This window comes from Lachnoclostridium sp. An181, assembly GCF_002160325.1.
Lineage (GTDB): Bacteria > Bacillota > Clostridia > Lachnospirales > Lachnospiraceae > An181.
Map to the genome: position 1 here is coordinate 1 of NZ_NFKJ01000001.1, position 57671 is coordinate 57671.

Genomic DNA, 57671 nt, shown 5'->3' on the forward strand with positions numbered 1-57671 from the left:
GGAAGAAGCCTCTTCTGAAAGGATGTTTAGAATTATCCTTCTGTCTAATCAAAAAAGAATAAGTCTGTAAGCTGTTTTATGCTTACAAACTTATTATACGAGGAGGAATTCAGATGAAACTGCTCTATAAAGAATTGGTGCTTGCCGCCCATCCAACATCTATTGTCTTCGCTTTTCTTGGCTGTCTGGTGATGGTTCCTGCATATCCTTACACCGTCATTTTCATGTTTGGATGTTTGGCTCCTTATATTACGTTTCTCTATGCCAGGGAAACCAATGATGCCTGGTATAGCGCCATTCTTCCGATAACCAAACGGGAAAGTGTTAAGGGAAAATGCCGACTGATCGTTTCTATACAGCTGTTCCAGCTGATGCTGTCTATTCCATGCGTTATTTTGAGGAGAATTCTCGAGATGGAAAACAATCCGGTTGGAATTGATGCAACAGTTGCCTGGTATGGGTTTGGGCTGATCATCTACGCTGTTTTTGATCTGGTATTCTTTCCTGCCTATTATAAGAATGGGTACAAAGCCGGCAAAGCCTTTGTGATTGCCGCCATCCCTATGCTGCTGTTAATGATCGCTGTGGAGGGAGCAGTCCATCTTCCTGCCCTTGCCTGGCTGGACAGTTACGCTCCTCCTGATCTACTGCTACAAGTGCCCATCTTGTTGATCGGAATTTTATGTTATACCGTCCTGCTCTGCCTAGCATATAGGGTTTCCGTAAAACGCTTTGAAAAGGTGGACTTATAGTAAGAAAATAAAAAGGACACAAAGCAAAATACGCCTTGTGTCCTCACTATAATATCAAAAAAATTATTCCGACTTTTGCTAAATTTCAACAGTTTCACCGCAAGACATATAGTGTATATTATTCATATGTTGAGATAAATAGTAAAATGCTTTCTCCCCTGTACAATGGCAAGTATAAAACTCAGTATCTTTATATTTCTGTAATTCCGTTGCAATGCCATTTAACAATTCCTTTGATACTGATTTCCTTGTAAACGGATTGAATAAGTGAAAACCGCAAATACAAAAATATGGTCGATACTTCTCTGCTTCTTCCATTATATTAACAACACCAGCATGTCCACACCCCATTATAAGTACCGCTTGATTTTCTGAAATAATTAAATTTTGCTCGTGTCTGAAAGTATCTTTTCCCTTTTCATCATAAAGAGCATTATTAGCGGGAGAATAAAATTTATTTGTTTTACTCACTGTAAATAGCGATAATTCATCATCAATTTTATAATCACCGTCCAACAGTATAATCTGTCTGTTTGATTTAAGTTTACTGTTAATTCCAACTGGTATTTTAAGAAATAAAGTTTTGCTATAATGTGGTTCAAAGGCTTCTTTTTGTACATAAATCTTCGCCAAAGAATTAACATCTAAAAACTTTTTCAATGCTCCTCCGTGATCGAAATGTCCATGAGAAATAATAACAGTGTCTACCTTTGAAATATCTATATTTCTTTTAACAGCATTTTCAAACAATGTATTGTCTGAACCTAAATCAAATAAATTTTATGTGTCCTTGTTTCTATATAAAGGGAAAGTCCATGTTTTGCCTTAAGCTCTGACTTTGTAGTGATTTCTACCAATGATATAATTCTCATAAATTCTCCTCTATAACTTTCTATTTATCTAAATCCTGTTATTATATATTCTATCAGTGTTTCCACGTCATCAAAATCATCATAGTCTCCATTTATGCCTTCACGATGATAAATTATTCCTTTATTCTCGTTCCTTTCAAGACAATCTAAGAGATAATCTTCACCATACCTTCTAACAAACTCCGTAAAAGCATACGGTTTAACTTTACCTAATAATCCTTTTCTGCATTTTTCATTGCACTCATAACAATGTTCGATCTTTTTGGAAATTGAACATTTCCTATTTTCGCACCAGTCTTTATCTGGGCATTCACCTGAATTACACCCATTGCAAGTCAAATTTTCAGAACATAAGCAACAAGCAAGTCCACATCTAGCAATTCCTAATTCTCGTTTCATAACACCATCTCCCAATATGTATATTTCAATTCATCAACTTAGAAGTTGTAAGTTTGTATTTTACAAAAATAGTATAAATACAACGCCAGATAAATTAGCCAGAAAATGTGTAAATGCACTGATATAAGCATTAATTCTCCAGCTTGGATTCCCCCTGCTGAAAATCCCATAACTGCAATTGCATCCGGATTAATTCTATACACATCTGCATTTTTACGGATAAATCGAACAGCTCTTGCCAAATCCTCACATGCGGTCTGTGCACCCGGACGGTAAATCAGAACAAAGGCATTATATCCTTTTTTTGACAACTCCAAAGCATGGGGAAAACTGTCCTGCATGGCTCCTACATATGCAAAGCCTCCGCCGACATTACATACAGCAAACTTTTTCATATATCCTGACCTTTCTATGAACGATTCTCTATTCTTGATCCGCCGAATACTTCAGACATTTCCATCTGATCCAGTGCCTGATCCAGTTCTTTTATTTCCTGATCTGAAAGTATTACTTCTGATGCTTTTAGATTTTCCAGCATCCTTTTTGGGTTTCTTGTACCTGGAATTGGCACCAGATAAGGTTTTTTCCCAATCATCCACGCCAGAGAAATCTGTGCCGGAGTCACATTCTTTGCCCGTGACATCTCCTGCAGTAATGATAGCAGTGTTTCATTTTTCTTTAGTGACTCTGCTTGAAATTGAGGCATCATACTTCTGTAATCGTAAGTTGGATCAAACGAGCTACTTAGATCGTACCTGGCTGATAAAAGGCCATTTGCCAAAGGTGAAAATGCAACAAAGCCGATCCCCAGTTCTTCCAGCACCGGAAAGAGTTCTTCATGCCATCTTGCCATCATGGAGTATCGGTTCTGAATGGCTGTCACCGGACAGACTTTGTGCGCTCTTCGTATGATATCTTCTGTTGCCTCCGACAAACCCCAATGGGTAATCTTTCCTTGCTGTATCAATTTGGACATCACGCCTGCCACTTCCTCGATGGGTATGTTGGGATCGACACGATGTTGATAATACAAATCGATATGATCTGTGCCGAGTCTTTTCAGAGAACCTTCCACAGATGAAAAAATGACCTCCGGACGCGAATCCGGAATGATCGGATGATTTACTTCTGTGGAAGACGTATCAAAAGAAATTCCAAACTTTGTGGCAATCATAACTTGATTTCTGTACGGTTTTAGTGCCGCTCCAACCAGTTCTTCATTTGCATGAGGATTTTCTGCCGTGCCGTAAGACTCTGCCGTATCAAAGAATGTGTACCCTATATCTGCTGCCTGCTGTATCAGGCGAATGCCCTCTTTCTTCTCTAATGGTTTCCCATAGGCATGGCTGATTCCCATACAGCCGAAACCTACCACTGATACCCTAAGGTCTTTTCCTAAAGTTCTGTATCGCATAGTCTCCTCCTCTTTTCTTTCTGCCACTATTATAAACAAAGCGAGACTTCAACAGAAGTCTCGTTTTGTTATGCAGTATATACCAAAAGGTTTTTGCTAAAATATATTTCTCATACTCTTTATTCTGTCCTGAGGGCTGTTACCGGATCACTTTTCGATGCCTTTCTGGAAGGAATCAGTCCGCCTAGTAATGTCAAAAAGATGCTCAAAAGGATCAGGACAACCGCCGGACCTGCCGGAAGAATAGCATTGATATCTGATGTTCCGGCCAGATAATGGATCAAAGCATTTCCTGGAATCAGGAGAAGGCATGTAATGCCAATACCAAACAGTCCTGCACAAAGTCCGATAATAAAAGTTTCTGCATTGAAGACCTGAGAAACATTTCCTCTGGAGGCACCGATCGCACGTAAAATTCCGATTTCTTTTTGCCGCTCCAGAACGCTGATGTAGGTGATGACTCCGATCATAATGGAAGAAACGATCAATGAAATGGCGACAAAAGCGATCAATACATAGCTGATCACATCAATGATATCTGTCACAGAGGACATCAAGGTTCCCACTACATCAGTAAAAGTAATCACCTGCTCTTGTTTTCCCTGCTTCTCCATTTGGCTGTTATAATCATTTAAAATTTGGATGACCTGTTCTTTGCTTTCAAAATCTTTTGGATAAATGCTGATGCTGGTCGGGACACGAAAATCAACATAGCCAAGGGATTTTAAATTATTTTCATATGTGGCATTCTTAGCGGAATCCATGGAAAGCATCAGTTCCAACAATTCTTCTTCATCCATATTGATCTGCAGTGCATCAGCAAATGCCTGCCCGTTTATCTTTACAGCGTTTTGGAGACTGCTGCCAGCCAAAGCCATCGTCTGACTCATTGACCTCTTGATTCCATCCGTCATCTGCCCCATCATCTGCTGTATCATTTGGGAAATCTGCTCCTGCATGGAGATGGCGGCACCTTGTACGTATTCCTCCATAGGAGCTGCCAGCTGTTCTTCCAGCTTTTTCGTATCCACAATCCCTTCTATTTCCTTGAAAAGGCGTTTTTCTCCTTCCGGTGTTGCCAAATACTCCATAAAGTATTTTCCCATATTTCGCGGGTCCGGCAGTCCGTTTGCCTCTGCATAGGTAAGATATGCTTTTGTCATATCTTCTGCCAGCTCCTGAAGCTGTTTTGGCGTAATGGAAATATTTGAAAGCTCCTCAAACATGTTGTCCACCCATTTTTGCAGGATTTTTTTTGCCTGGGAAGTCTGAAGATATTCCAGGAAATATTCATCGAATTTTTCTGCATCTACATATCCATGTTCCAATGCATATTCCTGATATCCTTTCATGATATCCATGATCAACTCTTTGAGCTGGTCTGTAGAGATCACGACCTCTCCGCCTGATTGGATCATATCCCGGATATGTTCTAAAAGTACCTTTCTTGCTGCCTCTGTGCCAAGAAAATCGGAAAAATCATTGACCAGTCCGGAATAATCTGCCTCTGGATGGGACGTGGCATACTCTTGGTATCCTTCCATCAGACTTTGTATCATTTTGGAAAGTTGATCCGAAGAGACCGTCAGATCCAGATTTTGAAACAGATCCTCCATGCGAATGGACGGCATATCTGGAAGTTTCATATCCATATTTTCAAAATCCATCATATCTGCCAGATTCAGACTGCTTTGGGACGTATCCAAAGCATTTGAAAGTGCCAGGGAAAAAGCGTCGGTATCAAATCCAAACGCCTCCTTCATTTTGGACTCATCTACCTGAAAGAGAGAATTCATATCAAAGGTATCTCCACGTCCTTCCTGGCCAAATGCCTCATTGGTAAATACATTGATGTCCGGGTTTGCCAGCTGTTCTTTGACGATCTGACTGTCCTGTGCTTTTTTCGCCACATGTTTTGTCAGGGATGCCGGATATCCGATACCTGGTGTCAAAGCAGAGGCATTTGCTCCTTTTTCAGGCTGCACGATACCTACAATCTTTAGATCTTCACCTTGCTCTACAAGGTTTTGCATATATCCCTTATCCCCTGTCTTGTCTTTCCAGACTTTATACTGATCATCATATTCATAATAATCAGAACTGTTGACAAGTTTAAAAGTGATGCCCAAGATATCCTCAAAGGAATAGTCCTCTATATTTTGTGGTGTATCAATCTGTTCTTCATTGATAAACTGCCGGATCATCTCATCCAATTCCATTGGATCTCTCAGGCCCAATGTATATAATATAAAGTCACTGATATTGCCATTGGAGGTAAGGACAAGTACACATTCATTGTATTTGTTCGGCCAGCGCCCTGCTTTCACATCATACTGATCCTTGTACAATTTATCTTCTGCTGGCATTTCATAAAATACATCCGTACTCATCATAGAGGACATCAGGCTGTTGGAGCCGGAGGATGATCCAAATCCAAGAGAATCAAAAGATTTGTCCGGATGAACCTGTCGGACATTTTCTTCTTCTACCCGGTATATCTGGGGAACGGCATTGTAGGAATATTCCACGGCATTCGTATACTTTTCAATTCCGCCCTTCCCACTGTCCAGATATTTTTTTAAGGATTCCAGGTCATTGGAATCCATAGTAGAAAACATATCTGCGACCATCTGGACGACATGGACATCTCCCCTCGTATCCTGTTTTCCTGTTCCCTCGTCACTGACCATCATAGATGTCATATCAAATCCCGTGCTCTGGATCTGCAGAGGATATTCGGACAGAGTATCCTCCTCCACGCTTTTGATATATTGATTGACCCCTGTAGATAAAGAAAGAATGAGAGCAATGCCGATGATTCCTATGGAGCCCGCAAATGAAGTCAGCAGTGTTCTGGCTTTTTTTGTCTTCAGATTATTGAAACTCAGCGACAACGCAGTTAGAAACGACATGGATGCCTTGCCCATATTTTGATGTTTTGGTTTTTTTAGCAGTTTTTCATTCACTTCAAAAACATTGGAATCTGACTGGATGACGCCATCGCGCAGATTGACGATACGGGTTGCATACTGCTCTGCCAGCTCCGGATTGTGTGTTACCATAACGACAAGGCGTTCTTTTGCAACCTCTTTTAAAAGTTCCATGACCTGAACACTTGTATTGCTGTCCAATGCTCCTGTAGGTTCATCTGCCAGCAGAATGTCCGGATCATTCACCAAAGCTCTGGCAATTGCCACTCTTTGCATCTGTCCGCCTGACAACTGATTGGGCCTCTTATGTATCTGATTCCCAAGGCCAACTTTTTCCAACATCTCCAGGGCCTTTTGTCTTCTCTGTATTTTTCCGATCCCGGAAATTGTAAGCGCCAGTTCGACATTTGCCAAAATCGTCTGATGAGGAATCAGATTGTAACTTTGAAATACAAAACCGATCGTGTGATTACGATAAGAATCCCAATCCCGCTCTCTGTATTTTTTTGTGGAAATACCATTGATGATCAAATCACCGCTGTCATAGCGGTCCAGACCACCAATGATATTTAAAAGCGTTGTTTTTCCTGAACCACTGGGGCCTAAAATTGCAACAAACTCATTGTCTCTAAGATTCAGACTTACATGATTGAGAGCTTTTTGCACTAAATTCCCGGTCCGATACTCTTTACAGATGTTTTTGATCTGTAACATAAACCTATAACCCCCTTCCATATATGAAGCCAACTATAATTAATTGAGAGTCAATTGTCAAGTGCCGATACAGTATGATAGTAAAATATATTTATTCGTAAACCGATGCAGTCAAGAATATAAGCCTCATTTCCTGTTTTATCTTTTGCATCTGTCCACGAATCCGTTTTTGCTTTTCATGGACTTTTTCCCGATTTACCTCAAGGTTCAGTTCATTGCTGTAATAATTTCCCTGATACTTCTCGTAGAAACCGTCAAATCCGGCCAGATAAACCTCATCGGTACCACACTGTTTTAAAAGGTTCAGGAGCATAAGACCTGCATTGTCAGATACCCATGGGTCCTCATTTGTGTAGGAATCATAGTCCACGATCCACGCATCGGCAAACTTTTCGGATCGGATATTGGACGTGAGAATGACCTGTACTTCCCTGTGTGTACAAAGCTCTCTCTCCAAAAGATCCATTCGTTTTTGATTGCTCACAAAACAGGCATCCGGGAATAAGATGGTTTCTATAAAGTGTATAGAAATGATATATGGATGCTCGGTTTCTATGAAAGTCTTAATCTTTTTCTGCTCTAAAGCAAGTGAATTTCCAGGGGCAAGAAGCAGCACTTTTTTCCCCTTGATCGTACTGGAAATTTTTTTCACTGTGGTGCTGTCGTCAATTTTTTGATTTTGGAAGTCCAGATATAACCGCTCAATGAGAGCCTGGTCGTACAGGACTTTTGCCTCTTTTGGAATGGCCTGGATGATCTTCTCGATTCCTTTCATGGTCAGGGTCTGTTTGTTGATCAAATACGATGCATAATTTGGATGACAGACATTGCTTGCTGCGATATGATACGGTAATGTGTAACCCCACTCGTATTCTTTGCGGATGGCTGCAATGTATTCGTCATAAATATCCATGATCATGGAGACATCATACCTGGATGCAACCTTTCGATTGATGTATTGGGCGATCAACTCTGTTGGAAGATTTCCCGCGCCCCTTCCCATTCCATATACAGAGGAATCCAAAATCAAAGTCCGCTTGCTCTGGATTTTTCCCAATACCTGGGCATTTGAGAACGCAAGCTGAAGATTGTTGTGGCCGTGAAAACCAAGATGAATGTCCGGGTGCATGTTTTCATCAATGAGGTAGAAACGGTGGGAAACTTCATTTCGGTACATGCTTCCAAGAGTGTCAACGATATAGAAAGCATAGGGCCTTAGCTCGTTCATTTTTTCCACCAATGCCAGAAGTTCCATATCTGTGTAAAAGACGGTTCCCACAGGCTGCATAAACACTTCATACCCTTTTTCCATGATGATGCTGGCCCATTGGATCGCTTTTTCTATCTCATTTTTGTGGAAAGTAAGCCGGATGCCAGAAATTCCGTCTTTGCTGCACGCAGAAAGGGTTTCCGGCAAAAGTTCTTTTTCCCCGATGGCGATCATGGCCACGTACATGGAATTTCGTTTTCGTTTTGGCAGCAGGTTTTTGATCTCCTCTGCAGAGGAAAAAAGGGAAGACTCAGGATCGTTTACCATCTGTGTCAAAAAACCGCATTCAATGATCTCGATGCCTGCTCTGTCAAGCTTGTCCAGAATGGACAGAATGGTTTTTCGACCAAATTTCCAGTTATTGATATATCCGCCGTCACGCAAAGTACAGTCCAGTATTTTTGTGCTCAAAATTTCCACTCTCCTTTTTGCAGCCGTTCTTTTATTACAGCTCTTACATAGTCCAGATCTTTCGGCGTATCCACGGACAGGGAAGACGCCCGTACCGGAATCATTTTTAGCTTTTTCCCATGTTCCACAAAGCGCAGTTCATTGATGTCCTCGATCTTTTCAATTTCTCCTTTTGGCGTAGTTGCAAAGAATTCCAATGCCTGTCTGGAATAAGCCAGTACCCCAAGATGCTTGTAATACTCAAAGCGGATGCTGCTCTTTGGGTGCGGAATGGGGCTGCGCGAAAAAAAGAGGGCATATCCGTCAGTATCCGTGACAACCTTGATATTCGTCTCATCCACAACCTCCGAAGGTTTTTGGATGACACTCATAAGATTTGCGGCAAAAAACGTTTCCTCATCTTTTGGAACGATTTGTTCAATGATCTCCGGTTCGATCAATGGTTCGTCTCCATTGACGCACACATAAATATCTGCCAAAATTTTTCTGGAAACTTCATAGAGCCTCTCTGTACTTGTACGATGATTTTTGGAAGTCATCATACAATTGATATCGTATAATCTGCAGGTTTCCATGATTTCTTCATTGTCCGTGGCAACGAGAACTTCATCGATTGCCATGCATTTTTTTACCTGCTGGTACACCCACCAGACCATAGGTCGTCCGCAGATATCAGCCAGTGGTTTGCCTTTGAAACGGGTGGAATGGTATCTTGCAGGAATGATTGCCGCTGTGCGCATGTTTTTCCTCCTTTATGACTTCTTTAAAAATTCTCCCAATATCCGAAGTGGTTTTGTCAGTTTCCAACAGGTGGAATTTTCGTAAGTTTCCACTACTTTTTGAATCTGTTCCTCCACATTTGTCGGGAAAGTTCTCCCTTCCTGTATTGTGGAAATAGCCTGTCCTTTGCCGGCTGCTGCTTTTTCTTTTTTGTAAAGATTCCAGTTGTCCAGAATCCGTTTAGACCACATTTTTAAAACATGTTCACTGACCAGCTCAAATCCTTCGGGGATGTCTTTTTGCCAAATTTTGCAGCAGTTTTCTTCGTCCTTCATATCGTAAGATAGAATACTTGGAAGATAGACGCGCACATGGTTTTTGAGAAGCTGATTTTTCCCGTTTGGATTCAGGTTAAAATACAGGATCAAAAAGTCTCTGATCCGTTCTTTTAAGGGAAGAAACGCCTGATTATAGATGTGTTCTTCCCGATAGGTGTCTAAAAGAGCCTGGATCACATAATCTCCTTTCTGCGCTCCAAAACATCCGGCTGTAAGGTTCTCTTCATCTTCAAATCCGAAAAAAACTTTGTTGAAACGGAGCATTTTCAGCCGCAGGTTTGCTTTCATGTACGGAAAAAGGACGATTCCTCCCTGTTCGTAGAGGGTTAAAAGTGCATAGTATTCCTCCACGTATTCTGTCTTTCCCTCCTCCAGTGCTGTCTGCACGCTTGTAGGAAGACTTGTCTTTTTAAATGCATGTGCATCTGCCAGGACAATATTTGCCGCTGGAAAATGTTCCTTGAGCATTTCTTCATAGGATGCCGGAATATCGCCGTGAAAATTGGCCAGGATAAAGGTTTCCGGAATCACATCTTCATCGATACAATCTAAAATTTTTTGCATTTTTTTGTCTTTTTCCAGATATGGATTCAAGAGAAAATCTTTCTTATACTTCTGGATCAGCGAAACAAAATCTGCGCCAAATAAGGTCCTTGACTGATACATGTTCCAATACAGCTGTTTCGCAGTACAGTACACGACTTCGTCTTTATAGGAGGGGTTGCTGTTATCCAAAAAAGAGCGAAATGCCCGGATAATGTCCACCATCTCTCCTGTCACTGTGGTGGATATGGTGTTCGGCCTTCGATAATACTGGTAGAATGGCTTTTTCACATACCCGATGTGCGGATATTTGGTGACAAGACATGGGATCAGCGCAATATCTTCAAACAACATTTTTTCATATCGATTCTCCTGCCAGATTTTGCGTTTGTACAGTTTGTTCACACTGTAAGTGATATTGTTTCCGTGGGCAATATAATCCGGCACATCGATTCTGCTTTCCGGATAGGTTTCCACAACAGTCTTTCGTTGTTCAGCTACATAAATAATCTCCACATCACAGAAAACCATGTCAAAGTCTTCTTCTTTTGCCTTTTCATACATTGCTTTATACATGTCCGCATGGACTTCATCATCCGAATCCAGAAAAGCAATGTACTCTCCTTTTGCAAGCTCAATACCTGAATTCCTGGCCATTCCAAGTCCATCATTTTTTTTGTGGATGACGCGAATCTTATCCGGAGCATTTTGGGCATAGGTGTCACAGATTTTCCCAGATGCATCGCTGCTTCCGTCGTCAACAAGAATGATCTCCAGATCTTTTAATGTCTGGGCAAGCACACTGTCCACCGCTTTTTCCAGATAATTTTCCACATTATATACCGGGATGATGACAGATACTTTTATATGCTCATTCATTTCTGCCCTCCTAAATATTTTAAAATGTGTTTCAGCTCATAAATGGTCTTTGGAACATAATAATTATTTCCTGCAAACTGAATACGAAACTGTTCCAGATACCGTTTCAGCACATCGTCCTCCTTCCACAGCACTTTCCCGTCATACAGACGGTAGAGCATCACAGTAGGGATGTCCAGGTCAAGGACAAGTTTTGCGCTCAGTGCAGCGTTGGAGCAGATTGTCAGGATGGTTTTGTCTGTGTTCTGTTCATTCAAAAGGTAAAGCTCCCAAGGTGCGCCAATTTCATATTTTGGTGTAAGCCCAAGATTGAACGGGAGATTGATCTCATTTCTTGGATGGGGTTTTACGGCAAACGCATTCGCAGCCACCGCATTTTTACACTGTTCCATGAGAAACAGCTCATTTCCGGAAATTCCTTCCGCCCGAAAGGATTGTTCCAGAAAAACAAATGCAGGGTCATGTTCGGGCTTTTGATATTGGAAGATGTTATTTAACATTTCGATGAAATCTATATCTTTTGGGTTAATTTTGGGAAGGCGCATGTTCGGAATCTTGTCTCCTCTTCTGGCAAGACGCGGTTCATAGAGGAGAGCCTTTTCGACTTTATCTCGAATCTCTCTCCCCTGTGCATGTTTATTAATCTGAGAGCGCTCTTCTTTCAAGTAGTCGATTACATAAGAAGAAAATCCATCCTCATACCAAAGAAATCTGCAAGGATGATCATAATAAACGTGGGCCAGAAGTCTTGCAAAAAAATCAAAATTGGAAAAATAGATTTCCCGGTAATCAGCCAATTCTTCACTCAACTGCCACCGAAGAACTGTGCGGCCGCGCTTAAAAACTTCTGTCATTTCCTTCTCAGATTTTTTTATCGTTTCGTTCAGGTCTTTGACGGATCCGGACAAAACACGTAAAAAAAGCTTGGTGGATATCAACTGCTCCCTCAAAGATACAAGGCCTGGCGTAACGTCTGTGATGAGAAGTTCCACAGGATAAGGGTTTAGGATCGTCCACTTCATGTGAATGGCCGTCAAAAGCTGATATACAGAATTTACAATGATTAAGACAGTTTCATTGGACATAAGACTACCTCGCAATCTTTTTAACGATAAAATCCTCCGTCAGATTTTCACATCCCGCAGAGTCAAAAGAATAGACCACAGCAGGTTTTTTATGAAACACGTAAGGTAATAACTCTGACGGAAATGGTTTCTTTAGTACAATTGCATTTGGAAAAATCATCCGGTAATCAAAGTGATCATCCGGATGCGGTTTGATGAGAAGTTTTGTTTTTGATGGGATATTTTTTTTCATATGCAGGTAAAGCGCTTTCTGGCGATTCCCATCCATGATACCAAGACCCGAAAAATTCTGAGTCAGTACAATGGCATCTGCATGTGCATAGATTTTTCTCCTGAGAAAAAACCGGATGATGCGGTTTCGCTCCTTTTCGTTTAAGTTTTGAAGTTCCATGGATACGTCAAAATTTTCATATTTTTCGTCTGATACAACCATATTCTGGGCCTTTTTCATACACACAATTTTTTTAATGAGAGGATTTGAGCCGTCAAACAAGCCGTATTTTTTAGCGATTTCTGCGTGTACAGGGAAACGATTTTTCAGGTTTTCATAGAGCATTTCTGCTTTTCCAAGCATTCCCGCTGCGTCCTCAAAAAACGTAAATGAAATATTTTCCTTAAGCACATACAATGTAAAATAAAAATGTGCTCCTGCAATATAGATGTCCGTGAACTCATCCAAACAGAAAGGGACCTTTTTTTCAAAGTAAAAAGAAACTCGTTCCAATATCGTTCGTTCATCCAGATGAGGAATATGAAGGTAAGGAAAAAGGATTACTTTTGTAAAAAAATGTCCGGACACTAATTTTTTATACTGTGGATATTTGCCCACAATAAAATCCGGCAGAATGAGAATTGCGGATTCACAAGGATGATATTTTCTTCGGTGCAGCAGGACTTCTAAAAGCTGGTAAGAGCTGATTGCGTGATACAGTACCATTTTTACTCCTTTTATCCCACATGGATATCATCCAAAAGCATGTGAAAGCTTTTGCGATATGCCCTGTTTTTTTTGTTCAAGACTGCCAGCATGGGCGCGTATGCATCTCTTCCACTGACCACGACCGGCATGCCGATCTTTGCCTGCGCCGCCTCAAATAAATTTGCAAAATCGAGAATTCCACGGTGGATTTCACGAATCTTTTCAGCATGTTTTGGTGTTTCCTTCCACTTGCACGAAAAGCCTTCCTCTTTATTTGGATAAAATCCGATAAAGCTCCCTGCCGGTTCCCCCAGGAGCAGTTCCCAGTACAGATTATGCCCTTTTACGGGGCGATGAAATTTCCACAAATCCCGGTTTTCCTGCTGGGAGTAGAGATAACTGACAAGTTTGCCAAAAAAGAGAAAGGATTCTCCACTCTCCCTGTCAAGAGTATTGGTACCTGCAAGGATTCCGGTGATCTTACAATCCATTTTCCAGACGTCGTTCACCATATGATCCAGCATCAGGGCTCCGCTCCCTGCCCAGCCAACATCGATGGCTGCAGCTTGTGTCACGTCTTTTAGAATAGGTGAGAAATAGGCCTTTGCGGCTGCGGCCTGGGGCGTGTAGTGTGCCATGGTCTTGTCCCAGGAATTTAAAAGATAGTCTTTGATTTTTTCCGCATTTTTATACGTCAGTTCCTCGGTCTTTTGCAAAAAAAGAGCATTTAAAATTTCTTCCTGCATATCCTCCAATTCCATGGACATTAAAATATCCTGTATGGAAAATCCCTGGTCGATTTTGTGAAAAAGGAAACGTTCAAAATATTCATGTCGGTAGTAGTCAGCCGAAAGTTTCAGGGCAGCCAGTCTTGACCAGAACACATAGGCAATGGAATCCGTTTCATCCGGATAAAGTGTTTCGTACACTTTTTTTAAAACCTTGCCGTCTCGTGAGAGGAACAAAAGCTTTTCAATTTTGTGTTTTTCTCTGCACGCATGGATAAACTGGCAGTATCCCACCACAAACAGTCCGCCGTAGACAAATCCGTATTCGTATTCTTTGGAATAGGCAAGAGAGCCGTTGTAAAGATGAGTATTGACGATCCCCCGATAAATACTGCCTGTCAGTACGGATAGATCAAATACACGGTATTTTTTTCCCATACGATTGATATTGGGATAAAAAGCAGCATCTATTCCGGCCTTGAGCGCCTGTTCCTCGTCCGAATGGACATGGTCTCCAATATGCACATAGGAAAGGGACGAGCCTAATTGCTCTTTTACAATTTGGTAAAGTTCCCCGTTTACCTTTGCCTTTTCATAGTCACAGGATACAAAATATGCAGAAAAGTCTTTATATCCGCATTCGCTTAAGAGCCGGTGGATACGCTCCTCTCCAAGATACATATCAGACACTGCCACGATGGTCTTTCCCTGTTTTTGCAGCTCTTTAACCACTTCAAAGAGATACGGGTTTGCCAGGCAGCAACAGGACTCATACTCCCATTCCACCTTGACACCGACTTCTTGTGGAATATGTGTTTCCTTTTCAACCTCTGCCCATATTTCTTCCAGGGTCACTTCATATGTTTCCTTTTCCCGCCACTTCTTTTTTCTTGCACTCTCCTCACATTGGACCCGGATTTTTTTCAGTCCGGGATAGGAAAAATGGAATTCTAACAGATAAAACAGGTCAGATGGCTCAAAAAAAGGGCGAAAGATCAGAGTATCAAATACATCAAATGATATCACATCGTAGCAAGCCAGTTTTTTTGCAAACAAAAGGGATGACTCTTGGACTGCCCTGGAAGATTCACTTCCTTTTGCCAAGAGTCTGGGCGTGCGCCATTCGTTTTTGTATCGATGTAACTTTCGCTTGATCCGTCCTGCCACCCGCCTGGTCATCTTCTCTTTCATTGCACTCCTCCTTTTGCTACTTTCCCATTTTTTCATAGGTATCGCAGACAACATCAGGGTTGCCGCATGCCTTTAGTTTCCCTTTCTCAATCCAGATTGCTTTTGTACAGTTGTTGCGGATGACGGAGGTAGAATGAGATACAATAAGGACTGTGGATCCTCCGTGGATCATCTTTTTGATACGCTCTTCGCTTTTCTTTCTAAAAAACATGTCCCCCACACTCAGCACTTCATCTAAAATGAGTATTTCCGGACTGTCCCCTGCAGTGGCGATTGCAAATCCGAGTCTGGAAACCATGCCGGATGAAAAGTTTTTCACTTTTGTATCCATAAATCCGTCAAGCTCGGCAAACTTTACAATTTCTTTATATTTTTGATCAAGAAATGATTTTGTATACCCGATCATTGCACCGTTTAAGTACACATTTTCCTTTCCTGTAAGCTCCGGATCAAAACCAGTTCCAAGTGTCAGAAGATGTACTTTTTTTCTGTCCACATATACCCGCCCACTGCTTGGGATGAGTGCTCCGGAGATGATCTTTAGAAGCGTACTTTTTCCGGAACCATTTGTACCGATGATCCCTGCCACTTCTCCTTTTTTGACTGTAAAACTGATGTTGTCCAAAGCTTTAAATGTTTCAGGGCGGTAAGTGCCTTTTAATTTTTTGATCAGCAGTTCCTTCATGCTGTCCGGAACATCTTTTGCCCGTTCAAATTCCATACTCACGTTTTGTACGATGACTTCTGTCTCCATCTGTGCCTCCTACAGTTTCTGCATGATAGTATTTCTGTTTTTCTTGAAAATATACCTTCCAAGCAGATAGCTGCCCACGCACCAAAAAACAATCCCTGCCCACTCAAAAAAAGTTGGCAGCAGTCCTGACAGAACGGCTTTTCTTAAGCAGTGGATCAAAATGTAGATCGGATTGTTGTCAATGACAATTCTGATAGGTCCAGTAAGCTGTTCGGCCGGATAAAAGATAGCCGAGCAGTACATCCAAAGGGTCAAAAAAACCGAATACAGGTGTTTGATGTCTCCGAAAAAGACATAGGCACTTGCCAAAAGATAGGAAATACCAAGGGTAAATAAAAACAAAAAGAAAACAAAAACAGGAAAGAAAATAAAGGTTGGCCTAAGAGTAATACGAAACACCGCCAGCATGATTGCATATGCAAGAAACGAATAACCAAGATTTAACAAGGCTGTGTACACTCTTGCAAGGATAAAGAGCTCCATCGGAAATTTGACTTTCAAAAGCAGAGCTTTATTGTCCGCAAGTGTTGTCATAGCTGTCGTGGTGGCTCCGGTAAATGCCTGCCACAAAAGATATCCCGTCAAATAATAGATCGGATAATTTTCAATGGAACGCCGAAACAGCTGCGAAAAGATAAGGGACAGTACCACCATAGAGAGCAAGGGATTGAGTACACTCCACACAATTCCAAGATACGACCTTGCATATTTGCGTTTGATTTCTCTGGATGTCAGCTGCTGGATCACGAATGCATACTGTTTTGTTTTTGGTGACAACTGCATGAACTCTCCTTCCTTCTTTTTCTTTTTTCCTTCTGGATCTTAAAAAAATACCGGGCAGTCTGAAACAGGGTATATCCGTAAAGATGCCATGCGGGATGTTTCCCGTATAAAACTGCGCTGCCCGGATACCAGGCGCTTTCAGGTATCCAGGACTTTTCTTTCTTTACTTTCCGATACAACATAGGAAAAAAATGATAATGGTTTAACTGTGAATCTGTCATTGGCCGGGCCAGTACCTGCTCCCCTTCCCCGTTAACATCGTCAGAAAAAGAAATGTTTCCGTAGTATTTTGCCTGCTGCCTGGAAGGTGCGCTCATGATTTTTCCAAGAATCCGTTCTGTCCGCCGTTTTTCTTTTTGAAAGTTTGTCAAATGCAGGGATGCGCAGGAAGACGCATAGCGGACACATGCATGGCTGATGTCTTTACACACATTTTGTTTTTTGCGTCTGTCTTTTGCAAATAATGGCTGATAGATCCCTCCTATGTTTTGGTATCCAATGGTTGTTCCGTGTGGAGCTGTATAGACCGCCTCAAAAAAGCAGTTGGAAAAAAACACTTTCCGGAACAGGTGTGTTTCCGGGGAGAAATAATAACTGTGGTAAGCCGCTCGTTTTGTATTTGAGGGCAGTTCATAGAGTCCAAAATAGTATCCTTTCAAAAGTTCCTTTCGCCCCATATATTCCAACAGCCTATTCAAGGTATCTTGTGTAGTGCCGCTCCATCCACTGTCAACAATAGCAAATGAAACTGTTTCCAAAAGCCCTTCCTGCATAAGATATCCGGAAATGGATTGTAGGGCCTTTTTGGAATGGCGTCGGACAAACTCCAGAAACAACGAGCACGTTTCCAACTGGGACCGGACTTTTATCAGCTTTTCTTTGGAGAGTTTCTCATCGCACCAATTCGATGCGTCCAGTTTATCGAGCACTTCTTTTTTTTCCTGCTCTTTAAGTCCGCTCCGGTCCAGAATTTTAGACAGTGTTACATCCGTTCCACCCCTGCAAAGGTAATCCATACCAGAGATTTCATTTAAGCAAAAAGCAGGAAGATTTAAGGAATATCTGGAACAGCACAAATATCTGCACTCTATTGCGATTTTAAATCTTCTGCATAAAATTTGTCCCATTTTCCATAATAGATAGCCGTCTCTGGAGAGAAAATAAAGTCGTTCTATACCATGTTTCTGCGCTTTAAAAAGAACCCACTTCACATAATTTCCAAGCACGAACGCTAATTTTTGGTGTTCTCTTTCCCGGTTCATGGCATCTTTTTCCTTTTCTTTCGGATATAATGGTGCAAGGGTGCTGGTATGGCTCCCACCAGGAGTGGTTTTACCACATAAGGCAATGTTTTTACATGGAAAATCCCAAGCAGGCGGAATCCATGTATGCGCAGAAACATCTCCCGGATTCTGCGCATATACGTTCTTTTTTGATGAGAATGATAGTCTTCCCAGTACTTCAAAAGACTTTCCTGAATGTTGTATCCATGATTTCCGTTTTTGTGAAGTCTCATAAACAGCTCATAGTCCTCCAGCCCCTTCCATTTCGAGGCAGAGCAATATCCGTGGTTTTCCTTGAGCACTGTCCTTCGAAACATGACTGTTGGGTGAAGGTAGGGAGAATTAAAAAGGAAATCTGTCCGTTTGGGTATTCTCGGCATTTTTTGATAGCCCCACACCCCATCCTTGTCCATCAATTCCGCATTGGATCCCACCCACTGATATTTCGGGTGCGTTTCCAAAAACTGGTATTGAGTTTCAAAACGTTTTGGCTCACAGATATCGTCCGCATCCATCCTTGCGACATATTTTCCTTTTGCCTGACGAATGCACACATTCAGCGCGTATGCAAGTCCGTGGTTCTTTTTCTGCCTGATATAGATAAACCGTTCATCTTTTTCACACAATTTCCGGATAAAAGCAGCATCTTTATTTTTAGAACCATCGTCGTAGAGAATCAGCTCCCAGTCTTTGAAAGTTTGTTTGACAATGGAATATAGGGCTTTTTTCAATTTTTCTTTTTCCGGATCATACACACCCATGACAACGCTTACCATGACTTTATTTTTTCCCATTTCTTCTCTCCATTCTTCTCTCCATCTCTGTATAGATTCTCTGCATCACTGCACCTGCATATACATTTTCAAATGGTTTTACGGACAGTACACATTCCTGCCTCATTTCTCTTTTTGTTTTCTCATCCAGATTTCGGATATTTTCAATAGTTTTTGCCACTTCTTTTACATTATTGTATTGGAAAAGAAATCCATTTTTTCCGTGTTCCATATATTCTCTTGTTCCACGGTTGTCTGAGGCAAGAAGGGGAACTCCCATGGCCAAAGCCTCAAGTCCTGCCATTCCAAGCCCCTCTCTTTTTGAAGGGAAGATCACAGCATCCGCGCATCCGATATAATCCCACGGATTGCTGCAATAGCCATAAAATATGACCTCTTTTTCCATACCTTTTTTCTCTACAAAATCCTGAAGTTTTTCTCTGAAAAACCCATCTCCAACTATTCCATAACGAATGGACTGTGCTCCTTTTCTTTTCTTTAGAATAGAAAGCGCCTCCACTACGATTTTTTGATTTTTATTTGCATTGATTTCTCCTACGGATAGGAGGAAAAAATCCTCATCCAAAATTCCAAGATTCTTTCTTTTTTCCCTCTTCTCTTCATCTGACACAGGGTGAAACACGTCAAGATCCAGACCTTCCCCTGGAATTTTATAAAGCGAGCCTCCTTTTTTTAGGCGAAACCTTTTGGCATTTCGATAATCTTCTTCATTTATGACAATCAAAATGTCTGTGTTGTGGGCCAAAAATCTCTCAACCGGATAGTAAAACAGATGATTGAACAGGGGGGCTCCCTTATAAAAATGAAATCCATGAGCTGTATAGAGAATAATGGGGCGCTCTTTTTTGGGCAGCCAACCTGCCAATCTGCCCAAAAGCCCGCCAACAGGTGTATGACAGTGAATAGCGTCAATCCGGTATTTTCGGATCAGATGGAGCAGCTGCCTAAAAGCTTTTGTATTGTACTGAAACATATACGGAGAACGTGCGATTTCAATGTGATGTGCCTGTACTCCCATTTTTTTGATCCGTTCTATATCGTGGAGATACGAAGGTTCGTTCATGTTTGCCGCATAATGTACAGTGAACCCTTTTTGTCTGAGGATCCTGACATTCTGCTGTTCAAATTTTCCAAGGAATTCATTGGTGGTAGCTAAAATCAATATATTTTTTTCTGTCATAATAAAAATCTCCTACTGACAGTTTTTCCGTCAGCAGGAGATTTTATGTATGTTCTCATTTTTCCTTTATAAAAATGTAGGTGGTATCGTTTGATAATTCTTCCTTGTAAGAGACGCCCAATGCCTGAAATTCTTTTAGAAGTTCCACATCCTGTATCTGGTTTTCTGCCAGAAACCGGACCATTTCACCTCTTGCCATTTTGGCAAAGGTCCCTTTTTGTTTCACCTTTCCATCTATCCATTCACCGAATCCAACGGTGATAAAGGTATCTTTGTCAGTCACATACTTTTCTATACACTTTGAGTATTCTTTTGAGGCAAGATTGAGGATCACATGATCTTCTTTCGTCAACTCTTCATAGAGCCGGTTGCCCCAGAAACCGTATAAATCTGGATGACCATTTACCGCAAGCTTTGCCTGCATTTCCAGGCGGTAAGCAGTCACTCCGTCAAAAGGGGACAATATACCATAAAATCCGGACAAAATGCGCAGGTGATCCCGAATATATGAAAGCGCCTCTTCTGTAAACACTTCCGGGGCGATATACTGATACTGCAGCCCTTCATAGGCGAGGATCGCAGGTGTGAGAGCTCTCTCCAGATCCATTTGCGCAAACCGATCATAGTTTAGAACAGCCAGTTTTTCATTGCACTTCCACAATTCTTTTGCTTTCTGATAAGAGAGTTTCCGGATTTCTCTCATTAACTGCCTTGTATCCTCCAGAAAGGCCGGAAGTTTTTCTACCGGAAATACATCGGTGTTAGTGATCATTTTTTTTGCAGGTGAAATTATGATTTTCATATTTTTTTATCTCAACAGTTCTTTTGCTTATGACATTTCTGCGATTTTGTACAGTAGTTTTTCCGTATCTTCCCATCCGATACAAGGGTCTGTAATGGATTTTCCGTAAATTCGCTCCTCATTGATCTTCTGGTTTCCTTCCACAAGATAACTTTCCACCATAACACCTTTGACCAGTTTTTTGATATCCGGATTGCAGTTTCTGCTGTGGAGTACTTCGCTGACAATGCGCAGCTGTTCTTTGTACTTTTTATTGGAATTGGAATGGTTGGCGTCCACGATCGCAGCCGGATTTTTTAAATTCCACTCTCCATACATTTCCAAAAGACGCATCAAATCTTCGTAGTGGTAGTTTGGAATAGCAGTTCCGTATTTGTCCACACCGCCTCTTAAAATTGCATGTGCGTATGGATTTCCGTCTGTGGTGACGTCGAATCCTCTGTAGATAAAGTTGTGGCCATTCTGTGCAGCCACGATGGAATTGAGCATGACTGTGAAATCGCCGCTGGTCGGGTTTTTCATTCCTACCGGAATGTCCATGCCGCTTGCAGTCAGTCTGTGCTGCTGATCTTCCACAGAGCGCGCACCGATCGCCTCATAGGTCAAAAGATCGTCCAGATAACTTCTGTTTTCCGGGTACAGCATTTCATCTGCACATGTAAATCCGCATTCTTTAATGACACGCAGATGCATTTTGCGGATTGCAATGATCCCTGCGTACAAATCCGGCGCCTCATCCGGGATTGGCTGATGAAGCATCCCTTTGTATCCTTCCCCGGTCGTCCTCGGTTTGTTTGTGTACACACGCGGGATGATCATCAATTTATCCTTCACTTTTTCATCGACCTTTGCAAGTCTTTCCATATATTCGCACACGGCATCTTCGTTGTCCGCAGAACAAGGTCCGATTAATACGATAAATCTGTCAGATTTACCGGACAGAATCTCTTTTACCTGCTCGTCTCTTTCTTTTTTTAATGCTTTGAATTCGTCCGGCAGAGGGTATTCCTCTTTCAATGTCTCCGGGCTGAAAAGTTGATGATTGATCTTCATTGACATTTTTAATCTCCTACTCCAAAATCTGTATTCTCATAAAGCACATCCACGTTCGGATCGTCTTTCAGGTAACTGTATTCCTGAAGAAACCAACGGATGAGCTCCTCGTCTCTTTTTACATCGGTTGTATTGTCGGTAAATACACTTACGGTTCCATGTTGAAAATGCTCCTTTAAAAGGGCGATATCCCGTTTGATCATCTCTTTTGTCTGGCCTTTGATCCCCACCATCAGACAGGCAGAGTCAAAATATTTTGCAGCCTCTGCGGCATCACGAAACGGTGCGTGTTTATATAGATATTCCTCGCGAAATGCATTGTCAAAGGTCTCCACCCCTGTTTTAAATGTGATGGGAATCCGGAAAAATGCCCTCATTTCGTTCAGCCTGTTGCGGTAGATCCAGTGCGCCTCAAAAAACAATCTTTTTATGTTTTTTTCCTGCACCACGCGTCTGATGTCCTCCAATGTCTCTTTTGGAAGCTCAAAACAGCTACCGGAATTGATGACCTCCAAAACTCCAAACTCCCCTGTGACATGGGAGAGTACTTCCCTGTTAAGCTGTATCATTTCTTTTTCATTCCTGGAATTGTCATCCGTGTAATCGCAGAACCGGCATTTTCCCCACGCGCAGGGAAATCCTTTTAAAAGTACGATCTCCCGTTTTGTTTTTTCTGTTATTTTGCTATAACGCTCCATGCCGGCCTCCTCCTTTTTCTTCTGTCATAATCTGTGGAAAATTTTTTTGCACTACTTTTGCCACCATCATGGCAGCCCAAAACACAATAAGTTTGTCAAAAAAGTCCGTTATGAACTGCACTAAAAAGACACTCACGGTCAAATGGACCCCAAGGTGGTGGAATACTTGCACCAGCACAGTAGATCCAGAGGAAGTCACGCCTCCAAAAACAGCGGCAGAGATTACAGCTGCCACAAAAGTCCCCGGAACAGAGATGATCGGCACACTCGCAAGGACAGGCAATTTCTTTCCTTTTCTTCTCTCCCGGAATACCCACCCGGACAAAAATCCGATGACACACTGTACAGGAAGAAAGAATAAAGAGTAGATATCCGTCGTTATACCGGTTAAAATGCCGCTCACCACCCCTGCACAGATCGCATACCACGGTCCTAAAAGTGCTCCTGCAACCATCGTACCCAAGGTGTCCAGATAGACCGGAAGTTTTAAAAACAACGCCAGATTAGAGCCCACCATGTTGAGTACAGCAGACATGGCCACAAGGACGATGGCAAATGTCCTCTTTCTCATCAGGAGTCCTCCTTTCCGGCAAGGATCTGCTCCAGTACCATGTCACATTCGTTTTCATTTGCGTGGAAAACAGCGCACAAAAATAGGTGCATAAACGCTTTTACATTTGTTTTCACGAGAATATGGCTGTTTTGTGGCTTTTTCCAGATATCCCATTCATCTACAAGCGTCTGCCCATAACTGATTCCTTCTGTCTCCACTGCAGTGTAGGCATCGAACCCCTGACAAACGGTTTTGTCCACAAAGTATGCGACAGCCAGAGGATCATTGATCACGCATCCGATCACCTGTTCCTGTTTCCAGTGAAAATCAAAATAAAATCTCGTGATCTTTTCTACAAGTTCACCTAAAACAGGGTGTGTGATTTTCATATACTCCAATATATTTGGCGTGAGCACGATCTTTCTTGTCACATCCAGGCCGATCATATGTATTTTTTTCTCTTTAAACTGCGTATCCGCTGAAAATGCTTCGTACAGGATCTTTGCTGCGTCCGGGTCGCACCAGTAGTTGTACTCTGCCACAGGGGAACAGTTTCCCGGCGTTCGGAAAGTTCCTCCCATGGACACAAGTTCCTCCACTTTTGCAAAGATATGCGGCGCTCTTTGGTAAGCCCTCGCAAGATTAGTCAAAGGTCCAAGAGCAATGATGGAGACATTTTCTTCTCTTTCCAGCGTATCCAGAAGATACGTCACCGCATCCGCACTCTCTTCTTTTCCCATGGGCTTTGGAAGGTCGGATTCTCCAAGACCATCTTCCCCGTGAGTATCCATAGCATCCACATATGGCCTCATCAGAGGTGTTCTCTCTCCTGCATACACAGGAATCTCCTCCCTGCCCATCCATTCCAGCACACGTCTGGCATTTACGATTCCCTTTTCCACAGGCACATTTCCGCACACAACCGTGATTCCGATCACCTCTATCTGCGGCAGTGACAATGCCAACATCAGCGCCAGGGCGTCATCGATTCCAGGGTCGCAGTCAATGATTACTTTCCTTGCATTCATTCTCCAATCTCCTTTCTTTTTTTGAGATACTTGGTTTTTTATACTGGGAAGTTTGCGAACCAGTCCGGGTCATTGACCCGATTTTATAAATGCACGATATTTAGTATAGCAAATTTTTCAAGAAATACAAAGGGGTTGTTTTATTCTTCTGTATCCTGTACAGCCTGTTTCATCATCCTGACATAATCTTCCACCGGTGCAAGAGCGTTTTCCTTGTATTCGCCAATCAGTTTCACAATAGCACTTCCCACAATCGCGCCATCGGAAAGAGCAGCCATTTCTTTTGCCTGTTCTGTGGAGGCGATTCCAAATCCCACGGCGCATGGAATATCGGTTGTTTCCCGGATGTGTGCCACCATATCCGCTATATCGGTTTTGATTTCTTTGCGTATTCCTGTCACTCCAAGGGAGGAGACACAGTAGAGATATCCTTCGGCCTTACTTGCGATCATGGCAATCCGTTCCTTGGAGGTCGGCGCAATGAGTGAGATGATTTTTATATCATATTTTTTACACACATCCTGCAGCTCCTCCCTTTCTTCGTACGGCATATCCGGAACGATCAGTCCGTCGATTTTACACTCGGCGCATTTTTGCATAAATCTTTCTTTCCCATACGTATAGATTGGATTTAAGTAGGTCAAAAAAACAAGCGGTACTGTCACACGCTCTCTTGCGCGGGAGAGCATGTCAAAAATCTTGTCTGTAGTACATCCTTGTTTCAGCGCCCGTTCATTGGCTTCCTGAATCACTACACCCTCTGCTACAGGGTCGGAAAAAGGGATTCCGATCTCTATCAGGTCTGCCCCCGCTTTCTGCATGGTGTACAAAAGTTGTTCCGTCATTTCAAGGGACGGGTCCCCTGCTGTGATGAACGGGATAAATGCTTTTTTGTTTTGAAATGCCTCTGCAATTTTATTCATAAATATTCACTCCTCTGTATCTTGCTATTGCTGCCACATCTTTGTCACCGCGCCCGGAAAGATTGACCACGATAATCTGGTCTTTTTCCATAGAGGGCGCCAGTTTTTTTGCATAGGCCACTGCATGTGCACTCTCGATGGCAGGGATGATACCTTCCGTGCGTGACAGATACTCAAACGCTTCCACTGCCTCGCTGTCTGTGACCGGAACATATTGGGCCCTCTTCTCATCTGCCAAAGCCGCATGCTCCGGCCCGATGCCCGGATAATCAAGCCCCGCTGAAATAGAGTAAACCGGCGCGATCTGTCCGTATTCATCCTGACAGAAAATGGATTTCATTCCGTGGAAAATCCCTGTACTGCCCTTTGTCATGGTGGCAGCGTGTTTATCCGTGTCCACTCCAAGTCCTGCCGCCTCACATCCAATCAGGCGTACTTCTTTGTCCGGGATAAACTCAAAGAATGCACCCATGGCATTGCTGCCGCCTCCTACACAGGCAATGACTGCATCCGGCAGTCTTCCTTCCCTCTCCAAAAGCTGTTCTTTTATTTCCTTTCCAATGACTTTCTGGAAATCGCGCACGATCATTGGAAACGGATGCGGTCCCATAACAGAGCCAAGGACATAGAGGGTATCTTCCATCCGGCTTGCCCACTCCCGCATCGTCTCGTTGACTGCATCTTTCAATGTCTGCGTACCGCTTGTCACTGCGTGCACCTTTGCTCCGAGAAGCTCCATACGGTACACATTGAGCGCCTGCCTGTCCGTGTCTTCCTTTCCCATGAAAATCTCACATTCCATACCCATCAACGCTGCCGCTGTTGCGGTTGCCACTCCGTGCTGTCCTGCACCGGTCTCAGCAATCACCCTTGTCTTTCCCATTTTTTTGGCGAGGAGTACCTGCCCCAGCACATTGTTGATCTTATGTGCCCCGGTGTGGTTTAAATCTTCACGTTTTAGATAGATTTTTGCTCCGCCAAGATCTTCGGTCATTTTTTTTGCAAAATAGAGCATGGATGGTCTGCCTGCATAGTTTTTCAAAAGATCCTCCAGCTCCGCCGCAAAAGATGGGTCTTTACTGTATGTCTCATATGCATCCTCCAGTTCGTGAATGGCATTCATCAATGTCTCCGGGATATATTGTCCTCCGTATATACCATATCTTCCTTTACTCATGTTCTTCTTCCTTTCTGTTTCGCACTAATTCTATGATTCGTTTTACCTTATCTGCATCTTTTTTCCCAGCTGTCTCCACAGAACTGCTGACATCCAGTGCAAACGGCTGATACGTTTGTATCGCTTCTTCTAAGTTCCTTTCGCTGATGCCTCCTGCCAGAAAAAACGGCTTGGTCATCTTTGGAATCATCGACCAGTCAAAGGTATGACCGCTCCCTCCATATTGCTCTTTTTGATATGCATCCAGCAAAAGATAATCACAGGGCAGATGATCGCCTTTTCTGATATCCTTTGTGTTTCGAACACGGATGGCTTTGATGACAGGTTTGTCTGTAAGTTCTCTAAGATGACGGATATATGTTTCATCTTCATCACCATGAAGTTGGATCCAGTCAAGGATATTTTTGTCCGCAATTGCGCAGACTTCCTCAAAAGGGGCATTGACAAACACCCCAACTGCTGTAATCTCTGGTTCCAGGAAACTTTTCAATATTTTTGCCTGAGAAATATCAATCTGCCGTTTTCCGGGTGCAAACACAAACCCAGCATAATCCGGCTTTTCACGGTTGACGATCCGGATATCTTCCTGTGTACGAAGGCCACATATTTTTATCTTCGTTTTCATATACCCTCCCCTCTAAGAGCCTTGAGAATGGTTTCTTTTTTCTCACTTTTCATGAGTGTTTCCCCAATGAGAACAGCGTCCACCTCTTCCTTTTCCAGTTTTTTTACATCTTCTCTTGTCCGGATTCCGCTCTCAGCTACAAAGAGCACTTCTTTGGACACCAATTTGCGCATGTTTATACTGTTTTTCAAATCCACTGTGAAATCTTTCAAATTGCGGTTGTTTACACCAATGATCCTTGCCCTTGCCTGTAAAGCCATAGATATCTCATCCGCGTCATGTGCCTCGACAAGTGCGGAAAGTTCCAGGCTTTTGGCAATGTTGAGAAACTCTGTAAGCTCTTCCTTTGTAAGCAGTGCACAGATCAGAAGGATGGCATCCGCGCCAAGCATCTTTGCCTCATAAATCTGATAGGCATCAACAGTGAAGTCTTTTCTAAGGACCGGGATGGACACAGCTTTTGCAATCTCCTTCAGATAAGTGTCGGCCCCCAGAAAATACTCCGGTTCTGTCAGACAGGAAATGGCATCTGCTCCTGCCTCTTCATACTCTTTTGCAATGTCAAGATAAGGAAACTTTCTGGCAATGATCCCTTTGGATGGGGATGCCTTCTTGACCTCACAGATAAAGGACATACCCTTTTTTCTTAGCGCTTTTTCAAAGGGAAAATCCCCCTTTTTTTCCTGATTGAGCGCCAGTTGTTTGATCTCCTCCAAAGAAAGGATCTGTTTTTTCTTTTCCACCCGCATTCTCGTACTTTTTGCAATTGTCTCAAGAATCATCTTTTTACTCCTTATATTCTTTTGTCGCTGCGACAAACTCTTCCAGTTTTTCCAGCGCTTTCCCGCTGTCTATCAGTTCACCCGCCAGTTTGATCCCGTCTTCAAGGGTGATGCCGTCAATCCCAAGATAAAGGCTCATCCCTGCATTCAACAAAACCACGTCTCTTTTGGGGCCTCTTTCCTTTCCCGAAAGAATGTCCTTTGTGATCTTTGCATTTTCTTTCGGAGTTCCGCCGACCAGCTCTTCCAGTCTGCTTCTCCTTAATCCAAATTGTTCCGGGGAAATCGTGTAGCTGGTCGTTTTTCCGAAACGGATCTCACATACTTTTGTCTCACCGGTCAGAGTAATTTCATCCAGACCGTCTGCTCCGCACACAGCCACTCCCCGGACAACGCCGAGATTTCCAAGCACTTTTGCCAAGGGCTCCACCAGTTTTTTGTCGTACACACCAAGCAGCTGCATACTAGCTGCCGCTGGATTGGAGAGCGGGCCTAAAATGTTGAACACGGTTCTTACACCCATCTCTTTTCTCACAGGGGCTGCATACTTCATGGAGGAATGATACACAGGAGCAAACAAGAAACACATTCCCGTACGGTTTAAAATGGTTTCGTTTTGTTTTGCGTCCAGAGAAACATTGGCTCCCAGGCACTCAAGTACGTCTGCGGCACCGCTTCTGCTGGAAACACTTCTGTTCCCGTGTTTGGCAACCGGAACACCTCCGGATGCAACCACAAATGCAGAAGTGGTGGAGATATTAAATGTGCCGGCCTCATCTCCTCCGGTTCCCACAATGTCCATGACTTCCCGTTTTGGTTTGATCTTGATTCCCTTTTCCCGCATCACTTCCGCAAATGCGGTAATTTCCTCAATGGTTTCTCCACGCATCCGAAGAGCAGCAAGGAAAGCTCCCATCTGCGCGTTCGTGGCTCTTCCATCCATCATTTCTTCCATCACTTTTTTAGCTGTCTCATAGCTTAAATCCTCTCCCTCCATAAGAGAATGGATTGCATCTTTCATCTGCAGTTTTTCTTCCCTATTGCATGTTACGGACAGGAAATTTTCCAGTATGTCCATGCCATATTCTGTCAAAATGGATTCCGGATGAAATTGAAGTCCGTATACCGGATAAAATTTGTGTGCAACTGCCATGATTTCGCCATCCTCTGACTTTGCTGTCACCTCCAGGTCTTTTGGAAGCGTCTCCTCTTTGAGAGCCAGGGAGTGATATCTTGCCGCATAAAATTCTTCTTTCAGTCCTCGAAAAAGTGTGCAGGTTTTATTGATTCTTATTTTACTCTTCTTTCCATGTACCAACGCTTTCGCCGGAGCAATGGTTCCGCCGTACACCTCGCAGACTGCCTGGTGTCCAAGGCAAATGCCAAGAATCGGAATCTTTCCCTGAAAATGCCGGATGATTTCCTCGCAGATTCCTGCATCCTTTGGGTAGCCGGGACCCGGGGAGAGAACAATGTGAGATGGATTCATCTTTTCAATTTCCTCTACGCTTATGCCATCGTTCCTTACAACCGAAATATCCGGCTGCAGTGTTCCAAAATATTGAACTAAATTATAAGTAAAGCTGTCATAATTATCTATCAATAAAATCATAATTCTTCTGCCTCCCCTGCTTCCACGACCGCCTGGATGACTGCTGCCGCTTTGTTTGCTGACTCTTCGTATTCCATTTCCGGCACACTGTCTGCGACAATGCCGCCTCCTGCCTGCACATAGACGGTATCCCCTTTTTTCACTGCCATTCGAATGGCAATACAGGTGTCCATATTGCCTGTAAAATCCAGGTACCCGATCGCTCCTCCATAGATTCCGCGCTCTTCCTTTTCCAGCTTTTCAATGATCTGACAGGCGCGTATTTTGGGTGCTCCCGAGAGCGTCCCTGCTGGCAGTACGGATGCGATAGCATCCAGAGCATCCTTTCCGTCATCGATCTCTCCTTCCACCTGAGAGCAGATATGCATGATTTTGGAATACTGATGTATTTCTTTGTATTTTGTCACCTCCACAGAACCAAACTTGCTGATCTTGCCCAAATCATTCCTGCCAAGATCCACAAGCATATCGTGTTCTGCCAATTCTTTTTCGTCCGACAAAAGTTCTGTCTTTCGTGCATCATCTTCCTCTTTTGTAGCCCCCCTTGGCCTGGAGCCCGCCACTGGAAACGTAGCCAGGCATTCGTGGTTCAGCCGCACAAGAGTCTCAGGAGAAGTGCTCATCAACTCCTCGTCCTCTGTGTGGAAATATACCATATAAGGGGAAGGGTTTGTTGTTCGTAAAATCCGGTATGCGGGAAGAATACTATTCTTTGTCTTTGCATGAAACTGCCTGGAAATAACTGCCTGAAAAATATCACCGTTTCGGATATATTCCTTTGTCTTTTCCACCATCCGGCAATACTCTTCTTTTGAGGTACTGCACTGAAAACAAATTTTTTCTTTTTCCACTACGGACTTTCCATCCCCTTCTTTTTTCAGCATTGCGGCGAGTCTTTCAATCTCTTTTGCCGCTTTTCCATAATTTTCTATGACATTGTCGGTGTTTATATTTGCAATGAGAAACAGTTTTTGTCTTAAGTGGTCATAGGCAATCACTTTGTCAAATAACATCACATCATAGTCCGCAAATCCACCCTTTTTTATCTTGAGAACAGGCTCTTCGTAACCGATCATGGAGTAGGCAAAATATCCGACCATTCCACCGGTAAACGGAGGCAGTTCCGGCATCACCGGAGCCTTGTATTCTTTTAAAATATTTCTCAGGACTTCCAGAGGAGTCTCGGTTCGTTTTATCTCTTTTTTTCCATTTCTTTCTATCGTTACTTCACAGTCCCGGCATGTGATCCGCATCAGAGGATCACACCCCAGAAAAGAGTACCGTCCCCATGTTTTTCCTCCCTCCACGCTCTCCAAAAGATAATACCTGCTGCTGTTTTCTGCCAGTTTTTTCAGGATTGCGATAGGAGTTAAAACATCTCCCAAAAACTCTTGATAAACAGGAATGACAGAATACGTTTTTGCTAGTTTCCTTGTTGTTTCACAATCTGGTTTTATCATGTTTTCCTTCCTTTCCTGAAAGAGTTTGGTATCTGGATTCTGACCGGAGGATTTTTTCATCGGTAGATGCATCCAAAGGACTTCCTTTTGCAATAAAAAAATCCCCGCCCCACTGGAATCACTTCCAATGGGACAGGGACTGGTAATTTCATTGTCTCCTGCGGTGCCACCCATATTGTCTGTCTGTTATCTAATACAGACTTTTGACCACTCTTTCATGTACTATCATACATCTCTTGATGGTAACGGCCAAGATACCCGTCAGCGTCTACTCTCCATTTGATTGATTTCAAGCTGCCCTCACAAGTCCATTCAATAGAAACTCTTGCTGCCGTAATCTCAGCACCTACGGCTCTCTGGAAACAAATATTTCTATCTACTTCTCTTGTTCATCGGTTTTTGTTTTAACTTTGTAAATAAGTATAGCGTAAATATACTAAATGTCAAGACATTTTTAGAATTTTAGATTTTTTCAATTTTCCATCTTTTATTTTCAGGAAAATACTGCAGCAAAAATAAATACTCCTTATTTTCATCATAAGCACTGCATTCATATTCCCAAGTCTGGATGCCTGCATAAAATTGTTCTGTCAAAGAATGTACTTTTATATTTTGCAGTTTTATGATTTCATCTCCTTCCTGCAGTTTGACAAGCAAAGGGATTGCTCTTCCCTTTGAAGTAAACCAGCAAAGTACCGCTGCGTCGCTAAAACATCTTCTTTTTACAGGGGATTCCCTTTTTAAAATCGGGGTTCCGTATTCAAATGCCATCATGCTGCCTCCTTACCATAAAACCTTCTCTTCTTCATCCACTGTTCTTTTTTCCCGACTTATGCCTCCGGACATATGGTCTATGTGGCTGTCTAAAAAAACTGCTCGTTTTATACTGTCTATCCCATATCTCTTTCGTATTTCATCTATCGCTTGATCCAGTTTTTGAAATTTTTCAAAATCTCTTTTCTCAAACAAAACTCTCTGTCTGCCCGTATCTTTTCCCATGATTTTTCCCGCGTACACTCCAAGATGGCGGATAGGATGACCATCCCATAATTCCTCAAACAATCGGCATGCCTGTTCATAAATTTCTCCTGTCACATCTGTCGCATTCTTCAGACTTCTTTGATGTCCAAAGTTACGGAAAAAAATATCCTTGATCCGGATTCCAACCTGACCGGTCAAAACTTGTGCATATCTTATGCGGGCAGAAACCGTTTCCGAGAGTGCGAGCAGAACCTGTTTTGCCAAATCTGCATCTTTCACATCAAAAGGAATGGTTATGGAATTTCCATATCCTTTTTGGATATTTGGAGTTTCCAACACCTTTGAGACATCTCTTCCGTTAGCAAAATGCCAAATGATTTCTCCGTGCTTTTTCAGATAAGTCCTCAGTATTTCCAAATCTGTACACGCCAGTTCTCCAATCGTGAATATGCCAAGATTTTTCAACTTTCGTTCTGTTGCATCTCCTACGAAAAACAACTCTTTTATGGGCAGATACCAAAGTTTTTCCTTGATTTCTTCGGGATATAATGTATGAACAAGATCAGGTTTTCGAAAATCCGATGCCATTTTTGCCAGGGCTTTATTGGAAGAGATGCCGATATTTACCGAAAAGCCAAGTTTTTCCCGAATTGTTTCTTTAATTTCCCATGCTGCATCTTTTGGATCTGCCCAAAGTTTCTCGCTCCCTGTCATGTCCAAAAATGCCTCATCAATACTGTACTGCTCTACCCGGTCTGAATATGTCTCCAAAATCCCAAGCATGGCTTTGGAACATTTTTCATACAACTCATAATGAGGTCTTAAGAGGAGAAGATTCGGACACTTTCGTTTTGCCTCCAAAATGCTCTCTCCTGTATGAATGCCAAATGCCTTTGCCTTTTCTGATTTTGCCAGAATAATTCCGTGCCGCAGCTCTACATCCCCTGCGACTGCACAAAGTTCTTTTCTAAAATCAGTTTTTCCGCCCAAATGTTTTAGATGATGGACTGCCTCCCAGCTAAGATAAGCGGAATTCACATCAATGTGAAAGAATCGCTTTTTTGGATTGACCATATTTTTCACCTCGTTTTCTCTATTATTATACAGAACATATGTTTGTTTTATCAATGGGTAATTGTTTCCAGGAAATGTGAAATAAAAACATAGTTTTCATATAACTTCTAAAATTGAAAAAAGACCTCTGCAAATAAACAGAAGTCTTTTCTTGTCATTTCGTATACTGTTTTGATTGAATCATTGGTTCTCTGTTTTAAAATATGTCTCAAAAATTTCTCTCCCGCACTCCACTGCGTTTCCTGCAACGTAGCCATTGGTAATTCTGACTGCTACCGCTATTTGGGGATTCTCTGCCGGAGCATACCCTACGAATAAGCCATGGTCTGGCCTTGTTTTACTTTCCTGCGCTGTTCCCGATTTTCCCGCAACCGATATTGGGAATCCTTCAAATACACCTGTATTCTTCGCATACTTTTCCATCCCTGCCAGTACGCTATTCCATGTGGAAACGGATAAATTGATTGTACTTTCCTTTTTTGGTTTTGTCTCTGTTCCATCCATCTTGTCAATCAGCGATAGACGGAAACTGGTTCCCTGATTTGCAAGAGTTGTGACATATCTTCCTAATTGAACTGTAGAAAAATTGTTTGTCCCCTGGCCGATAGCTGAAGGAATCGCATACTGATCGGTTATCTTAGGATTACTTTCCGGCAATTCAATTCCGCTTTTTTTATCCAGATCAAATAACTTTGCATAGTCCTGTATATATTCTAATGCCTGTTTGTCTGAAAATTCATTGTTTCCCGTCATTCCCAAACGATAAGATATTTCACATAGATAGTCATTGCAGGAATGCGCCAAAGCACTGGCCACACCGGTCACACTGCCGTGTCCCGCGTGATTCCAACATTTCAATGGCGGTACCACTTTATCAAATACGCCATCGCACATGACTGTTGTTGAATTTTCTATCACTCCTTCTTCTAATCCTGCAATGATGGTGATCGGTTTAAATGTGGAACCTGGCGCAGACAACTGTTGTGTTGCACGATTATAGAGAGGGATGGAAGCATTATTGTAAATTTTATAGTAATAGTTATTATCCATCTGATTTGCCAGACGGTTATTGTCATATCCGGGATAAGAAACACAGGCCAATACTTTCCCTGTTTTGGTATCTGTAACCACAGCTGAACCTGAACAAGGGTCCAACGCCAGGTCTGCCGGAGTAATTTCCAATTTCTGTATCTTTTGGACCATCAAGCCATACGTAGACAGCGCTTCACGCTGCCACTTTTCAAAATCTCCATCCTGCCTGTCCAGGACGCCTTGTTCATATAAGACCATGAATATCTGTTCCGGAGATATTTCGTTGTTCAAGACCATATATCGATATATCAATTCTTCAAATTCCATGTTACTTTGGAGTTCTTCCGCTATATACGATACCAGCAGTTGATACATTTCGTCCTGCTGCAGATATTGTTCTTCCGAATCAAAAATTCCGGAATTTATACACCCTTCTCCAATCATTCCATGCAGATATTCGCTTATGGACAACTCTCCTTTTTCCCAATTTTTAAGTAGTTCTAAGTCTTTTTCCATTTTTTCTTCATCTATCATATCCAGACTATCGATAATCAGTCTTTGATATTCCTGCATTTCTTTTCCAAGATCCTTATATTTTACCGGCGTTTGGGTCAATTGCTTTTCAATTTTTTCAATCACCTGATTCTTTTTATTCAAACAGCTCTGATAAATTTCTTTTTCCAATTCTGATGCATCCTTTTCCTGAAACTGTTCTAAATCGATCACTCCGTTATTTAAAAGAGCAATATATGCATCATAAACCGGAATCTTTATTTCTGTTGTGTCATTTATTGTTTCCTTGTCAAAGGTTTTTGCATTTACTAAATTTTGCAGCAAGATATCCGCAAGTTTTCGCTCTAATGCGTCATACGTTTTTTGCTGTAGATCTGCATCTATACTTAGATATACATCCTTGCCAGCCTGCGGCTCTTCTATGACTCCCAAATCCTCCATCACTCTTCCCATACTGTCTACATAAACTTCTTTTTTTCCGTTTCTGCCCTGAAGAACGCTGTCCAAATATTGTTCCAGCCCGGATTTTCCCACAATAGAATTTATCGTATATCCCGTTTCTTTCTTTTTGGTCAGTTCTTCTGATGATATCACACCGGTGTATCCTAAAATGGAGGAACAGGCCTCTCCGCCTTCGTAGACCCTGATACTGTCCTCACTGATATCCACACCCAAAAGTTCGGATTGATTTTCCATGATCCCCGCAACTGTCTCTTGTGATATATCTCTTGCCACTGTTACAGGAAGGTACTTTTGATATGCCTGTAAGGACAATGCATAACGCACATGCAAAAGATCCAAAAGCTCTTGTCCGTCCGATTGTTCCGGCAGGCCATATTCTGCTTTTTCTTTTGCTGTATACTGTTTATTCCCCTCTGAATAAACACAAAACTTATCCGAAAGAAACGAAATGACCTCTTCGGCTGTGGCATTTTTCTCTTTTTCTTTCATATCTTCTATACGACTCTTCCCATAGACGTCTGCCTTAAATCTGTCAAGTGCAAATCCGCTCACAGTAAATATATAAGTTCCATTTTTATCCACCATTATTTTTAAACTGTTTTCCACGGATCCACCCTGATTCCTTATGATGCGATTCATTTTGTAAATTTTACTGTTCAAGCTTAATTGTCTCTCTCTTTCGGAACCATAGGTTTGTGAATCTTCAAACGTAACCGAATATGCCAACTTGTTTCTGGCAAGCGGTTTTCCATTACGGTCATAAATATTTCCCCTTGTTCCCAGAAGTGTAATTTCTCTTTTTGTTTTCAATTTAAAATTTTCGGCATATTCTTTTCCTTTGACAATCTGCAGGTGAAACAATCGTGCGATAAGAAACAAAAATAAGATGATAAACAGGATTAACAATACAAAACTTCTTGGTATCTTTATATTTTTCATGAATTTAAACTCCTAAATTGATTTTCCGCAATAATACTACATATGTAATACCAACACGAATATTACACCTGTAGGATTTGTATGTCAAGAAAAATTTATATATCTTCTACACAGACATTTATGAAAGATTTTTGTTGACTTTATAGAATTCCTCTGCATTTCAATAAAATTAGTTTAAAATTTGGCCAGAAACGGCCGCGAATCAATATTTAGATACCGGGAGATATCCAGAAAAGCATATCTCCCGGCTAAGAAATATTTTATTTGATCTGTCTTTGAAACTCCTCAATGGAGCTTACCCGTGCTGCCAGTTTGAGCTATCTGTCTAAAGCGGCTGTATCACTAGTGTTTTTAAGCAGAACATATCAGCTCCACTCCAAATATTTGATCAAGGTGTCTCCACTCTTTCACAGTACACAACATACCGCTGCTTATTTGACCGGTAGGGATGACAGGTCAGCAATGTAACCATATCCCGCCCAGGCTGGATCAAAAGTTTATCTACCTCAGACGGCATGATCACCTCTGTATCTACAACCTGATACGTCAAAACTTCCCGAAAGTTTTCAATCACCACCTGGTCCCCGGGTTCCAGTCTTTGAATATTCCGAAACATGGCTGTCCTGCTGAATCCTCTGTGCGCGGCAATGACACTGTTCGTATTCTCCCCGCCAACCGGATAGGATGTCTCTGTCAAATGAACTGCTCCCAGCGACATATTTTCTTCATTGGCCCCAAGATAAATCGGGAGTTCCACACCAAGACGTTCCACTTTGATAAACCCAATAATGCCGTCTTTGATTCCATAACTGCTCAAGTCAATGGTCGGCTGTTCATAAAAGAAAGGATCACGGATGCCGGACTGCCTGGATTCGTAGAGCTCTCTGTTCCGTCTGATAAGTTCCTGATACAACTCCTCCACTTTAATGTCAGAGCCTTGTTTTGACTGAACAAATTCTTCTTTTTTCTTCTGCGTCTCCTGCCTGTAAATCAAGTCTGTCACTTTTGGATAAAGAAAAACTCCAAGGCCGCCAAGAAACAGGATTCCTGCAATGATATAGATGACAATTCCACTCTTTTTCATCGTTTCTTCTTCCTTTTCTTTCCGTATTTGCGGTAACGAAGTATTTTCATCGTGATCATGACAGCGGCAATGATACCAAGGGCCGCAGCTCCTCCGGCAATATAGTAACGCCAAGGCATGAGTCTTGTGGTCAATGGGACTTTTTCCTCTTGTTCTTTTATCTCAGGTACATAGTCTGTGCGCTCCCCGGTCACCAAAAGCCGATGGGTATTTACGCCATAAGGGGTACATGTCACCAAAGTGACAAGGTCTTCCCCTTTCGGATTGACATTTAGTTTCTGCAGCTCCTCTGGTTTTACAGTTTTAATTTCATTAACCTGATAAGCCAAAGTCTGATCCAGAACGTGAATAAAGAAATAATCTCCTACTTCCATTTCATCCAGTCTTGTAAACAACTCTGCACTAGGCAGCCCCCGATGCCCGGTCAGAACACTTCGTCTGTTTTCACCGCCGATTGGGAGAGCTGTCATCTCCAGGTGTCCAGCGCCTCTTTGCAGCACTTCCTCACTTGTGCCGTGGTAAACCGGGAGATTTAAATTAATCTTTGGGATTTCCAGATAGCACATCACTCCGCTGCTGTCCACATTTAAAACTTCATTGTAATTGTCCGGAACTGCATATCCGCTTCCGACAATAAATGGGTCATGCACCGGGTCTCCGGCAAGATTTTCATTGTAAATTTTTGCTTCTTCCCACTCTTTTTCAAGATCTTCTGAAGAGATTTTTTCTACCTTTGCCTTATATGAATCAATCACTTTTTCATGATTTTTTTCTGCTAAAAAATTACTGATGAATGGATACAAAAATACGCCTGCTCCGAGAAGAAAAAACAACACAGCAGCCACCCAGATTAACTTTTCCTTTCCCTTTTTCCCCGTTTTTTTCGTCTTCATCCATCATCCTTTCCAGAAATGACAAAACCCGGAGCGGAACTTATCGCCCCGCTCCGGTGTTCATTTCTTATTTGTTTTTCATACATATCCAGTTTATGCGTGTCTTCTTCTCCTGTAACTTACAACAAGTGCAATGCCGCCTGCCATGAGGATGATACCCACTGTGGAGAAGATGATTGTTCCCATACCTCCTGTGAGTGGAAGAACTGGAGGTTTTGTGTTTATTACTGTTTTGTAGTAGATATTAGTTATATTACTTCCTTCTTCTATATCTCCCGCATCATCAATGGTGCCAGCGCCCTCTATAGGATTTTTTCCATAATCATAGTCAGGATCATCTGCTTCCTTATCTACAATATTCACTTCTATTGGATCAGTCAATAATTCATATCCGTCAGGTGCTTTTGTTTCGACCAGATAATATTTTCCTGTTGCTAATCCCTGAAGAAGTAATTTACCGACATTACCTTCCTGTGAACCAACCACTAATGTTGTTGTAGCTGATGCCTCCTCGCCTTCTTGAGGCCTGCGGTAATTTCCGTCACCCTCTTCTTTAATAAACCCTAGAGCTGTAGAAGGATCATTCCCTTTTGTCCTTAATTCAAATTCTGCCCCTGGAAGAGGAGTTTTGCCATCTTCTTCAACTTTTGCCAAATCAATTCCATAAGTATACAATTTTTCTTCATCTGTGGTTGGAGTATATGAATCGCGGTCATATGGGTCATTATTCTGTCCTATATAAGCTTCATTAAGCAAGGAATCATCACTTATAATTGCGTTTTCATTGATAGTTCCTTCATATGTAACCTGAATATTCTGCAGAGGAGATTCCTCATAGTAGCCAAACTCCTCCATAAGGTTATCATAATCGAAATCAATCATAAAAGTAAAATCTCTTTGCCCATTAATAGGATTTCCCTCTTCATCTTTTGGTGGCTGATACCCTTCTTCCTGATCACCTTTATATCCATAGTCAATACCATTATAATAAAGATTATAATCATCATCACGCTCAGTTTCTGAAGTGCCAATTAATCGTGTTGAGCCGCTTTCATAAACTGCAATTATTTGCATATTATTAGCAGAATTATTTTTAACAGTTATTCCTTCTGAAACTTTATCACCAATACGGAACATCTCTGCTATTGCATCATCTGGATAATATGGAACCGGAACATTCAATGTATAGGTTACTGTTTGTCCAATCTCTACAGTATAATCGTCTACATCTTTTTCAATAATACCAGGATTTGATTTTGCAACAACTTCTACTACATCTTCAAATTTCCATACCTTACCGGTTTCATCAAATTTTGGAGTAAGATCTGCTATAGCTGGAGCATATTCATATCCAGCATGCTCCTGATTTGGAGTAATGACTATAAACCATTGTCCCATAGCCATATCTGTAAACTTTGCTGTAGGATTATTCTGTTCTGTAGAAAATGTAGTTGTTTTGGAAGTTAAATCCCCCATCTCTCCAATGGCATCACGCAAAGTAACATAAAAGGTTGTTTTATCAGAACCATTTATCTCTGAAAAGGCCTTTGTAACTTCATTTGCGTCACCAACATAGCCGGAAAAAGGATAGGTTTCTCCATCTGCTGTATATGTTTTCAGCCAAGCAGCAATTGAATCAACCCATGTATACATAGGACTTAATGGCTGAAAATATGTCCCACCATTATCGCTTTCTCCATTTTCAGCATTTACTGTGATAATTTGATATGCTGTTACAGTAGCACCCTTTTCCGTTTCCTTACCTGTCACATTAATCGTACCTGTTGAGGTTGGCTTAATATCCCCATCAACAATAGTCGCTGCCATTGCCGGAAGACCTACAGAAATTGTAAGAGCTAATACAAGACATACCGCAACTACTTTTGACCATAGTTTCATACCTCGTTTTTTCATCATAATAATTTCCCCTTTCTGAAATCTCTCTTTCTTGGTTATTACATTGTTACAGTTTACCACGCTTTTTCTGTAATATCAGATGGACTCCAAACAGTGATGCACTAATCATCATTCCCAGACCTATAACGATAAAGCCCGTAATTCCACGTCCGCCCGTGATTGGCGGATTCAATGGCTTATAATTCATTAGAACAAATTCATTTTCAGCAGAATTGATGATTGCTGGTGGCCTTTCTCCGTTATTCCCAAGGACTTCCTTAAAGACAAATGGGGCCGCACCTCCAGGAGTAACTTCAATATTCCATTGTGCAATGGGTTTTGTATAACCTTCAGGTGCTTTCACTTCTATCAATCGGTAAGTACCTTTTTTAAAGAATAGTGTAGTTCCTGTATTGGGGTCAATAAAACTGATTCCACCATATGGACCAGAAGTTGTCTCGCTTATAAACTTCCAACATGGAGATTCTATATTCTCATCTTTGTAGTTGTCATCAATAATTTTCATATGTGTTTCATCAGTATGGGCTGGATTTTTGCAAATCAATTCATAAATATCAAATATTGCACCCTTCAATGGCTGAGTTGTATCATCATTTCCATCAGGAGAGGAAGTTCCTTTTGAAAGATTAAGTAGTTCCGCAGGTTCTCCCCAGATATTTCCAGCCGTAACAGAAGAAACCGAATTTCGCATAATAATCACAGGTCCACTGTTTTTTGTGTCTTCATGAGTTTCTTCTGTCCCATTTTGAGCAACCGTCATCTGGGTTGAATATTCAGAGGCATTTATTTCCTCTATAGACACTGTTCTACCTATCGGAAGATAAAATAAGATACTTTCCTTATCTTTCAATTGAAATGAAATTGTTCCATCTTGGTTTATTGGAAATTCAACCTCTTGTCCATCTTTCTCACCTATTATTTTGCCTGTACTTGATGATTCATCTAACGTCATCACAAAATCAAATGCTCGGTTTTCATCTCCCTCAGGCACATCCTCACTTAATACAACTTTAGCGCCTCTCAAACGCCCCTGAGTTATACCAATTCTACCGTTATTTCCCAATAACACTTCAATAGAAACCAGATCTCTCACACTTTTAGAAATAGAGGTTGCCATATTAGTACTTGTTCCTGACGTACCAGTTTCCAAGTTTACACGCGGCATGCGTGAATAATCTGCTGTCTGAGTCGGATTTCCGTCCTCCTTATTTTTGATATAATCTCCTTCATTATATTTCGAAGTTTCTTTAGGAATACACCAACCCCCATTCTCTTGTCTTATCGCTTTTCCTAACGCAGCACTTGTAATTTCAATGTATTTATCAGCCTTTCCTCCTGCCAGATTATAAACTGTCTTCTTATAATAAAAGGTTCCCTCTGGATGTGACTCTCCATCGTAAAGTTGAAACCCATCTCCTGACTCCTGACTTTTTACATAAATTGGCGTATCAGAAGTATAATAATAAAATTCATTTTCTTTAGATGGTGAAAACGTTACTTTTGTCTCTGCATTTTTTGTGTTGTTTGTTGTATTCCACGCATTAGAATAGAAATAATATGTCCTTGATGTTTCATCTTCTTTTTTGTAGGAATAATCATCGCTGACAGCGGATAAATCATACTCATTGATTCCTCCTTCTAACCCCACTTCATAAAAAAGACGCATTGGATAAGCTAAATTCTTTGTCGTAGTGTCAGTTTCCTGTTGATCAGAATCTGTTTGAGTTATTACATCATAGCGTACAATAGGAACCAAAGAGGCTGGTATGGATAATTGAACTGTTTGCCTTCCGTTAGAAAGACGTTCCATGACCCTCACGCCAAGATACATTAGATTCGCTCCTGTCACTGTTCCGGAAGATTCTCCATAATAAAAATAAGATTTATTTGCATACACAGCTCCCTCCGGCACTGTGGTGTCTCCTGTTCCTGATTCAGAATACCAGCCCAAATAATTTCCGTTTTCATCAGAATACCAGCCAATGTAATTACTAAATTCTGTTTCTGACTTATAGGATATCTGGCCATGTTCTAGCGCATTATCCAAGAGTTCTCTGGCCTCGTCCATATCAATATTCAAACGCTCTACTAAGGAATCGAGAAATTCCTCAATATTTCCATTGTTGGCTTCAGATGCAAATTCACTTCCATCATACAATGTTCCATTATACATGACCCCATTCATGTATTCCACGCGCATGTATTGCCCAATCTCGTCCTTAAAAACCAGATATCCCGAATAATTGGCATTGTCTCTGTCAGCATCCGTAGGATAATATCCGGACTGTAATCGAATTTCTTCTATAATATCTTCGAAAGCCTGATTTAATTCTTCTGCATTATTTGCATTGAAAAATCTATCAACATAATATCGATCCGTTATTAAATCGTCTGCTTTGATGATTTCTATTTCCGTTCGATTTTGATCCTTTGGAGTATAAATAACGCCGGTTTCCCTCACATTGGATTCAAAAAATTGATTCCACCATGCATCTAATTCGTTGTCTGTTCTTTCAGAGGGATTTAACACCATATTTGCATAGTCATTATCTTCCACTGCCAATCCCACGCTGAAAAATAATGGTGTCTTTTGATATAGATGATTGACCTTTTCTTTTATCCAAGAGGCAGTTAGCTGAGTCAGAAACGTAGTTCTGATATCAGTAATATCACCTACTCCTACATTAGACTCTCCTTCTTGCGTATATTTTGTATTGGCTGCTGTTGGAGCCCCATCGCTCATCAAAGCGATAACAGGAATCCTTTCATCCGTTCCATCTGCTGCATCTGTAAACTGATTTAGCGCTTTCATCAATCCATTTTGGATGTAAGTATAGCCTGTAACTCTTCTACCTTCAGGAGGCATTTCTTCACCAGATGAGTTTATCACTCCATCTGCCACTTCAATACCTCTACCATTATCAAGTAATAAAAGATATTGACCATTCATACTCTTGTAACTATCTAGTGGTAAAGGACATGTAGCCGTTGTTTCTGGTGAATTATCATTTGTTCCTGTAGCCCCGCAATATAAAATAACACTAACTCTATTGGCTGTATTTAACTTCAGTATTCTATCGATTGTTTCATTTGCTGCCTCTATCAATATAGCAATTTTTTGTTTCCCATCAGGACTTACATTATACATACTTGCAGAAATATCTAAAACAAATACTACATCAACCGGAGCTGCGGATTCCCCTGTCACAGTCTTATTGGAACTGAGCGCCGACAGAGCAACCATGAAATTATCCGAGTCTTCCCCGTCTTTTCTATTTACCATTGCTGAGGTCTCTCCATCCACTGTCTGAAGAGTAATGTCCCCATCTACCACTGTCTTATCCGTCCAGATCCGTCCAGCATTCGATGTATCTTCTTCTGTTCCAAAACTTTCTTGCCAGTCATCCATTGTACGAGAATCCGCCACTCGTTCAATACTTTCTTCCGCAATCGTCTCTTTCCTCGCCGCCTTCTCTTTTTCTTCTGCTGCCGAGAACAGATTCGCCTGAAAAATCACTCCCAGCACCAGAACCATGCAAAGAGCAGCTGCAATTACCCTGGACCATTTACTGTTTTTCATATTTTTAAACTTTTCCATGTTATCCTCCTTTCTTCAAAATTCTGCTCCTTCACTTCTTTCCTTTTGTTTCCTTGCATAATTATGCATATTTTTGTCATCGCCAATTTACCATAAAAGCGTGAGATCAACACAGTAATCTGCTAGTTTTGGTTTTTCAACTGGCAGAGCTTTTAAAATAAAAAATACCTCCCCCAATAAATTTTGCCAATTTACAACGAAAAGGTTTTGCTTTGCCGTTTGTAGTTGTAACCAACACCTAGCTGGTATTATTTTATCATCATGTTTTACAACTTACAACACTTTTTGGGAAAAATTTCCTTGTAATTTCTTGTTTTTTCCAAACAAAAAAGCAATACGTCATACAACATATTGCCTTTTTCAACTATAATTTTACTATATATCAAGTCTCAACTGTACTTCATCTTCTGCTTCTGCCTTCATGTCCTCCAATTGTTCCGCATCAAGGCTTGGCAGTTCCTCAATGGATTGTACGCCAAATCGCCTTAAAAATTCCTCTGTTGTGCCAAAAAGATGGGGTTTCCCGGGTGCATCCAGCCTTCCAATCTCGCAGATGAGATTGTACTCCATCAGTTTATTGATGGCATGTTCGGACTTCACACCTCTGATCTTTTCGATCTCCAGCTTGGTGACCGGCTGCTTGTAGGCCACGATGGAGAGCGTCTCCAGCTGAATATCTGTGAGTGTATATTTTTTCGGCTGTTTTGCAATTCTAATCAAATATTCGTACATCTCCTTTTTGGTACAGAGCTGATAGGAGCCATCCAGCTCAATGATCTGGATGCCCCGATCTTCTGTTTTGTACCGATCCATCATCTGGTGGATCACTTTTCTTGTCGTGTCTTCGTCCTGGTCCGCTGCCGCGGCAATTTTTTTTAATTCTACGGAATCTCCCACGGCAAAAAGAATTGCCTCGATAACTCCTTCCAGTTGTTTAATACTCATATTTTTCTCATCCTATCATTGATGTAATGATAATATCGTCAAATATCCGCTCCTGGTGGATCCTGATGGTTCCGATCTTCATAAGCTCCAGGATTGCAAGGAATGTCACAACGATTTTCATTTTGCCTGCCTGTTTTTCCAAAAGGGTCCGGAAACTGAATTTTCTATGATTTCTTGCATAATTTTCCACATAGTCCAGCCGTTCGCTCAAGGAAACTTCCTCTTTCTCTATCTTGCCAAACTTGCTCCTGACAGGGTCAATTTTATCTTCCTGCCGTTTGATGACATCCTGAAAGATAGCATTTAACCGGGAAAGTGAAAGCCCTTCCAACAGTTTGTCCATATCTACAGGTTCTTCGTAGGCAAGCACCTCCTCTGGGATGCTTGGCTGCCTGTAGAGCTGCTGTTCACCGTCCATCTGTCTGTCTTTCAGTTCGTAGGACATGTATTTGTACATTTTGTACTGTAAAAGCTGTTCCACCAATTTCTGTCTTGGATCTTCTTCTTCCCCTTCTTCATTGACTTCTTTTGGAAGAAGCATGCGGCATTTGATGTCCAAAAGGGTTGCTGCCATCAAAAGAAATTCGCTCATCACATTCAAATCTTCTCTTTGCATAGCACGGATATATTCCATATATTGGTTTGTAATTTCCACGATCGGAATATCGTAGATATCAATTTTATTTTTGTCGATCAGGTGCAGCAAAAGGTCCAGCGGTCCTTCAAACACCTCCAGCTTTACCGGAATTCCCATGTTTTTTCCTTTCTTGATCTCGGTCTTGTTTTCAACAGGCTCTTCCTAATTATATAGAAATCATTTCATTTTCTCAAGTACCATCATTTCGTTTTCCCTCCAAGATGGAGGACCACCACTTCCGCGTGGTTGAAAAGACGAATGTTTATGGTGTGAGTGCCAAGTCCTTTGCTCACTACAATACTGGTATCTCCCTCTTTTGTAAGTTCCCCGGAATATTTGGGTATCAGACGAATCTGCGGAGTGATGATTCCTCCAATGCCAGGAATGCGTACCACACCACCGTGCAGATGCCCGGATACAGTAAGGCAAGCTCCCCAGGCTTTGTAATACTGAAAATACATGGGATTGTGGGCAATAAGGATCTGATATACTTTGCTGTCTGCCTGGCCCAGTTTTTCTTCCAGATATTCCTTTCCAAGTGAAGGCTGATGAAACCGCTTGTAGCAGGAAAGGGGAATCTCCAGTCCGGATATGTCCGCACAAAAATTTCCGTCACTGTACCGGATGGTTTCATTTTCCAGCATCCGCACCCCTGCTTTTTGCAGTCTCTCCTTGAAAATATGGTACACATCCCCATACTCTTCCATGTTTTCTTTCATACGCTGCTCATGGTTTCCGTTGGCGTAGAATACCGGGCAGATGGACGGAAGCTTTTCCATGAAAGCTGTCCCAACTTCAAAAGGCTGCCCTTCCTGTCCGATCAATATATCACCGGAAACAAGGATAAAATCCGGCTTTTCCTTTTTGATCGCTGCCAGCAAAAGATCATTGTCTTTTCCGTAACACTTATTGTGCAGATCGCTTAAAAAGACAATTGTTTCTTTTTTGTTCAACTGGTCCAGCTTTGGATGCTGTACGTCATAATGTGTGACCTTAAATGTAGACGTTTCTTTTCTGATTTCCAGCAGAATAAGGACAAGAAAAATCAGCAGGGCCACAATTGCACCAGCCATCACCGGTCCTCTCCTCTTACAATAGCAATACCGCTACTTGTCCCGATTCGGTTGGCACCGGCCTCTATCATCTCCAGTGCCTTTTCCCGGGTCTTCACACCGCCGGAGGCTTTGACTCCCATTGTTTTGCCTACAGTTTCCCGCATGAGAAGGATATCCTCCTTCACTGCTCCTGCAGGGCCAAATCCTGTGGATGTCTTTACAAAATCAGCTCCTGCTTTTTTGGCAATCCTGCAGACTTGCCTCTTCTCTTCGTCTGTCAGATATCCGGTTTCCAGTATCACCTTGACAAGGGCCTGTCCTTTTGTTTCCTCCACGACAGAGCGGATATCCTCCTCCACATAATCCCAGTCATGACTTTTTACCTTTCCAATGTGCACTACCATATCCACTTCTTTCGCGCCATCCTGCAAAGCGCCTCTTGTCTCCATGCGTTTTCCAAACGTAGACATCGCGCCAAGGGGGAATCCAATGACTGTACAGACAGCCACATTACTTCCCGAAAGAACTTCTGCACACATAGATACAAAACTGGAATTCACGCACACAGAGGCAAATCCATAAGTTTTTGCCTCCTCGCAAAGCCGCTCTATCTGACTGGCAGTGACATCCGGTTTCAACAGGGTATGGTCTATCATCTGTTCTATCTTCATTGCACTCGCTCCTTTTGTATGGTTTCGTAAAGTTCTTTGATATTCTCAAAAGTATAAGAAGGCGGATACTTTGTATTCTTCAAATCTTCTCTTTTCGCCTCCCCGGTAAAGACGACCGCTGTGTCCACACCTGCATGGATCCCGCAGGCAATGTCGGTGTACAGGCGGTCGCCAACTACCAAAGCCTCCTCCTTCGTTCCGTTTACCATTTGAAGACAAAGGGTTACCATATCCGGATTTGGTTTTCCGATATAAAAAGGTTCCCGGTTTGTTGTCACATTCAACATCTGGCAGATACCTGCGCAATCCGGCATAAATCCAAAATTTGTAGGACAACGCAGGTCTGCATTGGTTCCAATGTAATCCACTTTTTTATCGAAAAGCAGATGACAGGCATCTTTTACTTTTTTGTACGTCAGTTCCTGGTCAAAACCGATCAGGACGGCAGCTGCCTCCTTATCATAAGTCTCCGTCACATCCAGACCGTAATCTTTTAATTCCTCCACAAATGATGTTGTCCCCACGACAAATATCTTTTTCCCGGAGTAATGTCGTTTCATATAAAGACAGCTCGCGTACCCTGCTGTCACAAACTGCTCCTTAGTTGCAGCAATGCCCATGTGCTTAAATTTTTGCACGTAATCGTTTCTGCTCTTTGACGCGTTGTTCGTGATGTAGAAAGCATGGCCTCCTATCTCCTCTATGTAATGCAAAAGTTCCATGGTACCTTCAAGCACAGTCGTGTCAATGGAAAGTGTTCCGTCAATGTCAAACAAAAAGATGCGCTTTTCTTTTAACATGTGGTATCTCCTCGCCTTTATTTTCTCTTTTTCAGTCCATTATATAATTTTTTGTTCTGCTTTACAACAAAAACTCTTCTGCCGCCTTTTTCAGCATATCCGGGAACGAGGCTTCCTCTACAGTTTCCGCTGCCTGTATCTGTACCTCTCCGATTGTTTTACCATCCAGCGAGTAGATGATCTTTCCAAGCTCTTCTCCCTTTGTCACAGGAGCTTTTACCTCTTTTTTGAGATCAATCTTTTTTTCAATCTTTGACAGATCTGCTCCGCTTGTATCCACATACTGGAATCCACCTTCACTCACGCCTGTGACTTCATCTTTAATACCTCCTGTCACAGGAACTTTTACGGACTGAGGCAGATTTTCATTGTCCTCAAACTTATTACATTTGGAAAATCCATAGTTCATCAGTGCAATGGCGTCTTTGACGCGTTCCTTTGCATTTTCCGCTGCCATGACAACACCTACCAGTTCCAGATCGTCTTTTTTTGCAGTTGCAGACAGACAAAACTTAGCCTTGCTCGTGGATCCGGTTTTCAAACCTGTCGCGTATTGGTACTGGCGTATAAATTTATTTGTATTTGTCAGGCCAAACTCGGAAGTCCCTTTTTTGGTCGTGTGGGTGATAGTATCCATCCAAATGGTGCAGTACTCGTGCACCTGTGGATATTTGGTGATCAGCTCTCTGGACATCAGTGCAATGTCAAGGGCGGTTGTCTCGTGTCCGTCCGCATCCAATCCATTACAGTTGACGAAATTCGTATTTTTCATGCCAAGTCCTTTTGCCCGCTCATTCATCTGTTTTACAAAAGCTTCCTCTGAGCCGGAAATATGTTCTGCCATGGCCACACAGGCATCATTGGCACTGGCCACTGCAATGCATTTGAGCATGGTGTCCACACTTTGTGTCTCGCCGGGCTCTAAGAATACCTGGGAACCGCCCATACCGGCCGCATAATCAGATACAGTAACCTTATCCTCCAGTTTGATCTTGCCCTCCTCCAGTGCATCAAAAATGAGCAACATTGTCATGACTTTCGTCACACTGGCCGGCGGCATCTTTGTGTTGGCATCCTTTTCGTAGAGAACCTGCCCCGTGGATGCCTCCATCAAAACACCGGAGGGAGCAGATATTTCCACTCCCTCCGTCGTATTTTGCCCTGCATTTTCTTTTGTAGCCTGATCATCCATTTCTTCTTGCAAAATATATGCGGATTCTGCCGTCAATGGAATGCTTTGCGAAATCAGAAGAAACGCCAGAAAAACTGCCAGAATTTTCTTCATGTACGGCTCCTTTGATTTTTCTGTTATTATATGGGTATGCACAACTTGGGCAAACAATCACAGGAATATATTCTTTCTTCTATTCGTAAATCCTCTCCAGCATCACCTTTACCTTCCCGCCGCAGATAGAGCCCTCCTTCTCAGCCTCTTTGGCGCTTAAATCTACTTCCATGATACGAAAAGTTTTGTTTTCCTTCATCATACTTCCAATGGCATCCAGCACCTGTGCTTCTAAAATTCCGCCGCCAATGGTTCCGTACACTTTCCAGCCATCCAGTACAACAATTTTTGTTCCAACCTCTCTGGGCGCGGATCCTTTCCTCTCAATGATGGTCGCCATCACCCCATTTAGAGGGCTTGCATGTCCTGCCACAGGCTCCAGTACTTCGGCGGCAAACTCCACAAGTCCCTGGTGCTGGTTTTTTTCCCGGATCACCTGAGCCATAATGGACACAGCGATCTCTTCCGGGGTCTGTGCGCCAATATCAAGACCAACAGGGGTGTGTACATCTTCAAGAGGAAGGGGTTGGGCTCCATGAACCATATCTTTCTTTATTTCCTCTAAAAGCCTTTTCACCCGGCCCTTACTGCCCATCATGCCCACATAAGCATAGCTTTTCTTTAAGATCTCTTCGATACACATCCTGTCGTAGGCGTGGCCCCTTGTCACAACCACATAATAGGAACCTTGCATTTCCGGAAGATTTCGCAAGGATTCCCCCATATCTGCGCAGAGGATTTCATCTGCTTTTGCCTCCTTTGCAAGCGCGGCAAATTCCTCCCTGTCCTCCAGTACAATGACATAAAATCCAAGAAATTTTGCCAGTTTCATAAGGGCGATCCCTACATGGCCTGCACCGCAGACGATCAATCTTTTTCTGCTGCCTATCCATTCATGGTAAAATAACTGCCCCTGAACTTCTCTGACACCGTTTCCTTTTAAAACTTTCAGCTCTTCAAAATATGGAAACAGCCATTCTTTCTGCATGTTGGTCCATAAAATCTCGTCCCCGGATGCAAGCAGTTTTGCTCCCTTTTTTTCGCCGTCAAGTACAGTTGCCTGAAACACTTTCCGCTCCTTGATCTCTTCTGCAATGGTTTGATAGAATGTTTGGTTTATCATGGTCTTTCTTCCTTTTCACATAGATAGATTTCTCGTTTGTCCTTAAAGTGCGCCAAAAGAGTAGTCACCTCTTCTTTGGGACATTGGTTCAGCACAAACAGTTTTTTCCCTTTCATTCCTTTCCTTGCTCCGCCGTCCTTTTCCCAGATAGCTGAGACATCTTTCAGATTCAGTCTGTGTTCTTTATCCTTTCCAAGAAAATCCGCCAGCTCTTCCGGTTGATAGGCACAGCATTCTATTGGTTTTCCGATGGCCGGATACCCAAGCACAGCAATCGTGACATCCGTCCACTCAGGCACCAAAGGTTCATGAGATGAGGGTATCTTGACCGGCATTCTCCTGGACCCGTCTGCCTCGATAAGAAGAACATCCGCCATTGTCAAAAACTCCTGACACACCCATTGTTCAGCCCCTTTGATCTTTTCCATACCGTGGTGGATGCATGGGACACCTACTGTGAGAAAGGAGCTTTCCTTTACATGTTTCTTCAGCTGCTGCAGAGATGCGTGGTGTTCCTTCCATGGAAAAAACGCAGTTTGCGGCTTTTCCATGTGCGTAGTCGTAGTGACAATAACCCGTTTCCCTTCTTCTGCAAATTCTTGTGCCAGACGGTAGAGAATGGTTGTCTTTCCTCCAGCTCCCACAAAGGAGATACATGCGCGCTCTCTGCCGGAAAGAGAAAATGCCTCCAAAAGGTCTGAAAACCTCTCCCCGGTGCCTGCCTTTATGATATGCATTGCTCTCTCTCCCATGTCTGTATCACTTGCAGAACACTTTCCGCCAATATAGTGGCTTTGTCTGAAATCCGGAACAGCCGTTCCTTTTCCTCTATCCGTGGTTCAATATCCATAATTTTCAGTCCTTTTCTCACAGGATACCCTTCTTTTATGGCACCTCGCAGAAGACCGTCCATGGTAGCGGTAACTTCTGTCTCTCCAAGAAAGGCGAGTGTGTCACCTTTTTTCACTTTGTCACCGATGTGTCTCACATACCGGATATTGCCTTCTGCCGGAGCGTGGATGACCCGTTCCTTAGAATAACCCATGATATCTCCCGGAATCCCGGTGTTTGGAAGTGCACTGCCCTTATAAAAAATCTTTCCAAGAGTCTCGCCGCGCATAGTCTCAATGACTGCATCCACATCCTGTCCTGCCGTAAACCCGGGTCCAAGACCAATGGTCAGCGGGGCCATTCCTTTTCTTGTCCCAAGGTTTCGCTTGGCAAGAATTGCGTCTACGATAACCTCAGGTTCCCATTTTGGAATCTGTTCTCCCCAAGGGTCAATGACAACCGGAACCTTCTTTTCGATCCATCCTTTCCTGATATCCTCTTCTGTGCTGCAAAGAACAGATGTCACGCCTTCTACGCATTGAACACCTTCATACACAGCCTCACAAAAAGATACTTGTCTTCGGATGCATGCCGGATCTTTTGTCTCCAACACAAGAACCCGGTACCCTTTCCTGAAAAGAAGATGAATGGTGCCGCTTGCCAGATCTCCGCCGCCGCGCACGACTACAAGAGGGCTTTCGTCCATATCACGCAGTTCTTTTTCATCCGTTTCATAGAGGAACACATCTTCCATATGTCTTTTCACCACTGCTTTTCCTCCTTGATCTTTAGTAAGATTCAAAAGTTCTTCCCGGTAATCATCGCGAAATACCACGGGATTTCCGGGAACCCCACCATGGCAAATGCATCCAATGCCCTTGCCGGATACAAAAAAATGTTCCAAAAATTTTTCCAGTGTCTCTGCCTTTAAAAACGGCTGATCGCACACAGAGAAGAGAAAAAAGTTTTCTTTCTTTTTCGCCTTCACACTCTCTAAAGCCAGGCGAACTGAATGGGAAATACCAAGCATTGGCTCCTTATTTTCGATAAATGTCCACTCATCCCCAAAGGCTGCTCTCAGTTTCGGATACTGGCTTACCAAAATCGTCTCTGCACCATATTTCCTTTTTATTTTCTCCATTCTCTCCAGAGTATACGCATACATTTTTTTCCCGCCATAAGGGAAAAAAAGTTTATTAGAACCAAACCGGCTGCTGTTTCCAGCAGCCAGCAGTATGATATATAATTTCATTTACTGTTTTTTCATCCCATAATAAATTTTTTCCGGTGTGATCGGCAGCTCCCGAATTTTTGCTCCCACTGCATGGCTGATCGCGCTTGCAATGGCCGGTGATGGCGTGTTGATGACAATCTCGCCAATGGATTTTGCGCCAAACGGCCCTGTCGGCTCGTAGCTGCTCTCAAATTCCACCCTGATCTTTCCAACATCCAGCCTTGTAGGAATTTTATACTGCATAAAGGAATTGCTGTAGTTCTTTCCGCTTGAACTGTATACGACATCCTCGTAGAGAGCCATTCCAATGCCCTGGGCAATCCCGCCCTCCACCTGCACTCTTGCCAGATTCGGGTTGATCGGTGTGCCGCAGTCCACAACTGCCACATAGTCGATAAGGGTGGCCTTCCCGGTCTCCGTGTCGACTTCCACTTCCGCCATGCCAACCATGAACGGAGGCGGGGAAACCGGCGAACTGTGTGCCTCAGAGGCACTTAATGAATCCTCATTATTGCACATTACGCGATTTCCGATATCCCTCAGCGTAATCTCTCTTTGATCTTTTAAACTGTACACTTTTTTGCCGTCAAACTCCAGCTCTTCTTCCGTGCAGTCCAGATACTTTGCGGCCTTAAAGATGATTTTTTTCTTCAGAGATTCACAAGTCTTGATAACCGCCATTCCGGTCACGTAGGTTGTGCTGGACGCATAGGAGCCTGTATCATACGGGGAAATATCCGTGTCAACACCAGATACAACAATATCATCCACAGAACAGTTCATACACTCTGCCGCCATCTGTGCCAGTATCGTGTCGCATCCGGTTCCCATATCTGAAGCGCCGATCATAAGGCTGTAGAATCCATCATCGTTGACTTTCATGGCAACAGATCCGGTATCCACTGCGGAAATCCCGGAACCCTGCATCGCCATGGCAACACCAACACCGCGGACTTTTCCGTTTCCCATATCCTTACACGGATACTTTTCATCCCAGTGCATCATCTCTTTTGCCTTTGCCATACAGCGGTCCAGCGCACAACTGTTTGCCGTCTCGCCATAATATGCAGGCATGACTTCTCCTTCTTTCACCATGTTTTTCTCGCGCAGCACAACCGGGTCCACACCTATCTTTTCCGCCAGCTCATTGACTGCTGATTCCACTGCAAAGATTCCCTGTGTGGCTCCATATCCGCGGTAGGCGCCTGCAGACATCACATTTGTGTAGACCACATCATATGAGAAACGGAACGCATCCAGACCGCCGTAGAGCGGAATGGATTTATGTCCGGACAATCCCACGGTTGTTGGTCCGTGCTCGCCGAACGCACCAGTGTTGGAGAGTGTATACACATCAATTCCTCTGATCTTTCCGCTTTTATCAGCTCCTACACGCACCTTGATCTCCATCTCATGTCTTGGCGAGGAGGCGATTTGTGATTCTTCCCTTGTAAAAATAATTTTGGCAGGTTTACCTGTCTTCCATGTCACAAGTGCAGGGTAAACTTCAGAGACAGACGTCTGTTTTGCCCCAAATCCTCCGCCGATACGGGGTTTTACCACGCGCACCTTGGATTTTGGAATGCAAAGTGCGTTTGCGAGAATTCTTCTTACATGGAACGTAACCTGGGTGGATGATACCACATTAAGTCTTCCGTACACATCCATATACGTATAGGTGCGGAAAGTCTCCATCATGGCCTGCTGACACGCTTTTGTGTGGTATGTCTGCTCCACCACATAGTCACAATTTTTCAGCACTTCATCGATATCGCCCTTTTCATCCTTTCCGCAGGCGCAAAGATTTCTTTTATTGTCAGCCCCAACCGGGCATAAGCTTTTCCAATTTTCTTCCGGATGGACAAGAATATCATTGTCCTTGGCCTTTCGAAAGTCTAGGACCGGCTCCAAAATTTCGTATTCCACTTTGATCATTTTCATGGCCTGCGTCACACACGCTTTGTCTTTTCCTGCCACAATGGCAACAGCGTCTCCGACAAACCGCACACGCTTGTCCAAGATCAACCGGTCATAAGGACTTGGCTCCGGATACGTCTGTCCTGCCATCGTAAAACGCTCGTCCGGACAGTCTTCATAGGTCAGAATGCATTCAATTCCCGGTACTTTCAATGCCCTTGTCTTGTCAATGGATTTGATGAGTGCATGTGCATGGGGACTTCTAAGAATTTTCACTTCCAGACAGTCCTTTGGCGCCAGATCATCCGTATACACCGGCTTTCCGGTCACCAAAGCTTTTGCATCCACTTTTGGTATTGCCTGATTTACCACCTGCATTTATCTGTCCTCCCTCTTTGTTTTGATGTATTTTTCCACGGCCCTCATCTGTCCCATATACCCGGAGCACCGGCAGAGGTTGCCGGATAAATATTCTTTGATTTCTTCCATATCCGGCTCGTCAAGTTCCCTGGCCATAGCCAGCACGTTCATGATGAACCCCGGAGAACAGAATCCGCACTGCTCTGCGCCTTCCGCTGCAAGAAATTCACCGAACTCTTCCGCTTCTTTTTGCAGACCTTCCAGCGTGAAAACTTCCCGCCCCTCTACCCTTGCGGCGAGAATGGAACAGGAAAGACTTGGTTTTCCGTCCAGCATCACTGTACAAAGACCACAGTTCGTTGTCTCACAGCCACATTTTACACTGTAGCATCCTTCCTCTCTTAAAAGGTCGTACAGCAGGGTGTCCGCTTTTATTTCGGCCGCAACCGGCTTTCCATTCAAATTAAACTTTACTTCCATCTTCCTATCCTTCCATTATCTTCTCAATTCCTCGACGAATCAGCACGCCGGCAATCTGTCTTCGATACGCTTCCCCTGCACGCATATTGCTGCCAAATGGGACAGCCTTGGCTGATTTCCTGGCAAAGTCCCCTGCCTCTTCTTTTTTCGGACAGACATCCTCCAAAAGAATTGCTTTCATTGGCCTTGCGCCAACAGAACAGAAGATCTTTTCTCCCTTTATGGCAACTGCACATGCCACAAGCGGGAAATCTGTGGCTGCGGCACGTTCCGACATATACACGACCTTCCTTTGATCCTTTTTGACATGGATACTTACAAGAATATCATTGTCCCGTTTCATCTGTATAAATTCTTTAAGAGGTATGATTCCTCCCCTGAATAATTCCACATAAGCATCCATAGCCAGAAAACAAGTGAGTACATCTGAGAAACCAAACCTTCCAAAAATACTGCCGCCCACAGTCGCGCCGTTGCGGAACTGTACTCCCACGATGTGGCGCACACTCTCCTTTACCGCACCGTCGAAATAGCGTGCCAGCCCTTCGTGCAGCTCCAACTCTCTTAATGTACACATGGCTCCAATGCGAAATTCTTCTTCATCCTCCTCAATATAGTCCAGGCCAAGACCAGACAGGTCAATGGCTGTCTGTACTCTCCCTGCTCCAAGTCTTAGCCACATCATCCCGCCAAGCACACGGTTGGTCCGCTTTTGATTCAATTCATAGGCCTCCTGGAGGCTTGATACTTTTACATAATTGTTGATCGTAATCAAAAGAATTCTCCTTCCCGTCCTATTTGGACGTTATCTTCATACTTTATTCATCTTAACATAAGTAGCCCGACTCCTCAATGTCAAAACTTTCACTTTCTCTGTTTTTCGACAGAAACTACAATTTTTCATTGAAAAACAAATTCCAATAGAGTATGATGTATAACAAAACAATCTAAACCACGAGGAAGGAATAACGAAACTATGCAGCTTTTAAAAGAAAGGATTTTAAAAGATGGTGTTGTGAAACCTGGCAATGTACTGAAAGTTGACAGCTTTTTGAACCATCAGATGGACATTGATTTGATTAATGAAATCGGCAAGGAGTTCCGCCGCCGTTTTCCAAGTGATAAAATCACGAAAATTCTTACCATCGAGGCATCCGGTATCGGTATCGCCTGTATTGCCGCACAGTATTTCCATGTACCGGTAGTATTCGCCAAAAAGGCACAGAGTATCAATATCGACGGAGAAGTTTACCACTCCAAAGTGGAATCGTTCACCCACAAACGAGTTTACGATGTGATCCTTTCCAAGAAATTTTTGAATTCCGATGACCATGTACTTATTATTGATGATTTTCTTGCGAACGGATGCGCAATGCTTGGACTTTTAGAGCTTGTCCGAGAGGCAGGAGCAGGCATTGAGGGGGCAGGTGTTGTGATTGAGAAAGGATTTCAGGAAGGTGGAAAGAAAATCCGCGGACAAGGGGTCCGTCTGGAATCCCTCGCCATCATTGATTCCATGACAGACGACAGCCTGGCTTTTCAGGAATAAAGACAAAAGAGGACATCGCCATTCTGATATGGCAGATGTCCTTTTTTACTTTATGTAAATCTACTCTTCTGCTGTGCAAAGCTCTTGTTTCAGTTCTTCAAATTCTGATTTTTCTTCTCTCTTTTCCCTGTGCAAGGTTCTGACAAAATCAATAAGGTACACAATAACAATCAAGGTTCCGATACTTCTTCCGAATTTTTGAGGTATCATATTGACAATTCCGGCCACGGCCTTGTGAAGAAAAGCAAACAAGAATAAACTGTAAAACCCCCATGCAATGGAGCTTTCCAGGCATAAAATCCCTTTGTAATTAAACGGCTTTTCCCGGTAATCCCACCAGATTTCACCGAAAAGTTTTTTCATGATGACTGCGGTCACAAACTCAATCGCTGTAGCCAAAAATGAGCCGAGAATAAAAAGCTTGACCGGATGTTGGCTTACGGGTTCCAGGACAAAAAATACGGTGAGCGCACCCACCCCGTATATCGGACAGATCGGGCTCTTTGCAAAGCCGCGGTTCGTCCATTTTTTGTTACAGTACGACATGTACAATGACTCCACGCACCATCCCAATATACTGTACGCCAAAAACCAGAGTACTACGTGGTACGCGTCAACTCCAAATATATTCTGATTCCACAACATAAATTAACCTCTCAAACAAAGCGGGCAAGCCCGCAACACAAATGTTCCTGATAGTAAAAATGGAGTGTTTTGTCAACACTCCACTTTTTCCTGCACATATTAATTATATTTACGTTTTCTTGCTGCTTCGGATTTCTTTTTACGTCTTACGCTTGGTTTTTCGTAATGTTCTCTTTTACGAATCTCCTGCTGGATTCCAGCTTTAGCGCAACTTCTTTTGAATCTTCTTAAAGCGCTATCCAACGTCTCATTATCTTTTACGATTACATTTGACATAGTCTCACACCTAACCTCCCTCCAGTCCTATATTGTGCATCATACGACTGTTCGGGTATTTTTATTGCACTATCTGATATTATACCAGATTTTTTTATTTCGTCAATAGTTTTTCCAAATTTTCCTCTGCTTTTGCCAGAGCTTCGTCGATTCCGGCAGGGTTTTTCCCTCCTGCCTGTGCCATGTTCGGGCGTCCTCCTCCGCCGCCTCCTACAAAGGATGCGATTGCTTTGATCAGATTTCCTGCATGTGCACCTGCTTTTACCGCTCCATCCGTTGCTGTGGCCATCAGGTTGACTTTGCCATCATTTTCGGATGCAATGACTATAACACCTTCTCCCAGCTTTTCTTTGAGCTGATCCCCAAGATCACGAAGTCCGTTCATATCCACGCCTGCAACTTTGACTGCCAAAAACTTCATGCCTTTAACTTCTTTCACCTGGTCCATGACATCTCCCATAGCATCTTTTGCAAGTTTGCTCTTTAAGCTTTCCACTTCGCTGTGCAACGCTTTGTTGTCTGCCATAAGATGCGCGATTTTTTCTGCCAGGTTGTCTGGGGTCGCTTTCAAAAGTTTTGCGGCTTCTAAAAATTTTTCTTCTAATGTATCAAAATAATTCATCAATCCTTGGGATGTGAGCGCCTCAATTCTGCGCACTCCGGCTGCCACACCTGTCTCGGAGATGATTTTGAATGTA

The 57671-nt window shown here is 42.7% G+C and carries 51 protein-coding genes, 1 riboswitch and 1 other annotated feature (1 of these 53 running past the window's edge); of the genes, 2 read left to right on the forward strand and 49 right to left on the reverse strand.

Annotated features, from left to right (window positions below):
- Window positions 1-113 precede the first annotated feature (113 nt).
- Window positions 114-752, forward strand: a complete 639-nt coding sequence (locus B5F18_RS00005; protein WP_087155615.1) for an ABC-2 transporter permease — start codon at window positions 114-116, stop codon at window positions 750-752.
- 78 nt (window positions 753-830) lie between these two features.
- On the opposite strand, the gene B5F18_RS00010 is transcribed toward B5F18_RS00005, so the two are convergent.
- The 46 genes from B5F18_RS00010 to B5F18_RS00235 all read right to left on the reverse strand — a co-directional run bounded on the left by B5F18_RS00010 (window position 831) and on the right by B5F18_RS00235 (window position 55278).
- Window positions 831-1502 carry an MBL fold metallo-hydrolase gene (locus tag B5F18_RS00010; RefSeq protein ID WP_242955767.1) on the reverse strand — a complete coding sequence of 224 codons (672 nt, stop codon included), beginning with the start codon at window positions 1500-1502 and terminating at the stop codon, window positions 831-833.
- Between the two features lie 146 nt (window positions 1503-1648).
- The gene (locus tag B5F18_RS00015) at window positions 1649-2023 is read right to left on the reverse strand and encodes a DUF3795 domain-containing protein (protein ID WP_087155616.1); all 375 of its coding nucleotides are present in this window, start codon (window positions 2021-2023) and stop codon (window positions 1649-1651) included.
- A 38-nt stretch (window positions 2024-2061) separates the two neighbouring features.
- Window positions 2062-2418, reverse strand: coding sequence for an alpha/beta hydrolase (locus B5F18_RS00020; RefSeq protein WP_330394067.1), 357 nt, complete (start codon window positions 2416-2418; stop codon window positions 2062-2064).
- Window positions 2419-2432: 14 nt separating this feature from the next.
- Window positions 2433-3437, reverse strand: a complete 1005-nt coding sequence (locus B5F18_RS00025; RefSeq protein WP_087155617.1) for an aldo/keto reductase — start codon at window positions 3435-3437, stop codon at window positions 2433-2435.
- A gap of 119 nt (window positions 3438-3556) precedes the next feature.
- On the reverse strand, window positions 3557-7081 hold the full coding sequence (locus B5F18_RS00030) for an ABC transporter ATP-binding protein/permease (protein WP_087155618.1): 3525 nt from the start codon (window positions 7079-7081) through the stop codon (window positions 3557-3559).
- Window positions 7082-7172: 91 nt separating this feature from the next.
- Window positions 7173-8762, reverse strand: a complete 1590-nt coding sequence (locus B5F18_RS00035; RefSeq protein WP_162607518.1) for an aldolase catalytic domain-containing protein — start codon at window positions 8760-8762, stop codon at window positions 7173-7175.
- Window positions 8759-9502 (reverse strand): 3-deoxy-manno-octulosonate cytidylyltransferase, encoded by a 744-nt coding sequence (gene kdsB, locus B5F18_RS00040; RefSeq protein ID WP_087155620.1) that lies wholly within the window; start codon window positions 9500-9502, stop codon window positions 8759-8761. The genes B5F18_RS00035 and kdsB overlap by 4 nt, the downstream gene beginning before the upstream one ends.
- Before the next feature lie 12 nt (window positions 9503-9514).
- A complete protein-coding gene (locus B5F18_RS00045) occupies window positions 9515-11242 on the reverse strand; it encodes a glycosyltransferase family 2 protein (protein ID WP_087155621.1) in 1728 nt (575 codons plus the stop codon).
- Window positions 11239-12327 carry a polysialyltransferase family glycosyltransferase gene (locus B5F18_RS00050; protein ID WP_087155622.1) on the reverse strand — a complete coding sequence of 363 codons (1089 nt, stop codon included), beginning with the start codon at window positions 12325-12327 and terminating at the stop codon, window positions 11239-11241. Before B5F18_RS00050 ends, B5F18_RS00045 begins: the two co-directional genes overlap by 4 nt.
- Before the next feature lie 4 nt (window positions 12328-12331).
- Window positions 12332-13264: a polysialyltransferase family glycosyltransferase gene (locus B5F18_RS00055; RefSeq protein WP_087155623.1), complete on the reverse strand. Its 933-nt coding sequence runs from the start codon at window positions 13262-13264 to the stop codon at window positions 12332-12334.
- An 11-nt stretch (window positions 13265-13275) separates the two neighbouring features.
- Window positions 13276-15165 carry a hypothetical protein gene (locus B5F18_RS00060; RefSeq protein WP_087155624.1) on the reverse strand — a complete coding sequence of 630 codons (1890 nt, stop codon included), beginning with the start codon at window positions 15163-15165 and terminating at the stop codon, window positions 13276-13278.
- Between the two features lie 16 nt (window positions 15166-15181).
- Window positions 15182-15919 carry an ABC transporter ATP-binding protein gene (locus B5F18_RS00065; protein ID WP_087155625.1) on the reverse strand — a complete coding sequence of 246 codons (738 nt, stop codon included), beginning with the start codon at window positions 15917-15919 and terminating at the stop codon, window positions 15182-15184.
- A gap of 9 nt (window positions 15920-15928) precedes the next feature.
- Entirely contained in the window at window positions 15929-16702 is a 774-nt protein-coding gene (locus B5F18_RS00070) for an ABC transporter permease (protein WP_087155626.1), read from the reverse strand.
- On the reverse strand, window positions 16663-17964 hold the full coding sequence (locus B5F18_RS00075; RefSeq protein WP_087155627.1) for a hypothetical protein: 1302 nt from the start codon (window positions 17962-17964) through the stop codon (window positions 16663-16665). The genes B5F18_RS00070 and B5F18_RS00075 overlap by 40 nt, the downstream gene beginning before the upstream one ends.
- A complete protein-coding gene (locus tag B5F18_RS00080) occupies window positions 17961-18779 on the reverse strand; it encodes a glycosyltransferase (protein ID WP_087155628.1) in 819 nt (272 codons plus the stop codon). Before B5F18_RS00080 ends, B5F18_RS00075 begins: the two co-directional genes overlap by 4 nt.
- Entirely contained in the window at window positions 18766-19959 is a 1194-nt protein-coding gene (locus B5F18_RS00085) for a glycosyltransferase family 4 protein (RefSeq protein ID WP_087155629.1), read from the reverse strand. Before B5F18_RS00085 ends, B5F18_RS00080 begins: the two co-directional genes overlap by 14 nt.
- 55 nt (window positions 19960-20014) lie before the next feature.
- A complete protein-coding gene (gene yaaA, locus B5F18_RS00090; protein WP_087155630.1) occupies window positions 20015-20761 on the reverse strand; it encodes a peroxide stress protein YaaA in 747 nt (248 codons plus the stop codon).
- Between the two features lie 27 nt (window positions 20762-20788).
- A complete protein-coding gene (locus tag B5F18_RS00095; RefSeq protein WP_087155631.1) occupies window positions 20789-21820 on the reverse strand; it encodes a 3-deoxy-7-phosphoheptulonate synthase in 1032 nt (343 codons plus the stop codon).
- Between the two features lie 2 nt (window positions 21821-21822).
- Window positions 21823-22512 (reverse strand): radical SAM protein, encoded by a 690-nt coding sequence (locus tag B5F18_RS00100; RefSeq protein ID WP_087155632.1) that lies wholly within the window; start codon window positions 22510-22512, stop codon window positions 21823-21825.
- Entirely contained in the window at window positions 22499-23083 is a 585-nt protein-coding gene (locus tag B5F18_RS00105; protein WP_087155633.1) for an ECF transporter S component, read from the reverse strand. Before B5F18_RS00105 ends, B5F18_RS00100 begins: the two co-directional genes overlap by 14 nt.
- Window positions 23083-24093, reverse strand: coding sequence for a nucleoside hydrolase (locus B5F18_RS00110; RefSeq protein WP_087155634.1), 1011 nt, complete (start codon window positions 24091-24093; stop codon window positions 23083-23085). Before B5F18_RS00110 ends, B5F18_RS00105 begins: the two co-directional genes overlap by 1 nt.
- A 24-nt stretch (window positions 24094-24117) precedes the next feature.
- A riboswitch (PreQ1 riboswitch) is annotated at window positions 24118-24162 on the reverse strand.
- Window positions 24163-24233: 71 nt separating this feature from the next.
- Window positions 24234-25016, reverse strand: a complete 783-nt coding sequence (gene trpA / locus B5F18_RS00115) for a tryptophan synthase subunit alpha (protein WP_087155635.1) — start codon at window positions 25014-25016, stop codon at window positions 24234-24236.
- On the reverse strand, window positions 25009-26193 hold the full coding sequence (gene trpB / locus B5F18_RS00120; RefSeq protein ID WP_087155636.1) for a tryptophan synthase subunit beta: 1185 nt from the start codon (window positions 26191-26193) through the stop codon (window positions 25009-25011). Before trpB ends, trpA begins: the two co-directional genes overlap by 8 nt.
- Window positions 26186-26818, reverse strand: coding sequence for a phosphoribosylanthranilate isomerase (locus B5F18_RS00125; RefSeq protein ID WP_087155637.1), 633 nt, complete (start codon window positions 26816-26818; stop codon window positions 26186-26188). Before B5F18_RS00125 ends, trpB begins: the two co-directional genes overlap by 8 nt.
- Window positions 26815-27600 carry an indole-3-glycerol phosphate synthase TrpC gene (gene trpC, locus B5F18_RS00130; RefSeq protein ID WP_087155638.1) on the reverse strand — a complete coding sequence of 262 codons (786 nt, stop codon included), beginning with the start codon at window positions 27598-27600 and terminating at the stop codon, window positions 26815-26817. The genes B5F18_RS00125 and trpC overlap by 4 nt, the downstream gene beginning before the upstream one ends.
- Before the next feature lie 4 nt (window positions 27601-27604).
- Window positions 27605-29212 (reverse strand): bifunctional anthranilate synthase component II/anthranilate phosphoribosyltransferase, encoded by a 1608-nt coding sequence (locus tag B5F18_RS00135; RefSeq protein WP_087155639.1) that lies wholly within the window; start codon window positions 29210-29212, stop codon window positions 27605-27607.
- Window positions 29209-30672 (reverse strand): anthranilate synthase component I, encoded by a 1464-nt coding sequence (trpE, locus tag B5F18_RS00140; protein WP_087155826.1) that lies wholly within the window; start codon window positions 30670-30672, stop codon window positions 29209-29211. Before trpE ends, B5F18_RS00135 begins: the two co-directional genes overlap by 4 nt.
- 125 nt (window positions 30673-30797) lie before the next feature.
- Window positions 30798-31074: a binding site (T-box leader), on the reverse strand.
- Window positions 31075-31134: 60 nt separating this feature from the next.
- Window positions 31135-31446: a hypothetical protein gene (locus B5F18_RS00145; RefSeq protein WP_143468343.1), complete on the reverse strand. Its 312-nt coding sequence runs from the start codon at window positions 31444-31446 to the stop codon at window positions 31135-31137.
- Between the two features lie 9 nt (window positions 31447-31455).
- Window positions 31456-32727 (reverse strand): Y-family DNA polymerase, encoded by a 1272-nt coding sequence (locus tag B5F18_RS00150; protein ID WP_087155641.1) that lies wholly within the window; start codon window positions 32725-32727, stop codon window positions 31456-31458.
- Window positions 32728-32907: 180 nt separating this feature from the next.
- Window positions 32908-35673, reverse strand: coding sequence for a penicillin-binding transpeptidase domain-containing protein (locus B5F18_RS00155; RefSeq protein ID WP_087155642.1), 2766 nt, complete (start codon window positions 35671-35673; stop codon window positions 32908-32910).
- A 388-nt stretch (window positions 35674-36061) separates the two neighbouring features.
- Complete coding sequence (locus tag B5F18_RS00160; RefSeq protein ID WP_087155643.1) at window positions 36062-36757, reverse strand: class C sortase; 696 nt, start codon at window positions 36755-36757, stop codon at window positions 36062-36064.
- Complete coding sequence (locus B5F18_RS00165) at window positions 36754-37650, reverse strand: class C sortase (RefSeq protein ID WP_087155644.1); 897 nt, start codon at window positions 37648-37650, stop codon at window positions 36754-36756. The genes B5F18_RS00160 and B5F18_RS00165 overlap by 4 nt, the downstream gene beginning before the upstream one ends.
- Before the next feature lie 93 nt (window positions 37651-37743).
- Entirely contained in the window at window positions 37744-39567 is a 1824-nt protein-coding gene (locus B5F18_RS00170; protein WP_087155645.1) for a SpaH/EbpB family LPXTG-anchored major pilin, read from the reverse strand.
- A gap of 46 nt (window positions 39568-39613) precedes the next feature.
- The gene (locus B5F18_RS00175; RefSeq protein WP_087155646.1) at window positions 39614-43165 is read right to left on the reverse strand and encodes a SpaA isopeptide-forming pilin-related protein; all 3552 of its coding nucleotides are present in this window, start codon (window positions 43163-43165) and stop codon (window positions 39614-39616) included.
- A gap of 375 nt (window positions 43166-43540) precedes the next feature.
- Window positions 43541-44110 (reverse strand): SMC-Scp complex subunit ScpB, encoded by a 570-nt coding sequence (gene scpB, locus B5F18_RS00180; RefSeq protein ID WP_087155647.1) that lies wholly within the window; start codon window positions 44108-44110, stop codon window positions 43541-43543.
- 7 nt (window positions 44111-44117) lie between these two features.
- Window positions 44118-44864 (reverse strand): segregation and condensation protein A, encoded by a 747-nt coding sequence (locus tag B5F18_RS00185; RefSeq protein WP_087155648.1) that lies wholly within the window; start codon window positions 44862-44864, stop codon window positions 44118-44120.
- Window positions 44865-44947: 83 nt separating this feature from the next.
- Entirely contained in the window at window positions 44948-45820 is an 873-nt protein-coding gene (locus B5F18_RS00190) for a metallophosphoesterase (RefSeq protein WP_087155649.1), read from the reverse strand.
- A complete protein-coding gene (gene deoC, locus B5F18_RS00195; protein ID WP_087155650.1) occupies window positions 45820-46473 on the reverse strand; it encodes a deoxyribose-phosphate aldolase in 654 nt (217 codons plus the stop codon). Before deoC ends, B5F18_RS00190 begins: the two co-directional genes overlap by 1 nt.
- Window positions 46470-47273, reverse strand: coding sequence for an HAD-IIA family hydrolase (locus B5F18_RS00200; RefSeq protein ID WP_087155651.1), 804 nt, complete (start codon window positions 47271-47273; stop codon window positions 46470-46472). The genes deoC and B5F18_RS00200 overlap by 4 nt, the downstream gene beginning before the upstream one ends.
- Before the next feature lie 61 nt (window positions 47274-47334).
- Window positions 47335-48558: a D-alanyl-D-alanine carboxypeptidase family protein gene (locus tag B5F18_RS00205; RefSeq protein WP_087155652.1), complete on the reverse strand. Its 1224-nt coding sequence runs from the start codon at window positions 48556-48558 to the stop codon at window positions 47335-47337.
- Window positions 48559-48637: 79 nt separating this feature from the next.
- On the reverse strand, window positions 48638-49681 hold the full coding sequence (locus tag B5F18_RS00210; protein ID WP_087155653.1) for an XdhC family protein: 1044 nt from the start codon (window positions 49679-49681) through the stop codon (window positions 48638-48640).
- On the reverse strand, window positions 49678-50418 hold the full coding sequence (gene yqeC, locus B5F18_RS00215) for a selenium cofactor biosynthesis protein YqeC (RefSeq protein ID WP_162607519.1): 741 nt from the start codon (window positions 50416-50418) through the stop codon (window positions 49678-49680). The genes B5F18_RS00210 and yqeC overlap by 4 nt, the downstream gene beginning before the upstream one ends.
- On the reverse strand, window positions 50406-51764 hold the full coding sequence (yqeB, locus tag B5F18_RS12855) for a selenium-dependent molybdenum cofactor biosynthesis protein YqeB (protein WP_087155655.1): 1359 nt from the start codon (window positions 51762-51764) through the stop codon (window positions 50406-50408). The genes yqeC and yqeB overlap by 13 nt, the downstream gene beginning before the upstream one ends.
- Entirely contained in the window at window positions 51765-54041 is a 2277-nt protein-coding gene (locus tag B5F18_RS00225) for a xanthine dehydrogenase family protein molybdopterin-binding subunit (protein ID WP_087155656.1), read from the reverse strand.
- Window positions 54042-54503 carry a (2Fe-2S)-binding protein gene (locus B5F18_RS00230; RefSeq protein WP_087155657.1) on the reverse strand — a complete coding sequence of 154 codons (462 nt, stop codon included), beginning with the start codon at window positions 54501-54503 and terminating at the stop codon, window positions 54042-54044.
- A gap of 4 nt (window positions 54504-54507) precedes the next feature.
- Complete coding sequence (locus B5F18_RS00235; protein WP_087155658.1) at window positions 54508-55278, reverse strand: FAD binding domain-containing protein; 771 nt, start codon at window positions 55276-55278, stop codon at window positions 54508-54510.
- 201 nt (window positions 55279-55479) lie between these two features.
- Here B5F18_RS00235 and B5F18_RS00240 point away from each other — a divergent pair, with 201 nt between their 5' ends.
- Window positions 55480-56052: a xanthine phosphoribosyltransferase gene (locus B5F18_RS00240; RefSeq protein WP_087155659.1), complete on the forward strand. Its 573-nt coding sequence runs from the start codon at window positions 55480-55482 to the stop codon at window positions 56050-56052.
- A 60-nt stretch (window positions 56053-56112) separates the two neighbouring features.
- On the opposite strand, the gene B5F18_RS00245 is transcribed toward B5F18_RS00240, so the two are convergent.
- The 3 genes from B5F18_RS00245 to alaS form a co-directional block, all read right to left on the reverse strand.
- Entirely contained in the window at window positions 56113-56697 is a 585-nt protein-coding gene (locus tag B5F18_RS00245; protein WP_087155660.1) for a putative ABC transporter permease, read from the reverse strand.
- A gap of 99 nt (window positions 56698-56796) precedes the next feature.
- Entirely contained in the window at window positions 56797-56973 is a 177-nt protein-coding gene (gene rpsU / locus B5F18_RS00250; protein WP_087155661.1) for a 30S ribosomal protein S21, read from the reverse strand.
- A 94-nt stretch (window positions 56974-57067) separates the two neighbouring features.
- On the reverse strand, window positions 57068-57671 hold the 3' portion of the coding sequence (gene alaS, locus B5F18_RS00255) for an alanine--tRNA ligase (RefSeq protein ID WP_087155662.1). The gene runs 2039 nt beyond the window's last position; only the last 604 of its 2643 coding nucleotides appear in the window; the start codon falls outside the window, past its right edge; its stop codon occupies window positions 57068-57070.

Coding starts and splice junctions, on each gene's coding strand:
- B5F18_RS00185 (WP_087155648.1), bottom strand. CDS start 44,864: ATGGGAATTCCGGTAAAGCTGGAGGTGTTTGAAGGACCGCTGGACCTT.
- B5F18_RS00075 (WP_087155627.1), bottom strand. CDS start 17,964: ATGAACCGGGAAAGAGAACACCAAAAATTAGCGTTCGTGCTTGGAAAT.
- B5F18_RS00030 (WP_087155618.1), bottom strand. CDS start 7,081: ATGTTACAGATCAAAAACATCTGTAAAGAGTATCGGACCGGGAATTTA.
- yqeB (WP_087155655.1), bottom strand. CDS start 51,764: ATGAAATTATATATCATACTGCTGGCTGCTGGAAACAGCAGCCGGTTT.
- trpB (WP_087155636.1), bottom strand. CDS start 26,193: ATGAGTAAAGGAAGATATGGTATATACGGAGGACAATATATCCCGGAG.
- B5F18_RS00210 (WP_087155653.1), bottom strand. CDS start 49,681: ATGATAAACCAAACATTCTATCAAACCATTGCAGAAGAGATCAAGGAG.
- B5F18_RS00245 (WP_087155660.1), bottom strand. CDS start 56,697: ATGTTGTGGAATCAGAATATATTTGGAGTTGACGCGTACCACGTAGTA.
- B5F18_RS00150 (WP_087155641.1), bottom strand. CDS start 32,727: ATGGTCAATCCAAAAAAGCGATTCTTTCACATTGATGTGAATTCCGCT.
- B5F18_RS00050 (WP_087155622.1), bottom strand. CDS start 12,327: ATGTCCAATGAAACTGTCTTAATCATTGTAAATTCTGTATATCAGCTT.
- B5F18_RS00160 (WP_087155643.1), bottom strand. CDS start 36,757: ATGAAAAAGAGTGGAATTGTCATCTATATCATTGCAGGAATCCTGTTT.
- B5F18_RS00055 (WP_087155623.1), bottom strand. CDS start 13,264: ATGGTACTGTATCACGCAATCAGCTCTTACCAGCTTTTAGAAGTCCTG.
- B5F18_RS00060 (WP_087155624.1), bottom strand. CDS start 15,165: ATGAAAGAGAAGATGACCAGGCGGGTGGCAGGACGGATCAAGCGAAAG.
- B5F18_RS00240 (WP_087155659.1), top strand. CDS start 55,480: ATGCAGCTTTTAAAAGAAAGGATTTTAAAAGATGGTGTTGTGAAACCT.
- B5F18_RS00070 (WP_087155626.1), bottom strand. CDS start 16,702: ATGCAGTTGTCACCAAAAACAAAACAGTATGCATTCGTGATCCAGCAG.
- B5F18_RS00005 (WP_087155615.1), top strand. CDS start 114: ATGAAACTGCTCTATAAAGAATTGGTGCTTGCCGCCCATCCAACATCT.
- B5F18_RS00190 (WP_087155649.1), bottom strand. CDS start 45,820: ATGGCTGGTGCAATTGTGGCCCTGCTGATTTTTCTTGTCCTTATTCTG.
- B5F18_RS00200 (WP_087155651.1), bottom strand. CDS start 47,273: ATGTTAAAAGAAAAGCGCATCTTTTTGTTTGACATTGACGGAACACTT.
- B5F18_RS00225 (WP_087155656.1), bottom strand. CDS start 54,041: ATGCAGGTGGTAAATCAGGCAATACCAAAAGTGGATGCAAAAGCTTTG.
- B5F18_RS00165 (WP_087155644.1), bottom strand. CDS start 37,650: ATGAAGACGAAAAAAACGGGGAAAAAGGGAAAGGAAAAGTTAATCTGG.
- B5F18_RS00125 (WP_087155637.1), bottom strand. CDS start 26,818: ATGAAAACGAAGATAAAAATATGTGGCCTTCGTACACAGGAAGATATC.
- B5F18_RS00045 (WP_087155621.1), bottom strand. CDS start 11,242: ATGAATGAGCATATAAAAGTATCTGTCATCATCCCGGTATATAATGTG.
- kdsB (WP_087155620.1), bottom strand. CDS start 9,502: ATGCGCACAGCGGCAATCATTCCTGCAAGATACCATTCCACCCGTTTC.
- scpB (WP_087155647.1), bottom strand. CDS start 44,110: ATGAGTATTAAACAACTGGAAGGAGTTATCGAGGCAATTCTTTTTGCC.
- B5F18_RS00080 (WP_087155628.1), bottom strand. CDS start 18,779: ATGGGAAAAAATAAAGTCATGGTAAGCGTTGTCATGGGTGTGTATGAT.
- B5F18_RS00100 (WP_087155632.1), bottom strand. CDS start 22,512: ATGGAGCGTTATAGCAAAATAACAGAAAAAACAAAACGGGAGATCGTA.
- B5F18_RS00025 (WP_087155617.1), bottom strand. CDS start 3,437: ATGCGATACAGAACTTTAGGAAAAGACCTTAGGGTATCAGTGGTAGGT.
- B5F18_RS00065 (WP_087155625.1), bottom strand. CDS start 15,919: ATGGAGACAGAAGTCATCGTACAAAACGTGAGTATGGAATTTGAACGG.
- yaaA (WP_087155630.1), bottom strand. CDS start 20,761: ATGAAAATCATAATTTCACCTGCAAAAAAAATGATCACTAACACCGAT.
- B5F18_RS00085 (WP_087155629.1), bottom strand. CDS start 19,959: ATGACAGAAAAAAATATATTGATTTTAGCTACCACCAATGAATTCCTT.
- B5F18_RS00155 (WP_087155642.1), bottom strand. CDS start 35,673: ATGAAAAATATAAAGATACCAAGAAGTTTTGTATTGTTAATCCTGTTT.
- B5F18_RS00135 (WP_087155639.1), bottom strand. CDS start 29,212: ATGATTTTATTGATAGATAATTATGACAGCTTTACTTATAATTTAGTT.
- yqeC (WP_162607519.1), bottom strand. CDS start 50,418: ATGCATATCATAAAGGCAGGCACCGGGGAGAGGTTTTCAGACCTTTTG.
- B5F18_RS00175 (WP_087155646.1), bottom strand. CDS start 43,165: ATGGAAAAGTTTAAAAATATGAAAAACAGTAAATGGTCCAGGGTAATT.
- B5F18_RS00105 (WP_087155633.1), bottom strand. CDS start 23,083: ATGAGAAAGAGGACATTTGCCATCGTCCTTGTGGCCATGTCTGCTGTA.
- B5F18_RS00230 (WP_087155657.1), bottom strand. CDS start 54,503: ATGGAAGTAAAGTTTAATTTGAATGGAAAGCCGGTTGCGGCCGAAATA.
- trpA (WP_087155635.1), bottom strand. CDS start 25,016: ATGAATAAAATTGCAGAGGCATTTCAAAACAAAAAAGCATTTATCCCG.
- rpsU (WP_087155661.1), bottom strand. CDS start 56,973: ATGTCAAATGTAATCGTAAAAGATAATGAGACGTTGGATAGCGCTTTA.
- B5F18_RS00170 (WP_087155645.1), bottom strand. CDS start 39,567: ATGATGAAAAAACGAGGTATGAAACTATGGTCAAAAGTAGTTGCGGTA.
- B5F18_RS00015 (WP_087155616.1), bottom strand. CDS start 2,023: ATGAAACGAGAATTAGGAATTGCTAGATGTGGACTTGCTTGTTGCTTA.
- B5F18_RS00020 (WP_330394067.1), bottom strand. CDS start 2,418: ATGAAAAAGTTTGCTGTATGTAATGTCGGCGGAGGCTTTGCATATGTA.
- B5F18_RS00145 (WP_143468343.1), bottom strand. CDS start 31,446: ATGATGGCATTTGAATACGGAACCCCGATTTTAAAAAGGGAATCCCCT.
- B5F18_RS00205 (WP_087155652.1), bottom strand. CDS start 48,558: ATGAAGAAAATTCTGGCAGTTTTTCTGGCGTTTCTTCTGATTTCGCAA.
- trpC (WP_087155638.1), bottom strand. CDS start 27,600: ATGATTCTTGAGACAATTGCAAAAAGTACGAGAATGCGGGTGGAAAAG.
- trpE (WP_087155826.1), bottom strand. CDS start 30,672: ATGATAAAACCAGATTGTGAAACAACAAGGAAACTAGCAAAAACGTAT.
- B5F18_RS00110 (WP_087155634.1), bottom strand. CDS start 24,093: ATGAATGCAAGGAAAGTAATCATTGACTGCGACCCTGGAATCGATGAC.
- deoC (WP_087155650.1), bottom strand. CDS start 46,473: ATGAAGATAGAACAGATGATAGACCATACCCTGTTGAAACCGGATGTC.
- B5F18_RS00095 (WP_087155631.1), bottom strand. CDS start 21,820: ATGTCAATGAAGATCAATCATCAACTTTTCAGCCCGGAGACATTGAAA.